The sequence below is a fragment of the Pseudoalteromonas ostreae genome, assembly GCF_018069805.1.
GTDB lineage: Bacteria > Pseudomonadota > Gammaproteobacteria > Enterobacterales > Alteromonadaceae > Pseudoalteromonas > Pseudoalteromonas ostreae.
This window is the reverse complement of the sequence record NZ_JAGPYN010000014.1, coordinates 1-57,671: the sequence shown is the minus strand read 5'-3', so window position 1 is coordinate 57,671 and position 57,671 is coordinate 1. Positions and strand designations below refer to the sequence as shown.

54 protein-coding genes, 2 tRNA genes and 2 pseudogenes (1 of these 58 running past the window's edge) are annotated in these 57,671 nt (G+C 39.5%); 33 read left to right on the top strand and 25 right to left on the bottom strand.

From position 1 onward, the window contains the following. The 16 genes from leuS to J7338_RS12595 form a co-directional block, all read left to right on the top strand. Positions 1-248, top strand: partial view of a leucine--tRNA ligase gene (gene leuS / locus J7338_RS12670; protein ID WP_210797412.1) — the final stretch only. Its footprint begins 2,341 nt before the window's first position; the window shows 248 of its 2,589 coding nt (coding positions 2,342-2,589); its start codon lies off the left edge, out of view; the stop codon is at positions 246-248. Positions 249-250: 2 nt separating this feature from the next. Continuing rightward, positions 251-745: an LPS-assembly lipoprotein LptE gene (locus J7338_RS12665; RefSeq protein ID WP_210797411.1), complete on the top strand. Its 495-nt coding sequence runs from the start codon at positions 251-253 to the stop codon at positions 743-745. Beyond that, positions 745-1,782: a DNA polymerase III subunit delta gene (gene holA, locus J7338_RS12660; RefSeq protein WP_210797410.1), complete on the top strand. Its 1,038-nt coding sequence runs from the start codon at positions 745-747 to the stop codon at positions 1,780-1,782. The genes J7338_RS12665 and holA overlap by 1 nt, the downstream gene beginning before the upstream one ends. 16 nt (positions 1,783-1,798) lie before the next feature. Next, positions 1,799-2,434: a nicotinate-nucleotide adenylyltransferase gene (gene nadD, locus J7338_RS12655; RefSeq protein ID WP_210797409.1), complete on the top strand. Its 636-nt coding sequence runs from the start codon at positions 1,799-1,801 to the stop codon at positions 2,432-2,434. Between the two features lie 53 nt (positions 2,435-2,487). Continuing rightward, positions 2,488-2,805, top strand: a complete 318-nt coding sequence (gene rsfS / locus J7338_RS12650) for a ribosome silencing factor (protein ID WP_145240548.1) — start codon at positions 2,488-2,490, stop codon at positions 2,803-2,805. A 47-nt stretch (positions 2,806-2,852) separates the two neighbouring features. Next, entirely contained in the window at positions 2,853-3,323 is a 471-nt protein-coding gene (rlmH, locus tag J7338_RS12645) for a 23S rRNA (pseudouridine(1915)-N(3))-methyltransferase RlmH (RefSeq protein WP_145240546.1), read from the top strand. Between the two features lie 9 nt (positions 3,324-3,332). Then, positions 3,333-5,201 (top strand): penicillin-binding protein 2, encoded by a 1,869-nt coding sequence (mrdA, locus tag J7338_RS12640; protein WP_210797408.1) that lies wholly within the window; start codon positions 3,333-3,335, stop codon positions 5,199-5,201. After that, positions 5,198-6,304: a rod shape-determining protein RodA gene (gene rodA / locus J7338_RS12635; protein WP_210797407.1), complete on the top strand. Its 1,107-nt coding sequence runs from the start codon at positions 5,198-5,200 to the stop codon at positions 6,302-6,304. The genes mrdA and rodA overlap by 4 nt, the downstream gene beginning before the upstream one ends. Continuing rightward, on the top strand, positions 6,304-7,077 hold the full coding sequence (locus tag J7338_RS12630; protein WP_210797406.1) for a septal ring lytic transglycosylase RlpA family protein: 774 nt from the start codon (positions 6,304-6,306) through the stop codon (positions 7,075-7,077). Before rodA ends, J7338_RS12630 begins: the two co-directional genes overlap by 1 nt. Before the next feature lie 54 nt (positions 7,078-7,131). After that, positions 7,132-8,292 carry a serine hydrolase gene (locus tag J7338_RS12625; protein WP_149980736.1) on the top strand — a complete coding sequence of 387 codons (1,161 nt, stop codon included), beginning with the start codon at positions 7,132-7,134 and terminating at the stop codon, positions 8,290-8,292. Positions 8,293-8,513: 221 nt separating this feature from the next. Further along, complete coding sequence (ybeD, locus tag J7338_RS12620; protein ID WP_210797405.1) at positions 8,514-8,792, top strand: DUF493 family protein YbeD; 279 nt, start codon at positions 8,514-8,516, stop codon at positions 8,790-8,792. Positions 8,793-8,811: 19 nt separating this feature from the next. Further along, a complete protein-coding gene (gene lipB / locus J7338_RS12615; RefSeq protein ID WP_210797404.1) occupies positions 8,812-9,465 on the top strand; it encodes a lipoyl(octanoyl) transferase LipB in 654 nt (217 codons plus the stop codon). After that, on the top strand, positions 9,462-10,448 hold the full coding sequence (lipA, locus tag J7338_RS12610) for a lipoyl synthase (protein ID WP_210797403.1): 987 nt from the start codon (positions 9,462-9,464) through the stop codon (positions 10,446-10,448). Before lipB ends, lipA begins: the two co-directional genes overlap by 4 nt. Before the next feature lie 52 nt (positions 10,449-10,500). After that, complete coding sequence (locus tag J7338_RS12605; RefSeq protein ID WP_210797402.1) at positions 10,501-12,213, top strand: hypothetical protein; 1,713 nt, start codon at positions 10,501-10,503, stop codon at positions 12,211-12,213. Positions 12,214-12,428: 215 nt separating this feature from the next. Beyond that, positions 12,429-13,088: an AHH domain-containing protein gene (locus J7338_RS12600; protein WP_210797401.1), complete on the top strand. Its 660-nt coding sequence runs from the start codon at positions 12,429-12,431 to the stop codon at positions 13,086-13,088. Between the two features lie 5 nt (positions 13,089-13,093). After that, positions 13,094-13,663, top strand: a complete 570-nt coding sequence (locus tag J7338_RS12595) for a hypothetical protein (RefSeq protein WP_210797400.1) — start codon at positions 13,094-13,096, stop codon at positions 13,661-13,663. 246 nt (positions 13,664-13,909) lie between these two features. Here the strand turns inward: J7338_RS12595 and J7338_RS12590 are convergent, their stop codons facing one another. The 4 genes from J7338_RS12590 to J7338_RS12575 are packed head-to-tail and all read right to left on the bottom strand — an operon-like array spanning position 13,910 to position 22,180. Further along, positions 13,910-14,974, bottom strand: coding sequence for a Wadjet anti-phage system protein JetD domain-containing protein (locus J7338_RS12590; protein WP_210797399.1), 1,065 nt, complete (start codon positions 14,972-14,974; stop codon positions 13,910-13,912). Then, positions 14,964-20,174 (bottom strand): coiled-coil domain-containing protein, encoded by a 5,211-nt coding sequence (locus J7338_RS12585; protein ID WP_210797398.1) that lies wholly within the window; start codon positions 20,172-20,174, stop codon positions 14,964-14,966. Before J7338_RS12585 ends, J7338_RS12590 begins: the two co-directional genes overlap by 11 nt. A 3-nt stretch (positions 20,175-20,177) precedes the next feature. Continuing rightward, on the bottom strand, positions 20,178-20,960 hold the full coding sequence (locus J7338_RS12580) for a hypothetical protein (RefSeq protein ID WP_210797397.1): 783 nt from the start codon (positions 20,958-20,960) through the stop codon (positions 20,178-20,180). After that, positions 20,957-22,180 carry a hypothetical protein gene (locus J7338_RS12575; protein WP_210797396.1) on the bottom strand — a complete coding sequence of 408 codons (1,224 nt, stop codon included), beginning with the start codon at positions 22,178-22,180 and terminating at the stop codon, positions 20,957-20,959. The genes J7338_RS12580 and J7338_RS12575 overlap by 4 nt, the downstream gene beginning before the upstream one ends. Positions 22,181-22,455: 275 nt before the next feature. Between J7338_RS12575 and J7338_RS12570 the strand changes: the two genes are divergently transcribed. After that, a complete protein-coding gene (locus J7338_RS12570; protein WP_210797395.1) occupies positions 22,456-23,328 on the top strand; it encodes a BrxR family helix-turn-helix transcriptional regulator in 873 nt (290 codons plus the stop codon). A gap of 82 nt (positions 23,329-23,410) precedes the next feature. Here J7338_RS12570 and J7338_RS12565 read toward each other — a convergent pair whose 3' ends face one another. From J7338_RS12565 to J7338_RS12545, 5 genes are all read right to left on the bottom strand, one after another. Further along, positions 23,411-24,373 (bottom strand): TniQ family protein, encoded by a 963-nt coding sequence (locus J7338_RS12565; RefSeq protein WP_210797394.1) that lies wholly within the window; start codon positions 24,371-24,373, stop codon positions 23,411-23,413. Next, complete coding sequence (locus J7338_RS12560; protein ID WP_210797393.1) at positions 24,374-25,267, bottom strand: TniB family NTP-binding protein; 894 nt, start codon at positions 25,265-25,267, stop codon at positions 24,374-24,376. Beyond that, the gene (locus J7338_RS12555) at positions 25,264-27,129 is read right to left on the bottom strand and encodes a Mu transposase C-terminal domain-containing protein (protein ID WP_210797392.1); all 1,866 of its coding nucleotides are present in this window, start codon (positions 27,127-27,129) and stop codon (positions 25,264-25,266) included. Before J7338_RS12555 ends, J7338_RS12560 begins: the two co-directional genes overlap by 4 nt. Positions 27,130-27,136: 7 nt before the next feature. Continuing rightward, positions 27,137-27,781: a TnsA endonuclease N-terminal domain-containing protein gene (locus tag J7338_RS12550; protein ID WP_210797391.1), complete on the bottom strand. Its 645-nt coding sequence runs from the start codon at positions 27,779-27,781 to the stop codon at positions 27,137-27,139. Positions 27,782-28,066: 285 nt separating this feature from the next. Further along, on the bottom strand, positions 28,067-28,777 hold the full coding sequence (locus tag J7338_RS12545; protein ID WP_210797390.1) for a hypothetical protein: 711 nt from the start codon (positions 28,775-28,777) through the stop codon (positions 28,067-28,069). Between the two features lie 194 nt (positions 28,778-28,971). Here J7338_RS12545 and J7338_RS12540 point away from each other — a divergent pair, with 194 nt between their 5' ends. Together J7338_RS12540 and J7338_RS12535 are read left to right on the top strand one after the other, a co-directional pair. Continuing rightward, positions 28,972-29,211, top strand: a complete 240-nt coding sequence (locus J7338_RS12540) for an RNA recognition motif domain-containing protein (RefSeq protein ID WP_145241401.1) — start codon at positions 28,972-28,974, stop codon at positions 29,209-29,211. A gap of 232 nt (positions 29,212-29,443) precedes the next feature. Beyond that, positions 29,444-31,063, top strand: a complete 1,620-nt coding sequence (locus J7338_RS12535; protein WP_210797389.1) for a M28 family metallopeptidase — start codon at positions 29,444-29,446, stop codon at positions 31,061-31,063. Between the two features lie 43 nt (positions 31,064-31,106). Here the strand turns inward: J7338_RS12535 and J7338_RS12530 are convergent. The 3 genes and pseudogenes from J7338_RS12530 to J7338_RS12520 form a co-directional block, all read right to left on the bottom strand. Continuing rightward, positions 31,107-31,352 (bottom strand): annotated as a pseudogene (locus J7338_RS12530) (general glycosylation pathway protein); the annotation flags it as partial. 168 nt (positions 31,353-31,520) lie between these two features. Next, the gene (locus J7338_RS12525; protein ID WP_210797388.1) at positions 31,521-31,823 is read right to left on the bottom strand and encodes a DUF6172 family protein; all 303 of its coding nucleotides are present in this window, start codon (positions 31,821-31,823) and stop codon (positions 31,521-31,523) included. 158 nt (positions 31,824-31,981) lie between these two features. Further along, positions 31,982-32,503 carry a VC2046/SO_2500 family protein gene (locus J7338_RS12520; protein WP_210797387.1) on the bottom strand — a complete coding sequence of 174 codons (522 nt, stop codon included), beginning with the start codon at positions 32,501-32,503 and terminating at the stop codon, positions 31,982-31,984. 112 nt (positions 32,504-32,615) lie between these two features. Here J7338_RS12520 and J7338_RS12515 point away from each other — a divergent pair. Both J7338_RS12515 and J7338_RS12510 read left to right on the top strand, forming a co-directional pair. After that, a tRNA-Tyr gene (locus J7338_RS12515) sits at positions 32,616-32,700 on the top strand. Positions 32,701-32,749: 49 nt separating this feature from the next. Further along, a tRNA-Tyr gene (locus J7338_RS12510) sits at positions 32,750-32,834 on the top strand. Between the two features lie 38 nt (positions 32,835-32,872). On the opposite strand, the gene J7338_RS12505 is transcribed toward J7338_RS12510, so the two are convergent. Next, positions 32,873-33,604, bottom strand: coding sequence for a M48 family metallopeptidase (locus tag J7338_RS12505; protein WP_210797386.1), 732 nt, complete (start codon positions 33,602-33,604; stop codon positions 32,873-32,875). A gap of 85 nt (positions 33,605-33,689) precedes the next feature. Here J7338_RS12505 and J7338_RS12500 point away from each other — a divergent pair, with 85 nt between their 5' ends. Further along, a complete protein-coding gene (locus tag J7338_RS12500; protein WP_210797384.1) occupies positions 33,690-34,670 on the top strand; it encodes an ion channel in 981 nt (326 codons plus the stop codon). 111 nt (positions 34,671-34,781) lie between these two features. On the opposite strand, the gene J7338_RS12495 is transcribed toward J7338_RS12500, so the two are convergent. Continuing rightward, positions 34,782-35,447 (bottom strand): HD domain-containing protein, encoded by a 666-nt coding sequence (locus tag J7338_RS12495; RefSeq protein ID WP_210797382.1) that lies wholly within the window; start codon positions 35,445-35,447, stop codon positions 34,782-34,784. A gap of 138 nt (positions 35,448-35,585) precedes the next feature. On the opposite strand from J7338_RS12495, the gene J7338_RS12490 reads away from it, so the two are divergent. Next, positions 35,586-36,776 carry a class I SAM-dependent methyltransferase gene (locus J7338_RS12490; protein ID WP_210797380.1) on the top strand — a complete coding sequence of 397 codons (1,191 nt, stop codon included), beginning with the start codon at positions 35,586-35,588 and terminating at the stop codon, positions 36,774-36,776. A 13-nt stretch (positions 36,777-36,789) separates the two neighbouring features. Here J7338_RS12490 and J7338_RS12485 read toward each other — a convergent pair whose 3' ends face one another. From J7338_RS12485 to pspA, 11 genes are all read right to left on the bottom strand, one after another. Continuing rightward, positions 36,790-37,086 (bottom strand): PilZ domain-containing protein, encoded by a 297-nt coding sequence (locus tag J7338_RS12485; protein ID WP_210797378.1) that lies wholly within the window; start codon positions 37,084-37,086, stop codon positions 36,790-36,792. A gap of 8 nt (positions 37,087-37,094) precedes the next feature. Continuing rightward, entirely contained in the window at positions 37,095-37,472 is a 378-nt protein-coding gene (locus tag J7338_RS12480) for a response regulator (protein ID WP_210797376.1), read from the bottom strand. A 68-nt stretch (positions 37,473-37,540) separates the two neighbouring features. Continuing rightward, positions 37,541-41,428: an ATP-dependent RNA helicase HrpA gene (gene hrpA, locus J7338_RS12475; protein ID WP_210797374.1), complete on the bottom strand. Its 3,888-nt coding sequence runs from the start codon at positions 41,426-41,428 to the stop codon at positions 37,541-37,543. 170 nt (positions 41,429-41,598) lie between these two features. Further along, positions 41,599-41,943, bottom strand: coding sequence for a 4a-hydroxytetrahydrobiopterin dehydratase (locus J7338_RS12470; protein WP_149980747.1), 345 nt, complete (start codon positions 41,941-41,943; stop codon positions 41,599-41,601). A gap of 9 nt (positions 41,944-41,952) precedes the next feature. After that, on the bottom strand, positions 41,953-42,750 hold the full coding sequence (phhA, locus tag J7338_RS12465; protein WP_145241432.1) for a phenylalanine 4-monooxygenase: 798 nt from the start codon (positions 42,748-42,750) through the stop codon (positions 41,953-41,955). Positions 42,751-42,962: 212 nt separating this feature from the next. Next, on the bottom strand, positions 42,963-44,144 hold the full coding sequence (gene megL / locus J7338_RS12460; protein ID WP_210797373.1) for a methionine gamma-lyase: 1,182 nt from the start codon (positions 44,142-44,144) through the stop codon (positions 42,963-42,965). A gap of 136 nt (positions 44,145-44,280) precedes the next feature. Further along, positions 44,281-45,312 carry a TIGR01620 family protein gene (locus tag J7338_RS12455; protein ID WP_210797371.1) on the bottom strand — a complete coding sequence of 344 codons (1,032 nt, stop codon included), beginning with the start codon at positions 45,310-45,312 and terminating at the stop codon, positions 44,281-44,283. Then, positions 45,309-46,724, bottom strand: a complete 1,416-nt coding sequence (locus J7338_RS12450) for a YcjX family GTP-binding protein (RefSeq protein WP_215909075.1) — start codon at positions 46,722-46,724, stop codon at positions 45,309-45,311. Before J7338_RS12450 ends, J7338_RS12455 begins: the two co-directional genes overlap by 4 nt. Positions 46,725-46,782: 58 nt before the next feature. Next, positions 46,783-47,184: an envelope stress response membrane protein PspC gene (gene pspC / locus J7338_RS12445; protein WP_145241438.1), complete on the bottom strand. Its 402-nt coding sequence runs from the start codon at positions 47,182-47,184 to the stop codon at positions 46,783-46,785. After that, positions 47,181-47,414, bottom strand: coding sequence for an envelope stress response membrane protein PspB (gene pspB / locus J7338_RS12440; protein ID WP_145241440.1), 234 nt, complete (start codon positions 47,412-47,414; stop codon positions 47,181-47,183). The genes pspC and pspB overlap by 4 nt, the downstream gene beginning before the upstream one ends. Before the next feature lie 67 nt (positions 47,415-47,481). Continuing rightward, positions 47,482-48,141, bottom strand: a complete 660-nt coding sequence (pspA, locus tag J7338_RS12435; RefSeq protein WP_145241442.1) for a phage shock protein PspA — start codon at positions 48,139-48,141, stop codon at positions 47,482-47,484. A gap of 187 nt (positions 48,142-48,328) precedes the next feature. Here pspA and pspF point away from each other — a divergent pair, with 187 nt between their 5' ends. The 10 genes and pseudogenes from pspF to J7338_RS12390 all read left to right on the top strand — a co-directional run bounded on the left by pspF (position 48,329) and on the right by J7338_RS12390 (position 57,367). Continuing rightward, complete coding sequence (gene pspF, locus J7338_RS12430) at positions 48,329-49,387, top strand: phage shock protein operon transcriptional activator (RefSeq protein ID WP_210797369.1); 1,059 nt, start codon at positions 48,329-48,331, stop codon at positions 49,385-49,387. An 18-nt stretch (positions 49,388-49,405) separates the two neighbouring features. Further along, positions 49,406-51,013 carry an ABC transporter substrate-binding protein gene (locus tag J7338_RS12425; protein ID WP_210797367.1) on the top strand — a complete coding sequence of 536 codons (1,608 nt, stop codon included), beginning with the start codon at positions 49,406-49,408 and terminating at the stop codon, positions 51,011-51,013. Beyond that, a complete protein-coding gene (locus J7338_RS12420) occupies positions 51,013-52,047 on the top strand; it encodes an ABC transporter permease (RefSeq protein WP_210797365.1) in 1,035 nt (344 codons plus the stop codon). Before J7338_RS12425 ends, J7338_RS12420 begins: the two co-directional genes overlap by 1 nt. Then, the gene (locus J7338_RS12415) at positions 52,034-52,927 is read left to right on the top strand and encodes an ABC transporter permease subunit (protein ID WP_210797364.1); all 894 of its coding nucleotides are present in this window, start codon (positions 52,034-52,036) and stop codon (positions 52,925-52,927) included. Before J7338_RS12420 ends, J7338_RS12415 begins: the two co-directional genes overlap by 14 nt. Continuing rightward, positions 52,928-53,920 carry a peptide ABC transporter ATP-binding protein gene (locus J7338_RS12410; protein WP_210797362.1) on the top strand — a complete coding sequence of 331 codons (993 nt, stop codon included), beginning with the start codon at positions 52,928-52,930 and terminating at the stop codon, positions 53,918-53,920. It begins immediately after the preceding gene. Beyond that, positions 53,920-54,681, top strand: a complete 762-nt coding sequence (locus J7338_RS12405; RefSeq protein ID WP_210797361.1) for an ATP-binding cassette domain-containing protein — start codon at positions 53,920-53,922, stop codon at positions 54,679-54,681. The genes J7338_RS12410 and J7338_RS12405 overlap by 1 nt, the downstream gene beginning before the upstream one ends. A gap of 375 nt (positions 54,682-55,056) precedes the next feature. Continuing rightward, positions 55,057-55,575 carry a hypothetical protein gene (locus J7338_RS12400; protein ID WP_228732981.1) on the top strand — a complete coding sequence of 173 codons (519 nt, stop codon included), beginning with the start codon at positions 55,057-55,059 and terminating at the stop codon, positions 55,573-55,575. Positions 55,576-55,897: 322 nt separating this feature from the next. Further along, positions 55,898-56,140, top strand: a pseudogene (locus J7338_RS21135) (transposase); the annotation flags it as partial. 241 nt (positions 56,141-56,381) lie between these two features. Next, on the top strand, positions 56,382-56,855 hold the full coding sequence (locus J7338_RS12395; RefSeq protein WP_210797359.1) for a hypothetical protein: 474 nt from the start codon (positions 56,382-56,384) through the stop codon (positions 56,853-56,855). A gap of 2 nt (positions 56,856-56,857) precedes the next feature. Beyond that, entirely contained in the window at positions 56,858-57,367 is a 510-nt protein-coding gene (locus J7338_RS12390) for an ankyrin repeat domain-containing protein (protein WP_210797358.1), read from the top strand. Positions 57,368-57,671: the final 304 nt, after the last annotated feature.

The window sequence follows — 57,671 nt, the reverse complement described above, 5'->3', positions numbered from 1 at the left end:
AAGGCGATATTTTAGATGCGTCTTGGCCCGTGGTTGATGAGTCTGCCCTTGTTGAAGATGAGAAACTGATCATCGTGCAAGTTAACGGTAAACTACGCGCAAAATTAACGGTGCCAGCTGATGCAACTAAAGAGCAAGTAGAAGCACTAGCATTTGCTGAACCTAACGTATCTAAGTTCACTGATGGCGTAACAATCCGAAAGGTTATATACGTACCAGGTAAACTACTTAACGTGGTTGCTAACTAATTATGGCTGCTATTCATGCCATTAAAAACGGACTAGCCTTAGCGCTAGTCTGTTTTTTGTTATCTAGCTGCGGCTTTCACCTTAAAAAAGCCTCAAGTCTGCCTGATGACTTGACCACCTTAACTTTAAACGGTGATGATGAAAGATCAGCGTTATTTGCGATGCTTGGCAAAGAGCTCACATTGAGCAAAGTTGAGTTACTCGACACGCCTAAGAAAAACGTCGCTCAGCTGTATTTATATAAAGATCGTCTTGAACGCCAAACCTTATCATTATTTAAAAATGGTCAGGTTGCCGAGTACGAGTTAGCTTATAGTGTTCGCTACTTACTCAAGCGCCCAGGCAAAGAAGCAATTGAACAACGTTTTGAGCTTTATCGTAATTATCAAGATGACCCTGATAACGCTTTAGCAAAAGCAAAAGAGTTAGAGTTGCTACTGAATGAAATTCGCATGCAAGCTAGTCGTCGTATTGTTAGAGAGCTGTCGCAACTATAATGCGCTGTTATGCGAATCAATTACCCAATGAATTAAAAAAAGGCTTACAGCCTTTTTATTTAGTATTTGGTGAAGAACCCTTTCAAGTAGCACAATGCGCTCAACAAATTCGTCAGATTGCGAAACAACAAGGTTTTGATGAGGTTGTTAAATTTACCTTAATGCCCGGTTTTGATTGGCAAGAGCTAATAGCGCAATATCAAAGTATGTCGTTATTTAGTGCTCGCACTTTAATCGAGCTAGATCTTAATTTTCAAAAGCCAGGTATTGTTGGTAGCCAAACGTTTAAACAGCTCGTAGCACTAAACAACCCCGACACCGTACTTATTGTAAAAGGGGCCAAGGCCAGTCAAGATATTCAGCGCAGTGCTTGGTTTAAGTCGTTAGATAAACTGGGCGTATTTGTACCCTGCTACCCCCTGACCGGCAATCATTTAAGCCGTTGGCTTGATGAGCAGTGCCAGCGCTTAAAAATCAATATGCAAGCAGATGCCAAACGCACCCTAATTGATGCTACTGAAGGTAATTTGTTAGCGTGTTTTCAAGAGCTCGAAAAGCTGTCGTTATTGCATGGCACTGCTATGATCGATCAACAGCAGGTTTTACAAGGCCTACTTAATCAAGCCAAGTTTGATATTTTTGATTTAAGTGATGCACTGCTACAAGGTAATAGTCGCCAAGCAATTAAAGTATTAAATAAACTCGCTGGCGATAACACTGAAGCTGTGAGTATCTTATGGACCATTACTAAAGAAGCAAATACCTTACTAAGCCTACAATTAGGCTTACAACAAGGTGAACAACTGGCAACGCTATTTAAACAAAAAGCCATCTGGAAAAATCAGCAAGGGCCGATTCAACAAGCACTTAATCGTTTGTCGATGCATACTTTAGAGCAAATCACCCAATTGCTCGCACAATTTGATGCCAGCTATAAACAAGGTAATTTAATCAAGCCTTATCAAGCTTTGGCACATATTTGTTTGGTGTTTTGTCAGCCATTGGTGATCCCACTGCCTGTGCACCCACTTAACTAATTATTAGGCGTTTATAATGATTGCACTGTTTGGTGGCACCTTCGACCCCGTTCACTTAGGCCATATAAATATGGCGAAGCACTGTGTAAAACACTTTAATTTAGCAACTTTATACTTTATGCCTTGTGCTATTCCAGCTCATAAGACTGAACCTGGGATAGGTACGCAGCATCGCATTGCAATGCTCAATGCTGCGATTGCACCTTACTCATATTTTCAACTCGATTTACGCGAACTCAATCGCAGTGGCCCGTCATATTCATTATTAAGCCTGCAAGAGATCCGCATACAATTTCCAGATCAACCATTATTATTTTTAATTGGCATGGATTCGTTTAATAACTTAGATAAATGGTTTGAGTGGCAAACAATTACTCAGCTTTGTCATATTGTGGTATTTCAACGCCCGGGCCTAAAATGCACAGCCCATGGCGAGCTACTCGCATACCAACAAGCCGCAGAATGTAGCAATAGCGCAGAGCTTACAGCGCAAGCTGGTGGAAAATTATATTTTTTAGCTGGCGAAGAAATCGCTATTGCCTCAAGCGATATTCGCAAGGCGATTAAAAATGGCATAGATTACAATGAACTTCTTCCTACTGGCGTGAGTCAGTATATTCAATCACAGCAACTTTATCTAAGTGATGAATAAATACCAGTTGCGTGATAAAATAACAGCTATTCACTTTTAAATGAGATAACACCTTGGATACGAAACAACTACTCGCCTTTGCAATAGACAAAATTGACGATATGAAAGCACGTGATGTGGTTAATATTGATGTAAGCGCAAGCTCAGACATCACCGATTTTATGGTCGTGTGCTCTGGTACTTCGAAACGTCATGTATTGTCAATTGCTGATCATTTAGCAAAAGAAGCTCGTCACGCAGGTCAAGAGCCTCTAGGGTATGAAGGCCAAAGCGATGGTGAATGGGCACTGGTTGATTTAGGGGATGTAATCGTACACGTAATGCAAGATCAAGCACGTAGCTATTACGACCTCGAAAAACTATGGAGCTAATATCAAGCTAACCGCTCACTAATTTTAATCGAGTTTGGATGTAACACGTGAAAATACAGATGATTGCCGTTGGCACCAAAATGCCAGCGTGGGTAGAAACGGGTTTTGCACAATATCAGCGCCGCTTTCCAAAAGATATGGCGCTGGAGTTAATTGAAATTCCCGCAGGCAAACGTGGTAAAAATGCAGATATTAAACGTATTTTGCATATTGAAGGCGAAAAAACCTTAGCCGCTATCCCTAAAGGCAATCGTATTGTTACGCTTGAGGTAACAGGCAAAGCGCTTGATACTCACCAATTAGCAAAAGACATGGAGAAGTGGCAACTGGATGGCCGCGATGTAAGTTTGCTAATTGGCGGCCCTGAAGGCTTAGCACCAGAATGTATAGCTGCCTCAGAGCAAAAATGGTCGTTATCAAATTTGACCCTACCACATCCATTGGTGCGTATTATTGTTGCTGAAAGTCTATATCGAGGCTGGAGCTTAAACAATAACCACCCGTATCACCGCGAGTAACATTTACTCATGCGCAAACACAGACCCACAATTAGAGACCACTCAGCAGAAGCTAACCTATTTGCTCGTCGCGCCTTTGTGGGGTTTGTATTTGTTACTATTTTAGTCGCGGTTTTACTTTCCAATTTATATACCATTCAAGTTGATGATCACCAAGATTATCAAACACGTTCTAACGACAATCGCATTAAAGTTATTCCTATTGCTCCTAACCGAGGCCTTATTTATGACCGCAATGGTGTGTTGCTCGCTGAAAATAAGCCTGTTTATAATTTAGAAGTCATTCCTGAAGACGTTGACGATCTTGATGCATCACTGTCAGCACTGACACAATTCATTGATATTTCAGAGCAACAAAAAAACGATTTTCTTGATGATATAAAGCATAACCGTCGCTTTAAGAGTCAAGTATTAAAAGCACGTTTAAACGAACAAGAAGTGGCCCGTTTTTCGGTCAATCAGCATAAATTCCCAGGGTTTAGTATCGAAGCACGTTTAGCACGCTACTACCCGTTTGCAGATACCCTAACCCATGCGTTAGGGTATGTTGCTAAACTCAATAAAAAAGAACTCGCTCAGCTCGAAGCACAAGAGCAAGGGACTAATTACCGTGCAACCCATGATATTGGTAAACTCGGTATTGAGAAATATTATGAACAACTGCTGCATGGCCAAGTTGGTTCGCAGCGGGTTGAAGTCAATAATCGTGGTCGCGTCATTCGCACCTTAAGTATGACTCCTCCGCAGCCGGGTAATGATCTTGTTCTTACTCTTGATGTTGGCTTGCAGCAAATTGCCCAACATGCACTTAAAGATATGCGTGGCGCTGTGATCGTCATGGACGCCAAAGACGGAGGCGTGTTAGCGCTGTATTCTAATCCCAGTTATGATCCGAACTTATTTGTTCACGGCATTAGCAGTAAAAACTACAAAGCCTTATTAAATCCTGACCGACCTCTAATCAATCGAACCACACAAGGGCGTTATGCGCCAGCATCGACGGTAAAACCTCACATGGCTGTTCTGGCCCTTGAAGAAGGTCTCGTTACCGAGCAAACGTCAATGTGGGATCCTGGTTTCTTCCAAATTCCGAATGTTGATCATAAGTGGCGAGATTGGAAACGTTGGGGGCATGGCCATGTTGATGTTTACAAAGCCATTGAAGAGTCGTGTGATACCTATTTTTATGATGTTTCTTATCGATTAGGGATCACCAAAATCAGTGATTTTATGGCACAGTTTGGCTACGGTGATTTAACCGGTATTGATATTCATGAAGAAACCACGGCTATTTTGCCATCAAAAGAATGGAAAGAAGGCCGTTTTAAAGAATCATGGTGGCGCGGCGATACTATCTCAGTTGGCATTGGCCAAGGTTATTGGACCGCAACTCCCCTACAAATCGCAAACGCGATGAATATATTAGTAAATCGTGGCGTTAACCACCCTCCACACTTAGTACAAGTTGTGAAAAAAGACAATGACGTCACACAGATCAATAATGAAGACAAGCCACCCGTTATTTTAAAAGATCCTCGCCATTGGCAGGTCGCATTAGATGCTATGCATAACACAGTTCAAAAAACCTCAGGTACTGCACACAGAGCATTTAAAGGAACAAATTACGATTCAGCAGGTAAAACAGGCACCGCACAAATAGTCAGTATTGCTCAAGGTGAGCGATATGATGCAAAATCCCTCAAGGAGCGTCAACGTGATAACACTATCTATGTAGGCTTTGCACCTTATGAGGATCCCAGAATCGTTGTTTCTGTTGTTCTAGAAAACAATCATGGCGGTGTGCAAATTGCTCGCCAACTAATGGATTACTACTTTGCCGCAAATCCCGTTAATCTTGCTAGGAATAACACACCATGACCAGTTTGCATGATGGCCGTTCAATCTGGATGCGCATGCATCTTGACTTGCCGCTACTGCTGGCATTGCTATTAATGATGGCAGGCAGTGTAACCGTTGTTTATAGCGCCAGTGGTCAAGACCCTGCAATGATGATCCGTCATATTACCCGTATGGGTGGCGCTGTTTTAGGTATGATTATTTTAGCGCAGTTTTCACCTGCAACCTTAAAGCGATTAGTTATTCCTTTATATTGTGCTGGATTACTGATGCTAGTTGCGGTGCTGTTCTTTGGCGTCAGCTCCAAAGGCGCTCAGCGCTGGCTAGATTTAGGTATTACCCGCTTTCAACCTGCTGAATTAATGAAAATAGCTGTGCCTATGATGGTCGCTTGGTATATTGGCCGTAATCATTTACCACCAAGAGCACTGCACTTAGTTGTTGGCTTTACCATTGTTATGGTTCCCACACTCTTGATCAAAGAACAGCCCGACTTAGGCACCTCTATCTTAATTGCCAGCTCAGGGATCTTTGTATTGTTTTTGTCTGGTTTAAGCTGGCGATTAATCGGCTTTTTGAGCGCTTTGGTTGCTTTGGCTGCGTGGCCTTTTTGGCATTATGGTATGCATGACTATCAAAAACAGCGGGTACTAACGTTGTTCAATCCAGAAAGCGATCCTCTTGGCTCTGGTTACCATATTATCCAATCAAAAATAGCTATCGGCTCTGGTGGAATTGAAGGTAAAGGTTGGCTGCAAGGCACCCAGTCACAATTAGAATTTTTACCTGAACGCCATACTGATTTTATCTTCTCAGTACTGAGTGAGGAATTTGGCCTGTTTGGTGTATGTGTTTTATTATCCATGTATTTATTTATTATTGGTCGCGGTTTGTATATCGCGGTTAATGCTCAAGATGCATTTGGTAAATTACTGGCAGGGGCACTCACGCTGACTTTTTTTGTTTATGTATTTGTAAATATTGGCATGGTATCAGGGTTACTACCTGTGGTGGGTGTACCATTGCCACTGATAAGTTATGGCGGTACGTCAATGGTCACTTTAATGGCCGGATTTGGCATTATTATGTCTATCGCAACTGATAAAAGGATGCTGTTAAAGTAATGCGCTACTGTTTAAAATTATTCAGCTGTTTGTGGTTAGTGGTTTTTTTAAGTGCCTGTAGCTCTTCAGGTATAAATCACAGTGACCGCTATAGTATGCGTCATGATTCTGCACCACTGAGAGTGCCCACTGCATTAGAAATGCAAGATGCCATAGTCACAGAGGTTAACAAAAGTGCCAGTGCTGGGCGCGCTTACACTGTTAACGGCAAAAACTATACTCCGATGCTGGATGAAACGGGTTATAGTGAAGAAGGTATCGCTTCTTGGTATGGCCGTAAATTTCATGGCTATCACACCTCAAATGGTGAAGTCTATGATATGTTTGCAATGACTGCCGCTCATAAAACGTTACCCTTGCCTAGCTTTGTAAAAGTAACCAACACCAGTAATGGCAAATCTGTTATTGTCCGTGTAAATGATCGTGGCCCATTTCATGATGACCGCTTAATCGATTTATCCTATGCAGCAGCGTATAAACTTGGTTACTATCATCATGGTACAGCCAAGGTTAAGCTTGAAGCTATTACAATGACCGATTCGACTGCGCGTTTGAGTTATATTCAAGTCGCTGCAGGAAGTACCTTAAAAAATGTTGAAGCATTAGCGTACACCTTACGCCAGCAATACCAATTACCCACTAATATTGTGGAAAAAGACGCTATTTATAGGCTGCGTTTAGGGCCAATTAAAAATGCTGAGCAAGCTCAGCAAGTACTTGAAAAACTAAAACAGGATCAATTTAAAAACGCGTTCTTGCTTTATAGTGAATAACACCTTTAGAATGAGCTAAACGCGAATCTTTAACTTTAACCATTAATGAGTATGATGAAATCTATTAAATCCAAAATTATTAGCGGTGTGTGTGGCGTAGTTTGCTCTGCTGCCGTTTTTTCTGCGACCGCCCAAATCATCCCAGCCCCGCCTCAAGTTAATGCAAAAGGTTATTTTCTTGTTGATTTTACCACTGGTAAAGTTATTGCCGAAGGTGAAGCTGATACGCGCCTAGCACCTGCCAGTTTAACTAAAATGATGACCAGCTACGTCATTGGCACCGAAATAAAAGCGGGCAATATCGCGCCAACAGATATGGTTACGGTAAGCGAAAAAGCATGGGCTAAAAACTTTCCTGAATCTTCGAAAATGTTTATCGAAGTGGGCAAGCAAATTAGTGTTAACGATTTAAACCACGGTATTATTATCCAGTCAGGTAATGATGCTTGCGTAGCAATGGCAGAACATATTGCCGGTAGCGAAAGCGCATTTGCAGACTTAATGAATGCCCATGCTGAGAAATTAGGCATGAGTAACAGCCACTTCATTAATAGCCATGGCTTAGATACCAACGAACACTTCACAACCCCTCGAGATATGGCCACCTTAGGTGCAGCACTTATTCGTGATGTGCCTGACGAGTATGCGGTTTACTCACAAAAATCATTTACTTTTAACGGCATTAAGCAATACAACCGCAACTCACTGTTATGGGATGAGAGCTTAAACGTTGATGGTATAAAAACCGGTCATACATCGGAAGCCGGTTACAGCTTAGTAAGTTCAGCGACCAAAGATGATATGCGTTTAATCGCCGTGGTTATGGGTACTTCGAGTGAACGTGCACGTAAAGTAGAAAGTAAAAAATTACTTAACTATGGTTTTCGTTTTTTTGAAACAATCACACCTTACAAAGCCGGCGACAGTTTTGCCGAGCAACGTATTTGGATGGGTAACAAAGAAAATGTATCGTTAGGCATTTTAGTTGATACGCCGATCACTATTCCACGTGGCCAACGTAAAAATTTAAAAGCCGACTTTAAACTTGATAAAGTTTTAGAGGCACCATTAGCGAAAGGCTCTACCGTAGGTACTTTATCTTTACAACTTGAAGGCGAAGTAATTGCTCAGTATCCTCTGGTAACGCTTGAAGAAGTTGAAGAAGGTAGCTTCTTTAGTAAAATTTATGATTACCTACGTTTACAAATAATGTAATACCCAAACAAAGAATATAAGCGCCTTGCAAAGCAAGGCGTTTTTTTTTGCTTTAAAGATGGTAGAATGCGCCCTATATCTAATCCGCAAATAACCTGAATACCAATTGTCTTACGTCAGCGATTAATTCAATTGCTATAAAGGTCGAGAACAGGTTATCTAATCGGTTTATTGTTTAGTAAAATAGTACTAAACGCACATAAGTATGAGGAGTCAACGTCGTGGCTACACCTGTAAAAGATACTCATTTTGATGAGTACTTAGAGTACCCTTGCCCATTTACATTTAAAATAATGGGCTTAGCAAACGTTAATTTAACTGATCAGGTTCTCACTAAGTTGCAAGTCATTGCTCCGGGTGATTACGCGCCAAAAGTTAAGCCAAGCAGTAAAGGTAACTACGAGTCAATTACACTCGTTGCAACCGTTACAAGTGGTAAGCACATTGAAGAAATCTACAACGTGATCAGTGCGCTTGATGACGTTCGTCACATGCTTTAAACCATAATTGGAGTTTGCAGTGAGCGAGAACACGTTAATCGTACGCCAGTTAGGCTGTCAGCGCTACATGACAATATGGCAAAAAATGCAAGCATTTACCGACACCCGCGATGATGCCGTTGCCGATGAAATTTGGCTCGTTGAACACCAGCCTGTTTTTACGCAAGGTCAAGCAGGTAAAGATGAGCATGTGCTAGCACCTGGCGATATCGAAGTGATCAAGGTAGACCGAGGTGGTCAAGTTACTTATCACGGTCCTGGCCAGCAAATGATGTACGTGTTGTTTAACCTGCGACGTTTAAAAATAGGCGTACGAGAGCTGGTGACTTGGCTAGAAGAATGTATTATCAACACATTGCAAGAGTATGGCATTGAGGCCTATGCTAAAGCTGATGCGCCAGGTGTCTACGTGAATGACAGCAAAATAGCTTCATTAGGTCTACGCGTTCGTCGTGGCTGCTCTTTTCATGGCCTAGCGCTAAACGTAAATATGGATTTAACGCCATTTTTACGGATCAACCCATGTGGTTATGCTGGCATGAATATGGTGCAAACAACCGACTTAAATGGCCCTGCTAATTTAGAGCAAGCAGGTAGCGGCCTTGTAAAACACATGATAAAAAAACTTAATGCAACTGCGGTTAAGTATACTGAAGGGTTTGAAAACGAATGAATAAACCAGTCAAGATGGAACCAGGGGTAAAACTACGCGACGCTGAAAAAATGGCGTTGATCCCAGTTAAAGTATTACCCACTGAAAAAAACGAAATGTTGCGCAAGCCTGAATGGCTAAAAATCCGCTTACCTAAATCAACCGAGCGTATTGATGGTATTAAACAAGCCATGCGTAAACATGGCCTGCATTCAGTATGTGAAGAGGCTTCATGCCCTAACCTATCAGAGTGTTTTAACCACGGTACAGCAACTTTTATGATTTTAGGCGCAATTTGTACTCGTCGTTGCCCATTTTGTGATGTTGCCCATGGCCGTCCGTTAACACCAGACGCCGCAGAGCCTGAAAAGTTGGCTCTTACTATTCGCGATATGAAGTTAAGCTATGTAGTGATCACCTCAGTGGATCGTGATGATCTGCGTGATGGCGGCGCACAACATTTTGCTGATTGTATTCGTGAAATTCGTAAGTATAACCCAAAAATCACCATTGAAATTTTAGTGCCTGATTTTCGTGGTCGCATGGACCGAGCGCTTGAAATCTTAATAGAAACGCCACCAGATGTATTCAATCATAACCTAGAAACAGCACCGCGTTTATATAAACTTGCGCGCCCAGGTGCTGACTATAAATGGTCATTAGAATTACTACGTCGCTTTAAAGAAGCACACCCTGAAGTGAAAACTAAATCAGGTCTAATGGTTGGTCTTGGCGAAGAAATTAGCGAAATCGAAGAAGTACTGCGTGATTTACGCGCGCATAATGTCGATATGCTAACGGTTGGCCAATACCTACAGCCATCAAAGCATCACTTACCGGTAAAACGCTACGTGCCACCAGCAGAGTTTGACGCGCTTAAAGAGTACGCTGATGAAATTGGCTTTACTCATGCCGCCTCAGGCCCATTTGTTCGTTCAAGCTACCATGCTGATCAACAAGCTGCGGGTAAAGAAGTTGTGAATTTCAATCCTTCTAGCAACTAAACAATGATACTTTGTACTACAACGATATTTTGTACTGCAAGGAAGAGTAAAGATGTCACACGGAATACCTAAAATTAGTGAATTTCCTTGTGACGATCGTTATTGGAGGGTCGATTGGTTTGGCGCTATTGAACGCAACCCAAACGTACCCTCTGAGCCTTTCTTACAAATCGTAATAAGCCCTCTCATTCAAAATGAAAGCATACACTCCACAGCCAAACACCTAGCCTCCACTCATGTTACAAATTATGATGAGCAGACAGTTATAAGAATTGGTGTTGGACAGCTTCCATTTATATCTATAGGTTCAATTTGGTTAAATGGCCAATGCCAAGCTGCAAAGGCAGGTCAAACGAAGCTTTTACATATTCATATCAACGAACATACAACTAAGTACATCTCTGGTAATCACAAAATCGAAGAGAAAAACCTCGTACCCTACGAAGCCTATCGTATGGGAAAAGGTTTTATGGCTAACCTTATGGCCATCGAACATGATAAAGACCCCTATGGAATACTCATTCCTGTGATGGAATTAATCCGCTTCTATTACGCTGTTTCAACAGATATGTCACATATCGTTTTTTCTGGCGATTTAAAACATCAACCTCAAGATGTAATTAATACTAAAAAATGTGGCTTTGATGAAGGCGAAAAACGCTGCATACTGCATCTAAGACAATACCTTTCGGACGAAGATGGTTGGATAATAGGTAGAGCACTCATATGTATAGAGGCTTGGTTAGGCTTTACGCTGCCACACGACACCATAATGAAACACTCTTTGAATACTAAGCTTCTTCACCCTCAGAGTGCGTTTCCTTTCTCAGGTTCAAGCAACTTAAAAGTCAGAGGTAAGTTCATTCCTGCTAAAGATGAATTATCAAAAAGTGGCTGGCGATATTTAGTATTAGGCATAACGCACTGTACAGCGCCATTTCCATTTGAGCATCTTACGGCTGATAGAGACAATAACAACAATCAAGCTGAGGGAGAAAATAAAATCAATGATGGTGACAAAAAACCAGCGTACCCTCAGCATAAAACGTCAAATGCCGATAAGCCTTTTCAAAGTCAAAATGAGCCAAATAAAAATAAAACTAATGAGCATGTGCTCTTACCGACCGACAGGTTTGGCGCAATCATGGGCAAAAAGGTCGATAGATCTAAAAAAGATCAATGTCGTTACATAAGTGCACTACGATATGCACCAAAAGAAGATGAACCAAAATACCTTGGCACTGGACAAAGTAATTCTGGTGATCCAAAGATCGGGCGAGGCCACGCAAACCAAACTCGCACACGTCGTCAAGCACTGCCAGCAAGCTTTGAAGCATTTGAAGAAGCAATCCAGCTACTCACTCGAGTTGAGGGCGTAAAAGCCCGTCTGCGACCAATAGAAGAAGCTATTGAGTATATCCCACTTACAAAGTCTGCAAACAAAAGGCAGTGGTCGTATTTGGACTCAAATACCCGATGCAGACGACAAGTAACTATTGCAGATATTCACTACCAAAACCGGTGGTATACGCTGATTGAATTTGAGATGCGTAACAAGGAAAACTTTAGTGTTGCATTAGTTAATGATGAAAACTATGAGTACTGTTCTAATCAGAGACTAAACAATTTATTGCATCAGCTTTCAATGCAAAAAGGCATCTGGTTGAATATTCGGTCCGTACCTAAAACGTCCATTACTACTATGAAGCATACATGGTCAAGACCACTAGATTTTAAGTCCTCAATATTCGGGCGATTAACATAATTAATTGGCTATTCTCACCCTATTAAAGGTAGAAGAGTATGCCCCTGTAGAAAAATGAGCTCTTCATAAATGATTTTCTAAAAGAAGGAAGTAATTTAAATATTACAGCGTGGATTTCGAAAAACGCTCTGAACATATGTTCGCTATTTGCGCAAAAAAACAAAAAGTGGGAATATAACACCTACTATTAATGGATAATTAACAAGGAATGATCTATGTATGCAATGCCAACTCGCCCCCAAAACCCGTCCGCGCAGGATTTACAGCTTTACAACTTTGAATTACTTGCTCGGACACATTATCAGAAACTTTTAAGCCTAAACCCTAATTGTAAAAGTACAAAAAATGCCATGGCTAAGGATATGGTTCACTTAGAAAAGGAAAGAGATAAAATCTTAAAACCTGCAGAAGCTCGTGCTATTTTAGCATCTTACAGGGAAAAAGCAGAAGGTATGAGTGTAGAGGAAAAAATGGGAGAGAAGTATCGACCAACAACTACCCTTCAAAAAAATCTAAGGGCTGCAGGAGAGTTAAAGCCTTCAGCAAGCCATGATGCCCATCACATAATATGCTGTAAAGGGCGTTGGGATCAAGCTGCAGTGATGAGGGCAAGACTGAACTTACATATTAATGGAATAGGAATCAATGATGCCAAGAATGGTGTTTGGCTTTTTAGTAGCAGTAGCCGTAAGCAGCATGACTGGGCCACCCCTGATGCCCCTGCACATAAGGCTATACATACAAAAAAATATGAAACTTGGCTCGGTGAAAACTTAGGGCGAAAAGAGCTTAGAATGAATAGAACTTTATTTATAAACGAGTTAAGAATTACCAAAATTTTAATTAAAGATGGTAATTTTCCCACTTTAGGATAATAGTGATGACAGTATATAAGATTAACTCTAAGAATGACCAAGGTGATATTTTAGATTTTGACCCTTACTCCATGTATCAATCATTAAAAAGCTATACAGACACTGCCGAAGCTGATTTTATGATTAAAATTTTTGATTTACATGCTAATAATGATTCTATTCTTAATATATGGCCTGATATTATGTCTGTTAAATCATTGTCTCCTATGTATGAAAATATTGATATATATATTCAAGGCGGCTTTTTAATTTTATCAAAAGAGGCTTATGATTACCTATACCACTTTTTAAATGAGTATGGTGAGTTCCTTAAAATTGAAGTAAATGGCTTAGAAATGGCACTTTTTAACTTACATGTTTTTGGGCTTGAGGATTTAGATAATTGTATTGAAGATTACTCAAAAGGTATAAGGAGTGGTTTTAAAAGCTTTTCATTTGTTGATTCAGATATAAATGAAAAGCTGTTATTTAAATCTAAGTTGTTAGATGGAATAGGGCTATTTTGTGGTGAAAAATTTAAACGATTAGTTGAACTAAAAGATTTTAATGGCATTGAATTTAAAAAAATAAATTAATCCACTTCATCTAATATGATTAGCTTCGTATTTGTTGCTCCTGTATACGTACTTTCATCCGTATACAGGAGCTGGAGCTGTTCGCACTCAAAACAAAGAAAGGGGTCTGGGGTCTGGACTCTGCCAAGCTTCTATTTCTATGTGTATTTCACAAGCTGGGCATTTCATATTAAATATCCTTAGATAAATTTGCTACCGTTTGTGTACTTAATTTTTATATTATTCTCACAAATATACTAAATACGCTTATTCAAAATTTTCTAATGGTTTAAATATACGAAGTAAATATCTATCTTCACAATACATTTCTTGATCCAAGGCTCTATTAAAACAGTATTCGATGACTCTTGAACTAATAGGTAGTTTGTATTGTATATCTTTTTGACCATCTTTCTCGAAAATTCGGTGATAAGGATGCCCACAACTTACAACATCATTAAGCATTTCAACATAAATAGAGGATAGCTTAAGTTGATTAATGCTTTTTTGTAATGATTCAAATATAGCTAAACCTGTTTTATCTAAATCCCCCCAATAAATGACAGAAGGTTTGGTTATTATAGTTTTTAAATCGGCCTGTGATTCATTATCTGAAGGACAGGCAATTATGAAATTATTATTAATCTTTTCGGAAAAATTTTCTAACGTTAACCCGTAACCATATGACGAAATTATTAAAGTATCATACTTTTGTGCATATTGCCTTAGATAGCTAAATACGCGAGGATTCTCTACAAATAAAACCTGTGATGCATCTGCTTTACCCGCAGTTAAAATATAATAATTTGCTTTATCCTGGGGTAACGAGATTTCTAAATCTTTAACTAACCGTGACATGTTATTCAGGACTTTTGAACTACCAAGTAGCTGACGAGCACTAAAAATATATCGATCATGTATATGTGTATCTTCTGACTCTTTAATTGCCAACAAACTTTTTAAAAGTATCACTGTGTCATGTTCATTTAGACCGTTAAAGTATTTATGGTGTTTGACAAATACATCACGGATATATTGATCATCAGTTACTTCATCAATGATACCCTCAACCAGCTTTCGACTATCAGACACAGGATGAAGGCTGATATCGGTCCAACCAACTTTTTTAACAGGAATACCGCGAACGTTTATTCCAGTTATGATTCCCGCTTTTGATAAGTGTAATAATGCTTGCTGTATATCGATTGAACTTAAGTTCGTTTTACTCATTAGTCGCTTAATTAAAGTTCCTGGGTTAAGCAGTCTGGTACCAGGATCGCCAATAAACTTAACTAAGTGAACTTTAATTACATCTAGTGCTTCAGGCATCATTCCGTTCCGGTTCTAGTTGCAATGTCATTGATGCCATTTGAGTATTTTCATCCGGCTTTATTTGATTAGCATGTAACAATACGCCTTTTCGGTTTGCTGGAGATATATTGTAAAAGCGAGGGAATATATCAAAGTTGTTCTTGTAATATGGGTTATGCAGCCAGCCTATAATCTGAAATTCATCCTTAATATTCATTACTGTCTCCAATGAATCGTTAATCATTTTTCTATCCGACAAATTGGAAAATAATCCGTCAATAAGCACTACTTTATCCGCAATTAGGCTCCGTTTTACACGATTGACAGTGCTGGTGTTGTTTACTCGCTCTGAATTAAATGCTGCTAATTTTACCAATAGCAGTAAACCAATTGCAGCTTTTTGCCCAACTGAAAACATTTCAGATAATGGAACCAATCTATCCGCTGTTAATCTTGGATGAACAACTTTGATAGAAGGAAGATTATTATTTTTATCATCGCTACCTATAAAAACTGAACGATTGAATTCTAATTTCAGTTTCTCTTGTAATTGTGCGATATGCTGACTTTCAGTTTTGCTGACTAACCTATTTTCGGCGTTTATTAAATCACTTTGAAAGCGCTCTTCCTCAATTCTCACTGAGGTTATCATTTTATCAATTTGATCCTGTATTTGTTCATCAGAGATAACGTTTGAGTCAAGTATAAACCCGGCTTGACCGCTGCCTTTACCTAAAGAATATTTCATTAACTTTAAGTTTTCTTTCAATGTGTTAGTAAGTAATACCATATTATTTGCTAATGTCTGTTTTTGATTTTTAACGTCTTCCGCAGTCCGTTCTACTATTTTTTCCTTATCAATGGCCGTTTGCTCGATATGTGGCTTTAACTTATTTACTGCTAATATAATACGGCTAATGTCGTCATGAATTAGTTCCTGGCGCTCAGCATCACGAATGACTTTATCCTTCTCAAGATTACTTTTTATAGTACTTACAATGTTTTTTTGTTTGCTATTGATAGTATTTTTGAGAACTGATATTTCTTCATATGCAACTTTCAAACCTAAGCCTTCAATTGCATCAAAAAGATTAAGATATAACTCCGCAGTCTGCTCAAGATCTCTTGTCTGATCTTCTCTAATCTCAGCTTCAATATTGATGGCATACTTAGTGAACGAATTTAACTCTGTATCTTCAAATGTTATTTCTAGCTCTGTTTGTAAGCAGGACGTTAATTCTGCAACCAGGTGATGCATACGCATGAATTTCACATATTCCTCTTGATATTCCTTAGCCTTGATAGTTTTATCTGGAATTTTTTCCTGATTACTCTCTATATCATCAGTTATCTTTTGTATAAGGTCATCGTTATTTATAATAGTTTCATTAATAGACTGAATTTTGCTAATTAATGTAACGTTATAATTTTCATCACCTTTTATATCAACGTATGCCTGTGCTTGTTCAAAATTAAACTTTAATTTACGTTCTAATAGGCGTTTTTCTTCAAATAACTTATATTTCTCACTTGTATAGGATTGATCAAATACAGGACCAGCCTCCTTCACAAACAAAGCGGCCTGCATTAATGGTGTTTTCCACTCTGAGTATTTACCATTAGCCCGAGTATAGTTTTCAGATAAATCTGATACTTTTTGAGAAAGCTTCCTGCATTCTATTCCTTCATTCTCTACATGTTGACTAAGTGATTTTATTTTGGGTTTAATTTCGGCTAACTTTCTACCTAGAGAGTTTATTACAGATAACCCCCCCTTATAAACAAACAACTGAGCACTAGCTAAACGAGCATAACACTGTATTTCTTTATTATTGAGTACAACAACTTCAGCTTTGAGTTGTTCCTGCTTCGACTCAATGTCGTTTAAATCGATTTCAATTTGTTTTAACTTGTCTATACCTCCTAAAGCAATAAACCTTATAGAATTTTGAAAACGTGCTATGTTTTTGTCAGTTAAAACACTATTTAACTCATCTCTCTCCACAGCTAACCCTATTAACAAGGTTTCAGTATCAATCAGTTGTTCAATAGTTGAATTTAATTTTTCATCACCACCTATTTGCTCGTAGTACTTCGCAATTTTAATTAAAAGAAACTCTCTAGAGGCTTTTATATTGTTTAAGCGCTCATATTCCTTAGCGGTTTCATCTACACGCTCACTACAGGAGATAATTTTCCTTGGTGTATCTTGGCGAAATGCTTGTTTTACACGTTGCAGCCATATGTATTGATCACTTTCTGGCGAGATTGCTTGTATTGCAATTTCAGTATCATTTATTTCTTGTTTTAATTCGCTTATTCGTACCTCTAATCGCAACAATAACTCAGGTAGATAATTACTATCTTTAAGAACTTTTACATGAAGAGATTCATACGATAGTAACGCAGAAGTACTGTTGTTATCTTTGCAGTATGCAATGAGTTTTTCACGATAAAACACAGGGTAATCCATTCCTGCATCAATAAGGTGCTCTAGCATTTCAGTAGCTTGTACATCAGTGTCAACAACAGGTGCGTGAAGAACACTAGAGAACTCAGCAAGAACTTTGGCTAATTGTTTTTCCGTTAAACCCATTCCAAATATCACTTGATGTACAGTTTCGCCTGAAAACTCTAATTCAGAGAGGATTTGATTAACAAGATTGCTTGGTGTTATTTCACCGTTTTCTTTCAGATGTTGGTATTGCGTATTAAGTGATATTAACTCTTGCTTTTTTCGCCCTAAAATTGCAGCTTTATTTCTGTATTCAGTATTTATCTGAGTAATTACCGAATCAATATCCTTGTCATATTTGCTTTCAAATTGTTCAATAGCAGATTGTAAATCAAACTGTTCGCTCCATTCTTTATCCAGTTCAAACAATTGGGCTTTGACTTCACTCAACTTATTCTCAATGCAGTTTTCAATAGCACCTATACCTACACCAGGAAATAGGCTACCAAAGTAATCCTTTACAACACCAAAAAATTTACTCGCTGCTGGCAATCTATTTAATTCTTCATCAAGTTGCGCCTTAACTGTTTCGTGTTTGCTTATTAGTGCAGTCAGCTCGTTTTTTCTTGTTTGTTTATTGGTTAAAAATTGTTGTGGATTATCACATTTGAATTTGCTAGTCACAAAATGATAATCATCTACAACTAATTCTAACTGTTCAAGTTTGTTAGCAAGAGTTTGATAAAATTGTTTTACAGCGTCCAATTCGTGATTTTTTGCCTCCATCTCCTTTTTAAGGTTATCCTGGAGGTTTTCGGTAGTAGCTAGTTCGCTATCCGAATAATATTCTTTAACAGCATCGTAATCATTTTGTTTAGAGATCATCTCGTTCAATTTCACTTGCTGACTTTCAGCCTCTTGACCGAAGTTAGTTAAAGTCCCCCTATCTGTATCAAGCTGATCACTCCTATCATTTAACTCTTTTTCTAACTCTTCTTTTTTAGCCTTTAATTCACTTGATATTTTTTCTAATTCTTCAAGCTGAGAGGAGTAATTTTCTAACTCTCCGAACATATTTTTTGCAACATTATAGTGCTCCCGAAACGGTGACAATGCAGCGTTTCTGTTATGAAGTGCTTCATATCGACCATCATTATCATCTTTGCTTTTTTCGATGGTTACAAACGTTGCTGTAGGTGTTTCAAGCTCTCCTTTTGTAAAGTCAGATGATTCACACATTGCGATATAAGCTTGTTCATTTAACTCATATTTTTCAATACTGTCTTGAAGTGCTTTTCGCTGCATTCCAAGTTGCTTATTTTCTTCCTGTAATTCTTTTTGCTCTAGTTTTTGCTTCTCAATATGACCTTTAAACTGACATAGCTCGTCGTATACAGGATTAGGAGATGGGAGTTTATTTCTAATATCGAAGGCATAATTTATCGAACGGCGTAAATGTTCCTTCCCACCTTCAATAATAATGCGATTCTCTCCAATTAAATCCATTAATATTTTTACATCTGCTTGCGTGTAGTAACTGTTTTGCTTACCTCTCGGATCTCTGGTATTTTTTAAATTCCTAGATATTTCAATGGCCTGCTCTGTTTTTATCTTTTTTAGAAAAACTCCTTTTTCCTGCAATAATTTGTTAATGCTCGAAACGCTTGATGTTAAATATTGTGCCAATGCCATATCACTGATTAACCATTCACCTTCATGGTAAGAAAGTTGGTTAGCAATTGAATTCTTACTTACTTGATTACCTTCTAAAGGCTCACAATCAATAGGAGCGACCAATCTTTCAAGAGGATCTTTGCAAGTAATGCGATTAATCATTGCTAATTGATGGTTAAGCAGGTTTATTTGTTTATGAAGCTGAGCTTCATCATATTGGTAATCTTCGATCAATGTATTAGCTTCAGACAGCCAATCAAATAAATCGTTATAAGCGTCTCTATCTTGCTCAGCCTTTTCCTGTTTGATTTCAACGGCTATAACCTTGCGAGATGACTTAACCAATGTATCAACAAAGTGCTTTTCATCTTCTTCAGCAAAGCTTCCCATTACATCCATTAATAGGTGTGGAGCTATATGCTCATAAAAAAAAGATGTACTGAATTCTTCTCCTTTAGGGTGAGAATTTTGCAGTGAAAAGAAATTTCCAGTGCCATCTCCCCCGCCTGATTTTTGATAATTCAATTGCTGTTGAAGAAAGCCCATGTCGAACAACAAACTTATTGCTTCAATGTACTCACTACGATTACGGTTTTGGTAACCTTTTTGATTTTTAAGTACTTCTTTGAATTGCTTATCTGTAACTAATTCGATTTTTTTGCTTTCATCTTCATTTTGAATAAAGGCAACAGGACAATCAGACAACTTTCCCTGATAAAGGTAAAATGTAATATCTTTGTCATAACACCCATATAACCCCATCACATAATGCTCGACACCGCTTTCGAAAAGCTCTCTTCCTGTTGTTATTTGTTGTTTTACTTCAATACGAACATGACTAGAGATCCCTTTTTTCGATGGTGCAAGCAACCTCTTAGTCTCTGCATGTAGAGTTCTATCTCTTGTTAATATGGTAAATATAGCATTACACAGACGTGTTTTTCCTCGCCCATTATCAACACGCCCGATTGCATTTTCGCCATCAAAATCCAAGCATAGGTGTGGCCAATGTGCTTTCCATGCAGGATCCCAAGGATCTACTCGTTCAGTGTTAAGGAAGTTAGATACCTCTACCTTAGTGATTAATGCCATTAGTTACTCCGAAAATGATTTAATATTGTTGGTACTTGGCAAGGTAAGTACCAATGAGGCATTACGATAAAAGTTTCTCGCTATATCAACAGCCGACCAAAGTGTTTGGGTATATATGTACTTTTCCGACTCTTGAAAATTAAACCCAGCTTCTTTAGCTGTAAGCTTTTCTAAGACGTTAAAGCGCTCCATTGCAGAGAAAAAACGAGATACGCGCTTACTAATATCAGTTACTTTGGCATCAGTAAGTACATCTGCTATAGTTTTCTGTTCATCATCGGAAGATTCTTCAGTCCTCATTCCTTCAATTCCCTCAATTACACGAGTTGTGAAATCATCCTGCGAAATCCATGAATCTTTGAAAGTACTAATTGCTTGGATCGGCCGATTTTCTTGGGTATATAACGCATACAGCAGATGAAGATAAAGATAGGATGTCCATACCACTGAAATGTATTTGTTTTCGTTACGTGCGCCATCTTTGACGGCATCCCACAATTCTTTAGTACGAAGATGTGTTGGGAGTATTTCAGTATCAGAGTGGCTAGGTATCAATACGAAAGCATTACCATGATCACCTAAGTTATATGCTTGAGCATCTAATATTTCTAATTTAAGTTGTTGTGAATAAAGAAAAGATTGAAGATCTGATATTGAATCAATATTTCTCTCCAATAATGCTCCAATATACCTTTCGTCACTTCCAATATTTTTGGCTTTATAACTTCTAGCAATTCGTTTTTTAAGTAGAAAACTATAAGTGTGCCCGATTTCTTCCAGTGTCATATTATATTCCCTATAGATAGCGTAACATCAGATAGCAATATTTTGCTGCCATTGGCCAGAGTCAGCGAGTGTTGACAGTCACTATTAACCCGAACAGTGATATCTTCAACCAACTTCTGTTCATCGAAGCTTGTAGTAAATAGGTCATAAATATCATCCATTTCTGACAAATTCTGATTTTGATTAAAATGATTAAAATGATTAATCAACCAATGTAATTGTTTTGGCCCTGATTCAAGGTGTGTTAATAACTCCTTGTGATTCTGCTCAACCCAAGTGAATATCGGATCGTTACCATCGTCAAAATCTACAGAGATGACTTTTGGTGTATCGTCTCTATTAGGAAGCACTAATGCACCTGAAAAATCGATAACAGAATGAATGTGATGGGGTAGCTGCCAACCGAAATGAGAATTTGTCCAGTCCAGTAAGACTTCTTCACTAATTGTTGATTTAGCGAAGTTAGCAGCCTGACTACTAAAATCAATTACTCCTAACCTATAGTCGCGTGGTTTTTGCAAGATATTAATTAGTTGACTAAAATTTCGACTAAGCGCTTCAATCGCTGCTATTAATTCATTTATATGAGCAAGCAAACGCCTAGTTGTAACTTCTGTCTCAGGGTTTGTGTTTTGCAAGTGCTCTATATCTGCTCTAGCTTCGTCACTTGAGAGCATAAGTATGGCCGCTCTTGCTGCCTCCTGCGACAAAGAAAGTGTTTCTTGATAGACACGTCTACGATTCAAATAAGATTCGGTTAGTTCATCATAATCAGATGACTCATACATTCGAGTAATTTCTTCGTTTAGTGAGCGAAACATCACAACGTTACTTTCTACTAATGAAGGTATTCTATGGAATTCTCTCGTTTTTATTGCCCTAACGATCTTTTCTACTTCCTTATCTTCAAACATCCAATCTTTGAAGTAACTTGTAACTCTATAAAGAAGTCTTGAAGCAGTTGTTAACCTTACCCTCTCAGACCGGATTTGATAATCTAACAGCTTGGTAAGCTTACGTGTTGAATTCGTTTGCCCATTTTCAATATCATAAAAAAACTCACTATCTTGAGCTAAAAACTTAGCTGTTAATTTCAATTCATCAATCTCTATTGAAATATAGTTGGCATTTAACTGCTGACATATTAAATCAAGGCTAATATATCCTGTATCTCCAGAAACCGTTCTTTCAGCTAAAACTTCCAGTAACTTCTGAGCCATGTAAATATACTTACCATTGAGTTGCTTAGTCGCAATTGGTTGAAGTGCACCAGAATGTTTCGTGTAGCTAGTACTTTGCAATTGCACTATTCGTGACGTTGCCGCGCAAATTGCAATGAAAGGGTTGTCAGTATCAAAATTTAGCATCACGTATAGCGTTTTACTATGGGTATAAAAATTGTACGATCTTATAACCTATCTGTAAAGTACCCGTAGCATTTTACTATGTATAATGTTTATAATGTCGCGTAATCATTTAATTTGGTATCAAAAATATGACTGAAAAAAAACAAATATACCTTTTACCAAACAAAATTGAGTTTAATGACCTTATTGATGATTTAGATGAGCCTTTTATTCGAAAAGAAAGACTTCGTTTTATTGATGCACATTTGTTTTGGTCAGGTAGATTGCGTAGGGAAGATATTTGTAAACAATTTGATTTACATGAAACTAACGCCAGTAAAGATATATCTATTTACATCAAGTTGAGAGAAAACAACGTTATTTATGATCGTAAAGAAAAAATGTATAAGGCAACACCATTGTTCCAACCGGTAGGAAGAAAACAGTCACTCAATACGTTATTATCTTATAGCTTTCTTAATATGCAATGGACTGGGAATGCTCCCGATTACCTATATAGCCCCCCTGTGATAGATAGACAGCCCGAATTATCAACAATCCGTAATCTTGTGATTTGTGCCGAACAAAAACTTGGTATTGAAATTAAATATCACAGCATGAAAAACCCGGATGGGGATACTAGAATTATTTTTCCACAACATTTAATTTTTGATGGTCTGCGTTGGCATACAAGAGCATTTTGCATGTTAAGAAATGATTATCGAGATTTTGTAGTCTCACGCATGATGTTAAAGAAAAACTTATCTACTAATACCAATTTACCTGATGACGAACTTTGGGAACATATCATTGAATTAAAGATACAACCCCACAGAAAACTAACACCAGCCCAACAAAAATTAGTAAGTATGGATTTTAATATGCTCAATGGTCAATTGAATATAAAAATGCGACAGCCGTTAGCTTATTATATTATTAAAAATCTATATTTAGATTCGAATTTGGAGCCACCAAGGCAATTAATTGAATGTTCCAATTGGCAAAATATTTTGTTGTTATAAACAGTGGTATTTAATAAAATCAGCTGAGTATGCTTAGTTATTTCTGTTATAGAAACTTGTTATACACTATTAATAATTACCACTAAAATCTTAGACTCGGTATATCTTTATAGAGATAATGAGGTCGTAACTTATTGCACTTTATGGCTTCAATAATCTTCCTAGGATATTTTTCGATTAACCACCATGCGAGTTCTAAAATATAATGCCTCTCAGATAAAGAGCGTTGCTCAAATGCTACTTTTACATCACTTATATGTTGAAACGGCATATCTGTTTTTTCACATAAGTATTGCTGCAAATCGGGAGCCAACGAATGTGAGGCAATAATTCTACAAAGCTGATGCAGTAAATTAAGTCTTTGGGTCTTTATTTGACCTGAATTAACAAAACCACGGTCTAACACCGCTAACTTCCATTTCCACCTTCGATGTACATTCTGGTGCCAAATACTAACAGGAGTAGGAGTGAAATCAGTTAAGCTTAGCCCGCATTTCCAACACACCGCTAGATCTGGAGCATCTAACTGGTGATATTTGCCAAGCTCTATTCGGTGAAAGGCAACTGCCATTCCACAATGTCTACACCTATCTTCCATGAGTATTAAGTGTTTTGGGCAAAAAGTATAAAAAGCCACTCGCCAAGCAATTCGATAATAAGCGTCTGTACTTTCAGCTAAGCATAAGGGACAATATTGCATACCAAAACCTGCATAAATGCGATGATATAATTTAAGCGGTGTTATCCAGCGTAGCTGACCTGACAGGCTTGTAGACTCAAATAAACGCCCTTCAAATAGACTTAGCGTTGTTTTCTTTGTTTCCTTAAGTGTTACCCCCGTTTTTACTGACATCTGCTCTAACAAGCTTTCAGGCGCTAGCCTATCTATATCCCTATTCCAAAGTTCATAACGCTTATTAAAAGCAAAATGACCAAAGCTTTGTACTTTAAGGCCATTGTGATGTGCAGTTCGCACCATCCATGAAGATAAACACTCCCCTGGTAATGGGTGCGGATGAGCTGGCCATAATTTTCCAGACAACATTTAAATTGCCTTGTCTAACTGACGCTTTCTTTGTGAGGGTGTTACCCAGTTTATTTTATCTAATACTATTGGTGTGATTGCTTCTATATTATTTTTAACCGCATAAACGGCTGCATCATTAAGTAATCGTGAAAGCTCTCCAATATAGCCCTCACACATTGAGAATAGTTGCATAGCTAAGCTTTTAGCATGTAAATTTGAGGGCTTTCTTAATGGCAACATACGTTCAAAACTCACTAGTAACCTTAAAAAATCCTGATTAAACTCCCATCGAGGTAACAATACTGGCTCAAAACGGTTAGCTAATTGAGGGTCTGACTGCAACGCTCTAAACGCGTCTTTAGTCCCAACCCCAACAATTGATATTTGTAACTCATTACCAAGGTATTTAAGTACATTCAAAAATGCACGTTGTCGATTTAAATTACCCGCCAAGATATGATGAATTTCATCTATGACCAACATTTTTGTGCCAATGTAGCGCAATAATTTGATCACTTGAAATTGCTTTTTATCAACTCGTTCACTTGGCCTATATGGCGCAAATAGTAACTCCAGTATTGCATTATAAAAACGTCCCTCATCGGGAACAGGAGGCGCTTGCACTAATAATACAGGTGCAAGCACTCCATCACCATTGGGGTTATCTTTAGCTGGGTACTGTTTCAAAAATCGTTTGGTAAGCATCGTTTTACCATTGTTGGTATCACCAACAATCAGCATATTGGGCATTCGCTCAATTCGTGGGTACGACATTAGGTCATCCAACTTTGTCAGTACAGACTTTGCTTTAGGATAGCCAATCCAACGATCAGAACGAATTTTTTCAATTCGTAGTTCATCATCAAGCGTTAATTGCTCAATGGCTTGCTCACTTAAATGCTTATAGCTCATGACCAGTCATCCATTTCATCGAACGGCTCTATTTCAATTTCAGTAATATCATCAAAATCCACATCTGTTATTCGATCATTTTTGGGTGTTGAGTTTTCAGTTTGTGCATGTATTTTTCTTCGCTGTACTGAGCGCCGCGCGGCTTTGGTTTTATGAACAGCTTCGAGTTCAATTTCTCTCATTTTTTCATAAGCTTCAAAAATGGCATGTTCATTGAGCGTTTCTCGACCTTGAGCCTCAGCTCTAGAAACGGCCTCTCGAAGTTCCCATATGCTTATTGCTGGGTGCGAAGTGTCTCTATATGGTATAGCAAAGTGAGAGTGTAACTCGGGGTCATAAAACCAAATTTGACTAATATCTCTAGGATCTCGTCTAAAAATAAACTTACGCTTTCTTTTAGGTTCATTTTCATCAGGTGCGTTAATCCAAGGACGTAAAACATCATGGTAGTAATGAACTTTGTCGATAACAACGCCATAGTCGAGTATTGAACGAAGTTCATACGGCATAAAATCAAATTTTAAGCGCTCTTCATCTTTAATTCTTGCAGGCAAACCACATCCAGGGTTATGTTCGTCACCTAAAATACCTTGCTTATACTGGGCGATAGGTGTCATGCCTATCATAGAGTGTATTTTTTGGTGATAAACGTTAACAACATAATTTGCTAACCAATGCTCGAACTCTGTTAGTGTCATTGATGCTTTGGATTCTGAGTCATAGTCTCCTTTCTCTGCCGTATTAGAAAAAGTAGAGCCTGGTAAAGCATGAATTTCTTTTGAAAAAGTTCCGAGTACACGTTCAACATGCGCTCCAAAGTTTGGCCTTGCAACAGGCCTCCATTCAATATCAATATTATATTGCTCACATGCTTTTTGAAGCATATTACCGCGAAACTCTTTAGCGTTATCAACATGTATTTTTGCAGGCAGCCCCCAAAGAGGCCACTCCCCATTAATATCGTACTTAGCTAGCCACTGCTCTTTAGGCAGAATTGAATGAATTAAACATAGCCCAGTGGTCATTGCACTTGGAGGATCAAAAGAAACATAAAATCCAGTAATCATTCGACTATATACATCAAAAGCAAGTGTTATCCATGGCCTACCTATCGCTTTTCGATAATGATCATCAACTAAAATAATATCTAATTTTGTGTGGTCAATTTGCACGACCGATAACGGCCAGTCTGCGCCAGGAAACTTACCTTTAATTGGACGGAATGTATTATCTGAAACTTTCCGCCCTTGTCTTCGCAAAGCAACTAACTCAAGAGGTAATGCTTTTATTCTATTTCGAATAGTATTGTCATGAGGTGGCGTTAAGCCTTGTTGACGGCATAGCTTTTTTACCTCGTCAATTACCATTCGCTGTGATTTTCTTTGTTTAGTTAAATATTCAGTAGCGATTGCTTTTTTAATAACTTCTTCTATTTCATCATCAAACTTAGTAGAACCGCGATCTCGCCTAACTTTAGGCAAGAGTGACGATAATAAACCTGACGTTTCATAATGCTTTAACCAACCATACAATGTATTCGTGTGAAGATTATTATCAGCTGCGACATGCTGTACATCTGAGCGGCTTCGTCTAGGTAAATCCAGTAACGGTTTAATTATTTTTAGCCGTGACTTAGCAATACTCCAAGACTCACCTGTAATATTTAAGAGATCCTCAACTTGCGTTGGCGTAGACGGTTTTTTATTATCTAACTTAGCGATAGGAACAGTAAATGAGACACCTGTAGTTTCATTCACAATAATTACCTGAGACAAATCAATAAGCTCTGCAATTCTGTAGTTATGCCCCTCATATGAAACTTTTTGACCTAGTTCAATTTTAATTAATGTTGATGAGTCCATCTTTAAGTTACCCCTTCCAAATCTTACTAGACATCGTTATCTTGGATGCTAAGTCTATTTGAATTTGCCTGCCTCCAATTAAATACCATAGAGTTGGCAAAAGTGAAGCTTGGTTTATTTCGTCACTGTAAATAGATGATATTAGGTTTTTAGGTGTTGTTACTTTGAGTTGTGACAGCTTGTCATCAAGGATCATCATATCATCTTCATTTTCTGCACCACGTCTAACAAATGGCAATAAGAACTTTACTGATTCCAAGTAAGTAGTTTTTATTTCCACCTCAGTTATTAATTTAAACTTCCAACCATTTTCACGACAAAAACGTATAGCGGCTTTAAATTTAGGTTTTAATATTTTCCAATTTTCTTTAATGTCACTTCGATACTTCACTTCAAATAATGTAGGACATTGTGTTTGTTTCTTATAATAAACCAACGTATCAGGCGTATATGAACGGCTTTTACCCTGCTCATTTAACCACTTTAGTTTAATAGGCTGAACTTCAAAACCATCTACATTTTTATCAAACTCTAAGAGCATTAAAAAATCACGCTCCAAAGTAGACTCGAACATAGCTTGCCCCTGTGCTTTTGAGTGGGCGGCAATACCTGTAACGTTTCTATAGTTTTTGGGAATTTTTCTGATTGGCATAATAAACTTACTTCTATGAGCTATAATTTAAGTAAAATCAGTATTCAAACCAGTACATTTTATTAATGTAATAAGTCGTTAATTTTAATCATCATCTTAGAACAGTAGTCCAAAACAATGTAAAAATGAATGTATAGATTAAATATAGTACAACAGAACGTTGTAATTCACAGAAGTGAAGTAATCATTTTTACAAAATTGAAAAAGCCGTTAGTAATGGATTAAATCACTAACGGCTTTTTTGTTATATTAATGGTCTTACCTTTCATGCTAAACCCTTAAAGTTTATTTTCGTTTCGAAGCATTGCTTCTCAATTGTGCTGAAACATTATCATTCAACTTAAGCCAATTTGTTTCATAATCCCACGTTGCTTTAAACTCTTCGCTACTCCTTGAGCTTTCTAACATTTCTCTAAAATCAAAGACGTCCGCAAAATTACTTTCATTTACGTCATAATTACCCCAGCCCCTAGGCTCCATCTTAATATACTTTAAATAATTAGACTTAAAATCATTAACGGCAGTGACTAGCTCTTCATTGCTATTTAGTTTTCCTGCAATGATTGCCTTTTCATCATCATTAAGAGAACCAGTTACTGTAAGCTCACCTGACTCATTGATAGCAATACCCCAACTTTTATTTGCTAAAGAAGGCTGTTCACTCCTTAATTCAGCCATAACGCTATCATAGGGTGAAAGCATCTTCTCAACTGCGTTAGGGACATCACCACTAGGCATATACAAATGAGCTGTAGCGACTCCAATATCATACATAACCTCTTCAATAGGTCTTAATATATTGGTATCTTTATTTACAGGCTTATAGTAGGTTGCATCAGGCTCTTTAAACTGCTCTTTGTGATAGATGTCCTTCGCTAGGCGCTCCATTTCACTCTTTAATTGCTCTTTACTATTCACTGGAGTGTTGATTTCAACCACCGAACTGTTTGAAGTAGGTTGCAATAGTGGATATGTATCTTGCGAGTTAACTTGCATATTACGTCCTTGTTTTTTATAGCTAAGTTGTTATCGGCTAACTATTCTTATGCTTTAACTGTTTATGATAAGAGAACTTATTTTATTCTTTGGCTATCAGCCTAAAACTATTTTTGCGGTTTGCAATTAATCATTAGGTCAAACGGCTTTTCCTTGAGACAATCCCCCCTGTTATTTTTAAAACATGGTTCTTTATGAAACTATTAGTTAGAAACTTATCACGTACTATCACTGAACATGAAATCCGCGTACTTTTTACTGAACACGGTAAAGTAGCCGATTGTAATTTAGTACTCGATAAAGAAACCGGCCAATCGAAAGGCTTTGCCTTTGTAGAAATGCCAAACGATGCAGAAGCTGCTGTAGCAATCAAAGCATTGAATCAAAGTACTGTTGATAAAAGCAAGATCCGCGTAAAGAAAGCTGACGCTTAAACGTGTTATTTTGTTGCAAAAGGCCGGCACTCTTCGCTGGCTTTTAGCTTTCCCCACACAACTTCTGCGCCAGTTCCTTTCACCCAACGAAATTTAATTCAGCCCCTAAATCATAGTACCCAAAATCAACTAATTGTATTTTATAAAAATATCTGCGCTTCATGGCAAAAAACTAGACAGCAAAACCGACACCCCATATAGTCACAGTATGTATCCTTAAAAATCTGCAATTATGTTTCCTCTTTTTAAGTCGCTCAGTGTAACTTTATTATTAGGCTTAGCTGGCTGTTCAGAGCCTGCTCAAGAACAAGCAACGCTTGACAATACAACCGGTGTAAATTTAAGCAATATTAAACAACATATTAAAACCCTTGCCTCAGACGAATTTGAAGGACGCGGTCCATTAACGCGCGGTGAAATAAAAACTGTGGGTTACTTAAGTGATCAATACCAAGCGCTTGGATTAACTGGCGCATATAATAATAAGTTTTTACAGCCAGTAAAAATGGCGATGGTAACCGCTGACCAAAACATGCAATTAAAAATTGGCGACTTGAGCTTTACTGCTGGTAAAGATTTTACGGCGCGAACGAAGCAATTACAGCCACTTATTGATGTTCGTGATTCAGAGGTAGTATTTGTTGGTTATGGCATTAATGCGCCCGAGTATAATTGGAATGATTATAAAAATATTGATGTAACGGGTAAAACGGTTGTTGTGTTAGTAAATGATCCTGGGTTTGCTACGCAAAACGATGCGCTATTTACCGGCAACGCCATGACCTACTACGGTCGCTGGACTTACAAATACGAAGAAGCCGCTCGCCAAGGCGCAGCCGCAGTATTTATTGTGCACGAAACAGCGCCAGCTGCATATCCTTGGGGCGTAGTTGAAAGCTCAAATACAGGCACAAAATACACCTTAATGGATAACAACCTAAACGCATCAGAACTACCGGTAATGGGTTGGCTAACACTCGATGCAACCGAGCAGTTATTTAAATCAGCAAACTTGAGCTATCAACAATTAAAGCAACAAGCACTTAACGATGACTTTAAAGCTACTGCGCTTAATTTAACAGCCAACCTTGCGTTTAAAAACGAAGTGTCACACGCTAAATCACACAATGTTGTTGCGCAATTAACGGGCAGTGAAGCGCCTGATGAATATATTGTGGTCAGCGCACATTGGGATCATTTTGGCACTAAGCAAACTGATAGCGGGCCAAAAATTTATAATGGTGCAGTTGATAATGCCTCAGGCAGTGCAGCCACAATTGAAATAGCTCGTATATTAAGTAACATACATAAACAAAAACCGTTTAAGCGCTCGATTATTTTTGCAAACTTTACCGCCGAAGAAACAGGGTTAATTGGCTCAGAGCAATTTGCCAGTGGCGAACTTATCCCTACCAAGCAGATGGTCGCTCTGTTAAATATTGATGGTATGAATGTGCTAGATGGCACCGATTACATACTGCAATACGGTAAAGGTTTATCACAAATGGAAGACTACCTTAGCAAAGCCGCAAGCAAACAAGGCCGTCATGTAAAAATGGATCCCGTGCCACAAAACGGCCTATTCTTCCGCTCAGATCACTTTTCACTAGCTAAACAAGGCGTACCTGGTTTACTGTTTATGAGTTTAGGTGATACGGATCCTGATTATATTGCCCATAAATACCATAAAGAAGCTGATGATTACTCAGCTCACTGGTCATTAGCTGGTGTAAAACAAGACATCGAGTTAATTGTTGATATCGCATCACAGTTGGCAAACAACGGTGATTGGCCAAAATGGCAAGCCGATTCAGATTTTAAAACTCGTCGTGCCCAAGACCGCACAGAATAAATAACTTAAGTTGGGGTAGGCATTTAGCACCTACCCCGTTTTATTAATGCCCCTTCTTATTGCCTTGTTCGCTCAATAATAAGGTTTCGGCTTTTGTCTCTAAATACACATAAATAGCCAACGCAATCAATAGCCCTACAACCGCCAACATCATATAAATTGCCGGTAATAAATACTACGACTGCCCCAGCACTTCCTTAAACATCGTGAATAACGCTTCAATAGACACGGTAATTAAAATAGTTGAAATAAACCGTGTGATAGTGCGCCGCGTTGAGCTGTGCTTAAATCGAATATTGCTAATACGAGGATGATGAAATAACGCTAAGGTTGTACTATTTAAAGAAGAGAATAATCTATTTCACACTAACTAGTGCAAAATACAGTGGCTGCCTTACTTTTTTGCAAACACAAAAAATGGGCTATTTAGCCCATTCTGTCATTAAATCAATTACTTTTAAACTTCATCATCAGAGTCTTGTACTTGACGTTGTGCAGCTCTAGCAATGATTTCAACATAAAATGACTCTAAACCTTGTTTTTCAATTTCGCTGATTGAGTTGCTAATTTCAGCAACGTGCACCACTTGCGCATCTTCAGCTGTGTTACCAAATTTACAATCAAATGCCCAGTAATCAGCATCAATTGGCAACGTTTTGTTACGCTCTCTTTTCAAATACTTTTTTACTTCATGCTTTGCAGCATCTACCATGCGAGGGTATTTGATTTTCTCGTGATTCAGCGTGAATGTTTTCTTCATTACGTTCCTAATTACCTTGATTTAATGATGATGGCAAAAATACCAAGTAAATTGGAAATGCCATTTGGTGTCATTATAGCAACTGCATTTAGTTTGTGGATGCTTTTTTTACACTAAAATAAATAAATATTTTTACCAATAATTATTCCAGCTTAATATCACGCTTGGGCAAGGTGTAAAGGTTGATGAAGATCTGCATTATTAAGGCTATCGTAAAATGCAGCCGCATCCATTTGCGGATGATCCAGCTGTGTTTCTTTATCTAAATGACGCTTTCGCACGGCAAGTTCGCAATTATCAATCACCAGTAGTGGAATATGATTTTTATCATCTCTGATCACTAATGGTTCCGGCGCAAGGCACGAGCGTAAACGAATATCTGCCATGCTGCCTTGTTGTAATAGCTGTGCATTATGTTGGCCAATGAGCATATCAAATTCATCTGGAGCCAATGCTTGCATAGGCCCAGCCCCTAATTGTTCACGTAATTGCGCTTCATTTGGTGTTGAAGCATGTGCATCAAATGGGGTTTTAGGTAGATGAAATTGACTAAAATCTAGCACGTCATGAGAAAGCATTGCCAATAATAATGCAAACTCGCCACGGCGGTGTTCTGAGACACTTTTGGCAAGACGATTGTTTAGTTGACTCTCTGTGATTAACAAATCATCGATTTGCATAGACTTTAGCCGATTGCAGTTAGTAATAGATATTTATCGGCTTTATTTGAGATTTCTTTAGCTTTTTTCTTTACTTAAATACTCACTTTGCTATTATCAGCGCCGTTGCATTGGAGGGGTTCCCGAGCGGCCAAAGGGATCAGACTGTAAATCTGACGGCTCAGCCTTCGCTGGTTCGAATCCAGCTCCCTCCACCACTTTTCTTACCGCTAAGTTAAGTGGGGCCAAATGTAACAAAATTAGTGTGGAGGGGTTCCCGAGCGGCCAAAGGGATCAGACTGTAAATCTGACGGCTCAGCCTTCGCTGGTTCGAATCCAGCTCCCTCCACCACTTTTCTTATCTATCAGCAGAACTTTATTCTCACTAACTCATTCGACTACCCATTGTAAACTCGCACCGTGTTGCTTTAACCATTTTGTTGCTTGCTTATAATCAGGATAAAACTCACTGACGCGCTGCCAAAATGCAGCACTGTGATTTAAATATTTCAAATGAGCTAGTTCATGCACAATCACATAATCAATAATAGTCTGCGGCGCACTGACTAATAACAAATTAAAGGTCAATTCTCGTCGTCGATTACAACTTCCCCAACGACGCTTATATGTATGAATGCGAATACTGCTCGGTAAAGCCTCTGCCATTTTTAGGCAATAAGCATGTACACGCATTTCAATATAATTTTCTAATTGCTCATGTAAGAAGCTTTCGAGCAAAGTTTGGTACATTGGCTGCTGGTGCTTTACCCGTCCAGAAAGATTTAGCTGTAACACATTTTCCTGCTGCTTTTTTACTAGCTGCCATGCGCTGCGCGAACTGACACCATAAACCAGTTTCACAGGTTGTGAAAAAACCAGTACGCGATTATCTTGTAATGGGTATTGGCGAGTATCAAGCATTTGGCTTTGCTTGTTAATTTGCGCATTGATCCAGTCAGTTTTACTTAGCAGCCAGCTTTCAAGTTCTTTTTTAGCAACCCCAACGGGCGCATAAACAGTGACATTTTGTTGCTGGACTTTAATAGCAACAGTTTTGCGACGGCGACTACGTTTTAATGTATATTCAAACAAACCTAACTCTTGTAATTGACCGACAGTCATTTAACTAATTAACAGGTAACTATAATACCTTGCAAAATAACTGCTAATCTATAACTAAGTAGAATTAAATAATGCGATATCAAAAATGCCTGATAAGCCTTGTTGTCATTATACCTCTCCCGATGGCCATCATTGTCAAGAAACAGACATGGGTTCTGGTTTTTGTTTTTGGCATGATGCCAAGTTTGATAAGTCAGGCTTAGATCTGACCCAAAAATTAGAACGCTATGCAAAAAAGGGAGGGTTATTACAAGGATTGCAATTACAACGCGCTAACCTTAATGGCCTTAACTTAATAAAACAAGATGATGAGGATGGCTTTGATTTATCTTACAGTAATTTTTATCGTGCAACGCTCACCAACGCCCACCTGTTTAACAATAAAATAGCCCACAGCTCCCTGATGAAAGCCAACTTGCACGAAGCAAGCCTGCATTACTGCAACCTACAAGATACAAATTTATTAGGTATAAAACTTAATAACACCCGTATTGATAACATTGTTCTAGGCACTGAACTATTGCAGGAAAAACAAGCTAAAGCTGCACTTAAGCATAAAGATAAAAGCGCAGCCCTTGATTTATTTGAACAATCAGAAGAAATATTTCGCAACTTACGTAAAGCTTCCGAGCAACAGGGCTTATTTGAATTGGCGGGTAATTTCACGTACAAAGAATTACGGATGCGTCACGCACAATACCCAAGAGGTTCAAAAAAACAATTAGCCTCGAGTTTTATTGATATGCTGTGTGGGTATGGCGAAAAGCCTGAAAATGTGATCCGTTTTAGTTTGTCACTGATCATCTGCTGCGCCCTGTGTTATTTTATTTTTGGGGTGATGGATGCTGGTCGTATTATGCAGTTAAATCCAGCGGCAACAGTAAGTGATAATTTATTAGCCCTACTTAATAGCTTCTATTTTAGCGTGGTTACTTTTACAACCTTAGGATATGGCGATATTACCCCTGTTGGTTTTTCTCGGTTTATTGCTGCAATTGAAGCGTTTTGCGGAAGTTTCTCACTGGCATTATTCGTAGTCGTATTTGTCAAACGTATGACCCGATAATTACCAAAGTAATGTAAAAGCCAAATACTGTTTTGTATCACATAACCGCTAGCTCAAGGTGTGCCACATTTAAATGGCAATGTACGACACCTGATAAGCAAGGTAGTTCAATTAGCCAATCTCCGATTTAAGTTGTTCAATAAACACCTGCATATATTCAGTACGACGCGCCGCTTCTGCTTTTGCGGAAGGTGTATTCATGCTCTGTGCAATATGTAATAGCTTGATGAAGAAATGATCCAATGTATACAAAGTATCATCAGCTGTTCGGCGCTCGCAAAATGGATCAGCCGGATGATACAAATTGCGTCCAATTGATCCCCCTACTTTCATACAGCGGCTGACACCAATTGCCCCTAACGCATCCATACGATCAGCATCTTGAACGATTTGTGCTTCCACACTTTCAATTGCAATGTTAGCGCTAAAACTATGGGCTACAATAGCATGATGGATGGCATCAAAATATTGCCTGTCATAGCCTATTGACGCTAAAAATGAAATTGCTTTATCTGCCGCCATTGTTGAAGCTTTAGCGCGATCAGGGTGGTTTTTAGCAACAGCAACGCAATCATGTAACCATGCTGCGGGTAGCACCACGGCCATCGAAGCATCTTCAGCAAAGCAGAGCTGTTTGGCAACACGCACGACTCGTTCAATATGGGTTATATCATGGGCGACATCAGCACTTACTAACGACATAATAAAAGCACGGCAATGATTTTCTAGCTGTTGCAACGGCTCAGATAATACTAAAACGGGCAAACGTTGTTCCATAAATCCTGTAATTTCAAATTAATGCATTGAATTAGTGTTACTTTACCGCGGTTATAGACTGTTGTGCAAAACATTCATTGTATGTTCGAGCCTGCTTCACTAAAATACGCTCTTAATTTATCCGTAATGAGAAGCCTAATGTCATCTGTCGTATACCTAGAAGCTGGTCGTGAAAAATCACTAAAAAGAAAACACCCATGGTTGTTTTCAAAAGCCATCAAAAAAATAAAAGGTAAACCGAGTTTAGGTGACACAGTGACCATTCACGATAGCAATGGTAAATTTTTAGCCACAGCGGCTTACAGTCCGCACTCACAAATTCGCGCGCGTGTTTGGAGCTTTGATGAAACAGAAATCATCGACCAAGCTTTTTTTGAACGTCGCTTACGTCGTGCCTTTGCGGCACGCGAGCAAGTAATTACTGAAGGTGGCTTAACGGGATTTCGGTTATGTGCCGCCGAGTCTGATTTTTTACCAGGTGTAACCATTGATAAATTTAACAACTTTTTAGTGTGTCAGTTATTGAGTGCCGGTGCTGAGCGTCATAAAGGTGAAATAGTTGGCGCTTTAATCGCTATTTTCCCAGACTGTAACGTGTATGAGCGCTCTGATGTCGATGTGCGCACCAAAGAAGGCTTAGAGCCGACCATGGGCGTGTTATGGGGTAATAAACCTGAGCAGCCAGTATTAATTGAAGAAAATGGTTTTAAAATTGAAGTCGACATTCTCGAAGGCCATAAAACCGGTTTCTACCTTGATCAACGTGATAGCCGTGCCGCATTAGAGCGTTTTGTAAAAGATAAAAGAGTACTTAACTGTTTTAGCTACACAGGTACATTTTCATTGTATGCGCTGCGTGGCGGCTGCGAGCACGTTACTAACGTTGACGTATCGCAACCCGCGCTTGATACTGCTAAGCGCAATGTTGAACACAACGAGTTAGATTTAAATCGTGTTGATTTTGTTAAACAAGATGTTTTTAAGTTATTGCGTCAATATCGCGAAGACGGTGTACTGTTTGACACTATCGTTATGGATCCACCAAAATTTGCCGATAATAAGGCACAATTAACCGGCGCGTGTCGTGGCTATAAAGATATCAATATGATTGCCATGCAAATTTTGAAGCCTGGTGGCACGTTACTAACGTTCTCATGCTCAGGGTTAATGGATCAAAATTTATTTCAAAAAGTGGTTGCTGATGCCGCCCTTGATGCTGGTAAAGATTTGTTGATCATGGAGCGTTTAAACCAAGCTGCTGATCACCCCATCGCAGGCAGTTACCCTGAAGGTTTTTACCTAAAAGGCCTGATCTGTAAAGTTTACTAACACCGCTTAGTGACTAATTAAACTGCATTATTTCTAGCCCAGCGGTTACCGTGCCATCACTTTCTTTGCTGGCACGAATGACTTTTGCTGTTGCATCAAGTGGTGCAATAGCGGGGCTGGTCGAATCAATATTCACCTTCACAATAGTGCCCAGTTCAAGTAATTCATCCAACTGCAGTGACAACCCAGTTGCACTTAAATCGACACATACGGCATCAAAATGTTGATCAGCAACTGGCTCAAGTGTGGTTAATTTTGCCTGTGCATTTAATTGCATACGTCTAAAATTACGTTTATCTTCATTTAGCATAATAACTCCTAAACAACCGTATTGATTTTTTCTAATAACTCCACGACCGAAAAAGGCTTCACCACATAGGCATCGCAACCGGCATCAAACCCAGCTTGTTGTTCCTGTACGGATTCTAAACCTGACACCATCACAACGGGTATATCACGCGTTTCAGGGGTATTTTTCAGCATTCTACAAGTATCGTAACCATCTAAACCGGGCATACATACATCGAGTAAAATCGCATCCGGTGGATTAGCAATGGCCGACGATAAACAGCTCTTACCTGATTCGGCATAACTGAGCTCAAAGTCCGCTGATAAAGCGACTTTAAGCATCTCAAAATTAAAGTACTCGTCGTCTACAACCAGTAAACGCGGGGGTCTGTTAGCGGATGGGCGCATGATTAATACAGTTCCTTCTCATCTTACAAATGTTTCCTTTGTATTAGGTATGCTTAGTGATACCTAACTCAATCAATTTCTTTCAAAGCATTTAGTACACGTTTTGCTGAAATAGGATACGGCGTGCCTAACGTTTGTGCAAACAAGGATACTCTAAGCTCTTGTTGCATCCAAAAAATATCCTGTAATTGTTGTGGTACAGGCATGCCTGACGGCACTTTTTTCAGCTGCTTTTGATACTCTTGAGCAACTTTGTCTAATTCAAGTACACATAATCTGTCACGATTTGGATCAACAGGCAACTTTTCTAGACGCTTTTCTATGGCTTTTAAGTAACGAATTAGGTCACTGAGTTTGTCAGCCCCATGGCTTGAAACAAAACCTTTAAAAATTAGCGATTCAAGTTGGCCCTTAATATCGCCATGCGCGGTGATCATGGTTAAATCAACTCGCCCTTTCATCTTTTTATGCAAAGCGTGGGCAATACTGAGCACTTGTTCTACCTGAGTAGCAATTGCCACAACAGCGTCCCCCAGTTCACCACGTACCTGCTCTTTTACTTGTTCAAACGCTTGCTCAGTACGAACATCGCCAAGCGCCAACAATAAGCTGTCGACTCCAGCCGCGATACAGTCATCAATTAAATCAGCCACTTTACCAAACGGGTTAAAATATAGACCTAATTTTGCTTTATTGGGTAAGTTTTGTTGCAAATACTTTATCGGCGAAGGCACGTTCAGTAATACCAAACGGCGTAACCCCTGCTGATGGGCGGTTTGCGCTTTAACTTCGTTATCAAATAGCTCAACTGCCGCCGATGATTTTTTATCTACCAGTGCTGGGTATGCTTTGATTTCATACTGGCCTTGTTTTTTCACATAGGATACCGGTAACTTGCCAAAATCCCATTGCAATAGGTCAGCTTTTTCAATGCCTTTATCTGCCACTTTAGACAGCGTTTGCGTTACTTTACCTTGTAATTGTGCTTTGAGTTTCGCTAAATCCATGCCTCGCGCAAGTACATTATCTTTTTCATCACGAACTTCAAACTGCAGTCGTAAGTGAGTCGCAAGGGTGGTTAAATCCCATGCATCTGGATCAACTTTTACACCTGTCATACGTAATAAACGCGTACTAAGTGCTTCAATAAAACTCCCTTGCATAGGCTCGATTGCTGCAATAACCGCATCTGCGTAATTGGGCGCAGGCACAAAATTACGACGTAGTGATTTAGGTAAAGATTTAATTAAACCTGTGATCAACTCATGACGAAATGCCGGAATATGCCAGTCAAAGCCAGCTTCTTCCACCTGATTTAGTAAGGCCACCGGAATTTGCACTGCAACTCCATCGACCGCTTGGCCAGGATCAAAATGATAGCTCAACGGCAACATTAAATTACCTTGTTGCCATACATCGGGGTAATCAAACTCAGTAACGCTATCAGCACCGTGTTGCATTAAATCATCACGTGTCATTTGCAAGTAATGTTTATCCTGCTGCTTTTGCGTTTTATACCATTTATTAAATGCTGCACGACTGTTTATTTGAGCCGGAATTTTCTTATCGTAAAACTCATATAAGGTTTGCTCATCAACTAAAATATCACGACGGCGGCTTTTATTTTCTAGAGTTTGAATATCTTCAATCAGTTCACGATTAAACTGCAAAAACCCTTCATTTTGACCTAAATCTTGCTCTACTAAGGCACTGCGAATAAACAACTGGCGGCTAACTTTCGGATCAATGTTACTGTACACACAGCGACGCTTTGACACTATGATCAGCCCGTATAGTACCTGCTGTTCGAAGGCGATCACTGCGCCGGGCTTTTTCTCCCAATGCGGCTCACTGTAACTGCGTTTTACTAAGTGTTGTGCTAATGGTTCAACCCAATCGATGTTAATTTTGGCATTAATACGTGCATATAATTTACTGGTTTCAACCAACTCTGCCGACATCAACCATTTTGGGCTTTTCTTAAATAACCCTGAGCCTGGAAATATATGAAACTGGCTATTACGAGCGCCTTTATATACTTGCTTTTCATCTTTAAAACCAATGTGACTAAGCATGCCACTCAGTAGCGCTTGATGAATTTTATCGCCATCGGCAACATTGCTGGTCGCTTTCATGCCCATTTCATTGCACACAGTACTGAGTTGATAAACGATATCTTGCCACTCACGAATACGCATATAAGCGAGCATATCCTTTTGGCACAGCTTTCTAAATTGGCTGTTACTTAGCTCACTTTGCTGCTCTTCTAAGTAATTCCATAAATTTAAAAAGGCGATGAAATCTGAATCAGGATCGTCAAAACGGCCATGTTTTTCGTTTGCAGCAGCACGTTTTTCTTGCGGGCGCTCGCGTGGATCTTGAATCGATAACGCCGCTACAATAATAATCACTTCACGCAGCGCACCTAACTTTTGTGCCGTTAGTACCATTTTAGCTAAACGCGGGTCAACCGGTAAGCGGCTCAGTTCAATACCCGATTTAGTAAGCTGTGTATTGCTATTGTGACGACTAGGTTTTACCGCTTCAAGTTCCTCTAGTAACGTTAAGCCATCGTTGATATTACGGCTATCTGGTGCTTGTACAAATGGGAACTCGGCCATATCGCCCAACCCTAAGCCGAGCATTTTTAAAATAACTGAGGCTAAGTTAGTACGTAGTATTTCTGGATCAGTAAACTCTGGGCGCGAATTAAAATCATCTTCAGCATATAAACGAATACAAATACCCGCTTCAACACGGCCACAGCGGCCTTTTCGCTGATTGGCACTGGCTTGTGATATTGGCTCAATCGGTAAACGCTGCACTTTAGTACGATAACTATAACGGCTAATGCGCGCGGTACCAGGATCAATAACGTATCGAATACCCGGCACAGTAAGTGAGGTTTCAGCAACGTTGGTCGATAAAATAATATGACGACGACTATGGGGAGCAAAAATACGGTTTTGTTCGGCGTTAGAAAGGCGCGAATACAAAGGTAAAACATCCGCTCCTTTTAAATTACGTTTACTAAGGGCATCAGCAGTATCGCGTATTTCCCGTTCACCATTTAAGAAGATTAAAATATCACCTGGGCCTTCTTGGCACAGCTCATCAACGGCATCAAAAATACCTTGCAGCTGGTCGCCTTCAGCCTCCATATCATTTTTATCAATTTCAATCAAAGGACGATAACGCACATCCACCGGAAATGTTCGTCCTGACACTTCAATAATCGGTGCATCATTAAAATGCTTTGAGAATCGCTCTGGATCAATGGTCGCAGAGGTAATAATTATTTTTAAATCAGGACGCTTTGGTAATAGGTTTTTCAAATAACCTAAAATAAAATCAATGTTTAAACTACGTTCATGAGCTTCATCAATAATAATGGTGTCATACTGGTTTAAAAATCGGTCTTGTTGAATTTCCGCCAGTAAAATACCGTCAGTCATCAACTTTATATAGCTGTTATTTGATACTTGATCGCTAAAACGAATTTTAAAACCCACTTGCTGGCCAAGTTCACATTGCATTTCATGAGCAATCCGATCTGCGACACTGCGCGCCGCCAAACGTCTTGGTTGGGTGTGACCAATATAACCATCAACTCCACGGCCAAGTTCTAAACACATTTTAGGAATTTGCGTGGTTTTACCTGAGCCGGTTTCACCCGCGATAATAACCACTTGGTTATTGGCGATAGCCTCTTTAATGTCGTCTTTTTTCTGACTGACGGGGAGCTGCTCAGGGTAAGTTACTTTAGGTAACTGAGCTAAGCGCACCTCTCGCAATTGTTGGCTACGTGCTATATCTGCAGTGATTTTTTCAATCACGGCTGCTTGTTTTGTTTCATCGGTTATTTTTTTTATGCCATGAAGGCGTTTTTTAAAGATGAATTGATCTTTTCTTAAACACGTTTTTAGTTCACCAAACAATTGACCTAGGTTAACCACCCGCGACTACCTTATAAAATTTGAGTAAAGACGAGCGATTGTAGCAAACTTCGCCGCAGGGGTTAACTTTGCTGCGATATAAAATGTAATAACCAAAGCTTAAAACAATAAAAAAGGCGCTAATTAAGCGCCTTTCATGTTCTTTGGGCAGAACAATTGCTGTGTTTTATTTATAGAGCAGCGAAAACTTCATCTGTTTTGGCAGCGCAAATAAAATCATTTTTGTGTAAGCCTTTAATTGAATGGCTCCACCACGTTACCGTTACTTTGCCCCACTCTGTTAGTAAGCCTGGGTGATGGCCTTCATCTTCGGCCATATCGCCTACTTTATTCGTAAACGCAATGGCTTGTTTAAAGTTTTTAAATTTATAAACACGCTCTAATTGCATAATACCGTCTCGTACTTCAGGCACCCAATCTGGGATCATTTTAATTAATTCAGCTAACTCGGTATCTGATACTTGTGGAGCGTCTACATGACAGGCTTCACATTTTTGTGCGCTTAATGATGACATCTTAAATCCTTAACTTGCTAATTTTTCTTTAGGAGGAAATTTTGGGTCATGTAACCCTAATTCTTTTGCTTGCGCAACTAACGCCATAATATCCAGTTGTGAAATATCAAATAAATCATGGATAGAATTAATGGTGTAATACAAAGGCTGCATAATATCAATTCGGTACGGCGTGCGTAATACATCCAATACATTCATCGGGTTGATCTCGGGCTTATCTGAATACACGTATTGTGTTTCACCTGGACTTGATAAAATACCACCACCATAAATACGTAGGCCATCATCTGTTTGCATTAGGCCAAACTCAACCGTAAACCAATACATACGGGCAAGGTAAACCCGATCTTTTTTCTCGGCAGCGTAACCTAACTGGCCATATTTATGCGTAAACTTGGCAAAATCAGGATTTGTAAGCATTGCACAATGTCCAAATATTTCATGAAAAATATCAGGCTCTTGCAGGTAATCAAACTCTTCACGGCTACGAATAAAGGTTGCTACTGGAAATTGCTTATTTGCTAATAAACGAAAGAACTCATCAAAGTCGATTAAAGCTGGCACAGGCGTAACTTGCCAGCCGGTAGTCGCTAGTAATACTTCATTAAGCTCACTTAACTGCGGAATACGATCATGAGGCAGGTTTATTTTTTCAAGCCCTTCCATGTATTCATTGCAAGCTTTGCCTGCAATACATTTTAGTTGGCGTGCGACTAGTTCTGACCATATTTTATTTTCTGCTTCGCTCCAATGGATAACGCCATTTTCATCTGGTGTCTTGGAGGTGTATTTACTTGCTTTAGCCATAATAACCTTCTTAGTGTTAAACCGATATCGGTGTCAACCTGTTAAGGAGATACTAAGCAAATGTAAGGCAAAGTTTAATAGGTGAGACAATATCAGCCATTAGCACCAAACCACCTTTTGTACACAAAACATTACACTTTAAGATCACAAAGTTTACAGTACTATTTCTAAAGGGCTAGAAGCAAGACAAGCCGTAAATATAATCTTACAAGCTATGCAATAAAAGTAAAAGCGCGGTTAAGGTCGTTAATTATATCGTTAACATCTTCAAGGCCAACAGATAGTCTGATCAGGCCATCGCTAATACCCGCAGCTGCTCTTTCTTCGGCTGAATACGGTGAATGAGTCATCGATGCCGGATGTTGAATAAGTGTTTCGGCGTCTCCTAAGCTCACGGCGAGTGTGCATAATTGAGTATTATTAATAAACTGCTCGCCATCTTTTAGGCAGCCTTTTAATTCAAAGGCAATCACACCACCTGCGGCTTTCATTTGCTTTCCGATAAACTTAAACCCTGAGTGAGATGCAAGTCCGGGGTAATAAACGGTATTAACTTGGGGATGCTGCTCTAAAAATTCAGCAATAATTTGCGCACTTTCACAATGACGCTGCATCCGTATCGCTAAAGTTTTTAAACCACGATTAATAAGCCATGCATCGTGTGGACTGATTGTTGCGCCAATATCTTTAAGTACGGTCATTTTAATTAGTGTAATGTGCTCTTGGCTACCACACACCAAACCTGCCACAACATCACCGTGACCATTTAAATATTTAGTAGCACTGTGCACAATTAAATCAATGCCATAATCAATTGGCTTTTGCAGTAACGGCGTGAGGAAGGTGTTATCTATTACACTGATCAAATTGTGCTGTTTTGCCACTTGTCCTATTAACGCTAAATCAATTACCGCCATCGTTGGATTAACTGGGGTTTCGGCAAAAATCATTTTTGAATTCGGTTTAATTGCATCGCGTAATTGCTGCTCATCGGTCATATCTACAAACGTCACTTCAATCCCCCAACGCGGCAACATATGTGCGAAGAAAGCAAACGTACAGCCATATAAAGCGCTTGATGCGACTAAGTGATCGCCTTGCGATAGAAAACTCAATACCGATGCTGATACAGCGCCCATTCCCGTTGCGGTGGCCGCAGCGGATCCGCAACTTTCAAGTTGTGCGACTTTTTGTTCAAGCTCTGTCGTTGTCGGGTTACCTAAACGGGTATAAATATAGCCAGGTTCTTCACCAGCAAAACGTGCTGCACCTTGCGCGGCACTACTAAAATGGAACGTTGAAGTTTGGTATAAAGGTGCTGTTAGCGCACCATGCGGATCATTGGCTTTTTCTGGTCCATGGATACATTGGCTGTCGATGTGGAGTTTGTTCATTGTTATTGCTCATTTTAATTATTATCTATTAGATACAATTAAACGTATCGCACTAAAAATCACAAGCATGCCGGATGCTCAGATGGCTATCTTCTGTACAGTGACACTTGGTCACTGTACAGATATCTTGTCAGTTTTATTTATTTTGTGTTTCGCGGCTCTTGCGCGATACAATTTTACTCGCAATCAATTGCGCAGTACCTTTAAGCAAGCTGCGCTTATGCTCAAGTCGTGGTAAAGGACGGCTTAGTTCCATCGCTTTATAACCAATGCGTGCGGTAAAAATACCCGCACTTAAACCTTGTGCTGCACGTCCTGATAATTTACCTAGTAATTCAGCACTGAGTGCTGTTGCCGCTAAATCAGATACTAACTCAGCACTGCCAACAAACATCACTTGCTTGATCAACATACGATAGAGCTTGATCCGGCTAGCATAACCAAATCCAATACCGTAAACCTTACCTATTTGCTCAATCAATTTTGTGCCCCGCCAAAGCACTGCCATCATATCCACCAGCGCTAATGGACTTAATGCCACTAACAAGCCTGATTCAGTGGCAAAACGGTTGATCAGCTTTTTAGCTTGAGTATCTTGTTTCACTAACAAACTATCGGCGTACAAGGTCATGATCTCTTTATCGCTATGATGGCTATCAATGCTTGCTTTAAACTCATCAAAGCCGGTTAACTGCTGATGTTTATTGAGTTTTTCAAGCCAAGGTAGTGCCCCACCAACCTGTTCGCTATTGAGCAAACGATCCGCTTCATGACGATGTAATTGATTGCGCTTTAAGCTGCGTAACATTCTATACTCACGCCATAAGAGCTTGCCTAACAACAACACGCCACTGAGCACTGCAATTAAATATACACTGCCTAAAATGATGGATTGCTGAAATGTCACAACCATAGAAAATATAAACTCAGCTAACACTAAAGTTATAAAGCTAATCGCAAACACCCCTTTCAGAGTTTGCCATTTTGACTTTTTATAAACAGGTGCTAAATCAATCTCTTCATCTTGGGGCTCATCGATAACGTGCTCATATTCATACTCCCCTTGATCGATCACTTTAGCTGGGATCAAGGTAAGTTCATTGTCTATTGGCTGTTCACTAGTATCAATACGTCTGCCGGCTTGAAAGCCTGAAGCGGTCTTGCTCATGTTAGTTTGTCTCCTAAAAGGTACTGCATGACATGATCTAAACGAATGTGTTTTAGTTGCTTGTCTGGACTTGGCATTGGTGCAAACGATAAAAACTCAAAACCATGGCTTGGCCACTCATCTTTATTGAGCATGCGCATTGGTGGCTGCGGTGGTAAGTAGGTCAACCATTGCGACTCTGATAACGGCTTACCATAAATACAATTGAGGGTTTTACCTTGCTCAACCACTTGTTTTGGCATGGTTGCCGTAATAGATGACATCGCCATAGTTTCTATTTTAACGCCATCAAATTTTAAGTGATTACTTTGCTCGTGCACTAATGAGTCCAACAACAGCGCTAAATCTTTATGGTGTGCACTACTAATATGATCTGACTTATTCGCAGCAAACAATAGTTTATCTATATTGGGTTTAAACAAGCGTTTCAAAAAGCCTGTTTCGCCATAGTTAAAATGCGCGAGTAATTGTTTGATCACATCCCCTTGCTCTTGCAACGTCTCAGGCCCTTCATTGAGCGCACTGAGCACATCAACAAGCACTATTTGCCGATCAAAGTTGCGAAAGTGTTGTGTATAAAATGGCTTAACCACTTCTTTCACATAAGCATTAAAACGTTTTTGCAAGTGCGCCAAATTAGACCCTGCAACCACCTCATCATTAGCCTGCGCAACTGGGAAAAACAATAATAACGGTGCACCTTGTAATTCACCTGGCATCAGCATGCGTCCAGGTTGTAGCATCGCCAATTTAGTGTCTTTTTTAAGACTCACTAACAGTGTTTGATAGTGCGTAGCAATCGCGCTTAGCGCACTTTCATCTACTGGTGCTGTTAAATCAAGCTCGCTCAGTGCAGTTAAAAATGCTTGTGCCTTTTCAACCCGAGGAGAGCGCTGTAACAGTGCATATTGCTGCTCACTCCATTGTTGATAGCTTTGCTCTAGCATGGGTAAATCAAGCAGCCACTCACCGGGGTAATCAATAATGTCTAAATACAAGGTTGATTGCGGTGCAAAGTGACCACGTAAGCCTGCGTCACTCCGGTATTTAATTGCTAGGCGTAAAGTATTTATGCGCTCGGTTGATGCAGGCCAGTGTGGTTGCCCTTCAAGCGGCAATAAAGCACTCAGGGCTTTAGGGTAATCAAATGTAGGAATGGTCAGCGCTTGTTGTGGCACTATTTTTGTGGCGATATGACGCTGTTGCTGCATAACATCAAAAAACGGTAAATTTTTGTCTGTTGCTTGGCTGGTTAAATGCTTTACTAATGCGGTAATAAAAGCGGTTTTACCACTGCCACTGAGGCCAGTTACCGCTAATTTTACGTGTTGATCTAAACTACGGTGAACAGCTTTTTCAGCCTTACCTTTGAGTTTATTAAAGGCGTTTTTTGCAGATGAAGTGTTTATCATAATGAGCTAGCACTTCAGCGCCATTATTAGTTAGGTGGCTAAAGTGCTATTAAGTCCTTTACAGCTTATTGATTTCACGGCTAACCGTAAACTCGGTTGAAGTAACATAACGTTCCATATCTTGTAAACGTATATCAACACGTCCCAAACGGTCTTTTAAATCTTGTAAAGCACGACGTGGTGGCTCACCCTTTTGCCATACTTTAAATTTTACTTCAAGAGGATCTTCGTGTTTTGCCGCATCAGTTTTGCTTTGTGCATTGGCAGGTTTTTTATCTAAAATAAACCACGCTGCGATGTAAGCCACAACAAACAACGGGCCACCAGCTAGTAACACTGCCGTTACTACGATAATACGTACTAACCACAATTCCATATTGAAATAATCACTGAGCCCTGCACATACACCGGCTATTTTACCACGTGCTGGATCTCTTAGCAGTTCACGTTTAGCACTCATACCTTACGCCTCCACTGTGGGGCCTCTTGATCAAGTAGTGCTTCTAAAGTTTCTACTCGGTCAGCCATTTTATCTGCTTTTTGAGCAAGCTCAAGTAACTGGCGGTGTTCGTGTTCGCTCAAGCCTTGGCTTACTTGCTTTTTACTTCGGTAATGTAAAATTAACCAAAGGGGTGCTACCACAACCATAAAAATGATAATTGGAGCAACAAACACTTCTGCATCAAACATAACCCTCTCCTACACATCCATTAATTTATCAAGCATAGGGGGATGACTCCCCCTTTATTTATTATCTTTATTTATCAGCAAGCTTCTTTTTAAGTGCTGCTAATTCGTCATCGATTTTTTCATTTTGCTGTAATTCAGCAATTTCATCAGCCAATGACTTTTTGCCTAAGTCGTACGATTCTACTTGTGATTCTAGTCCATCAATCTTAGTTTCGTAGCGCTCAAAGCGATTTAATGCATCTTCAACTTTAGAGCTGTCCAATGCTTTTTTCACTTCTAAACGCGACTCAGCTGAACGTTGACGTAAAATAATCGCTTTTTGACGTGCTTTTGCATCCGCTAACTTATCTTGTAGCGTGCTTACTTCCTGTTGCAGCTTATCAATGTGAGATTCTATGTGACTGAGTTCATCTTCAACGGCAGCAACTGCTTGTGCTGACTTTTGCTTTTCAAGTAATGCTGCACGGGCTAGATCATCACGATCTTTGCTCAATGCCAGCTCAGCTTTATCTTGCCATTGAGCGACTTGCTCTTTTAATGTATCTACACGACGTACTAATTCTTTTTTCTCTGCTAATGTTTTCGCAGAGGTTGAACGTACTTCAACTAATGTGTCTTCCATCTCTTGAATGATCAGACGTACCATTTTTTCAGGATCTTCTGCTTTATCTAAAATGGCATTGATATTAGAATTGACAATATCTGCAAAACGCGAAAAAATTCCCATAACATTTACCTCTGTAGTGTTTAACTTAATTGGTCTGCTGTTACTGTTACAATATGCTTGCCAACTTTATAAAACATAAAATACAGTAATATTTTCATAATGTTAAACTAAAAATACAAATTCCTTTAGTTCTCCCTAATTATGAAATACACTAACTGTTAGTAAAAATGACTAAGAGTTAGGGAATATGAGCCAATTTCGCCAACAAGATAATTTACTCGGCCAATCAGACAGCTTTTTAGCGGTACTTGATCAAGTTTCACAACTGGCAAGTTTAGATAAACCCGTACTGATTATTGGTGAACGTGGCACAGGTAAAGAACTGATCGCCGCCCGTTTACACTTTTTATCAAAGCGCTGGGAGCAAAGCTACATTAAGCTCAACTGCGCGGCACTTAACGAAAACTTACTTGAAAGCGAATTGTTTGGCCATGAAAGTGGTGCCTTTACCGGCGCGAGTAAACGCCACGAAGGACGGTTTGAACGTGCCAATGCCGGTACGCTATTTTTAGACGAATTAGCAAATACCTCTGCCATGGTGCAAGAAAAACTATTACGGGTAATTGAATACGGCGAGTTTGAACGTGTTGGTGGCAAACAAACCGTCAAGGTCGATACTCGCTTAGTCTGCGCAACCAATGAAGATCTGCCTTATTTAGCCGAGCAAGGTGAATTTAGAAGCGATTTACTCGACAGGCTCGCATTTGATGTTATTACCTTACCGCCACTGCGCGAACGTCCTGACGATATTATGCTGTTGGCCGAACAATTTGCGATGAATATGGCCCGTGATTTAGACTGGCAACTATTCAGTGGCTTTACCCGCAGTGCTGTAGAAATACTACAAGGGTATGACTGGCCGGGTAATATTCGTGAGCTTAAAAATGTGGTGGAGCGTAGCTTGTATCGCCATGGCAGTGAACATATTCCCGTTCACCAGATTATTTTAGACCCATTTGAAAGCCGCTTTAGACCAAAGCAGCGAATTAAAAAGCTGCCTACAAAGACTGTTGATGCTGCTCCTGTTGCAGTTGCAACCAATGAACCCGTAGTTACAACAAGTACCCCGCAATTTCAGTTTCCATGTAGCTTAAAAGACCTCTCAAATGAATTTGAAATTGATTTAATAAAAAAAGCGCTTGAATATAGTCAATTTAACCAAAAGAAAACTGCAGAAGTACTTGGTTTAACGTATCATCAATTACGAGGCTATTTGAAAAAATACAACTTGTTAGATCAACAATAATAGTCAGAGGCTAAACGAGTGTATAAATTATTACTTGGTATCTTAACAGTATGCCTAACGGGTTGCTTAGATACCAAAGAAAAAACGCTAGAAGAAAAGAATCAGGGCTTAGTTTATTGCGCTGAGGCTAACCCTGTATCATTCAATCCCCAAGTGACGACCACAGGTTCGACGATCGATATTATTGCTAACCAATTGTATGACCGTTTGATCAGTATCGATCCCGTGACCGCTGAATTTAAAAGTGAACTGGCCACTGACTGGAAAATAAGTAAAGACGGCAAGTCAGTTACCTTTACTTTACGTAAAGGCGTGAAGTTTCATACTACTGCATACTTTACCCCGAGCAGAGAGTTTAACGCTGACGATGTAATATTTACCTTTAGCCGCTTATTCGATATATATAATCCTTATCACTTTGTTGGGGATGCCAATTACCCTTATTTTCAAAGTGTCGGTATTGATCAGCTAATACGGCAGATTGTTCGCGTCTCTGACTACCAAGTCCGCTTTGAGTTATTCAATCCCGAAAGCAGCTTTTTAGCCAATATGGCAACTGATTTTGCCGTGGTGTTATCTCACGAATACGCCATGCAATTAAAGCTACGCGGACAACTTAATTTGTTTGATCAGTACCCTGTTGGTACTGGCCCTTACATATATAAAGAATATCGTCGCGATCACTTAGTGCGCTATTACCGTAATCCTGATTATTGGAAGCACCACGTAGTGCTAGAGCAGTTGGTTTACGATATCACCCCAAATGGCACCACCCGTATTGCAAAAATGCTCACTAAAGAGTGCGATATTACTGCGCATCCAAGCAGCGCACAGCTAAGTATTTTAGCCCAGCGAGACGATATCAACGTGCAAAAAGAAACCAACTTAAACGTAGGTTATTGGGCATTTAATACCGAACGCCCACCATTTGACGATTTAAGAGTACGCCAAGCACTAGCCCATGCCATTGACATTGAAAAAATCATGCAAGCAGTTTATTACGGCAACGGTATTCGTGCGCAATCATTATTACCGCCAACCTCATGGGCATATCAACCACAAGCTAAACTACCCGGCTTTAACCCTGATCTGGCTAAAGAGCTGTTAGCTGAAGCAGGGCTTGCAAATGGCTTTGATATGACCATTTGGGCTATGCCAGTGAGCCGAATTTATAACCCTAACGCACGTAAAATGGCCGAGCTAATGCAAAGCGATTTACGAAAAATTGGTGTGAACGTCAGTATTGTTGAGTATGAATGGAACACCTTTATCCAACGCATAGGCGAACATCGCCACGATAGCGTTTTATTAGGGTGGGCTGCTGATACACCGGATCCTGATAACTTTTTCAGCCCACTGCTTAGTTGCACAGCGGCATTTAGTGGTAAAAACCCTGCAAATTGGTGTGATCCTGAGTTTGACTTACTATTGACACAAGCGCTAGATACCACTGATTTAGCCAAACGAAAAGCCTATTACCAACAAGCACAAGCAATGATAGTGCGTGAGCTTCCTTTATTACCACTTGCACATGGTATGCGTTTTCAAGCAAGTAGTGCCGATGTAGAAGGTATACCACTTGGCCCATTTGGCGCTATTTCCTTAGCTAACGCGAGAAAAAAATAATGGTATTAAATTATATTTTACGCCGTTTAGGCCTACTGTTATTTATGATGTTTACCCTGAGTGTATTTACATTTTCACTCAGTTATTTATTTCCCGGCGATCCGCTTAGTAATTTAAGTGGTATCAGTAATACCAGTTTTTCACAAACCAGTGAACTACAAGAAAAATATCACTTTAACGATAATTACTTGATGCAATACTTCGCTTTTATTACGCGTATTGTGCAAGGCGACTGGGGCGTGTCGTTCGCTTCCGGCGACAGTGTGTTTACTCATATTATCGAGTTATTCCCAGCCACGTTAGAGCTAAGTATTTATGCATTAATTATTTCTGTGGTTGTTGGCGTACCTGCAGGGATATTTGCCGCTGCATACCACCGCCGCTGGCCAGATAAACTGGTCAACTCCACAACCTTAGTCGGTTACTCAATGCCATTGTTTTGGTTGGCATTATTACTGATCATGGTGTTTTCATTGCAACTAGGCTGGTTCCCTATGTCAGGCCGAATGGGCTTGCTATACGAAATTCCTTATCAAACAGGCTTTATTCTGATTGATATTGTCTTAGCAGACTTTCCTTATTCTGGCCTGGCAATGCTAGATGCACTGCATCATTTAACCCTGCCGACTATTGTTCTGGCAATGTACCCAACCACAGTATTAGTGCGCTTTACTCGCGATTCTATGCTGCATGTACTTGAGCAAAGTTATATTAAAACCGCCCGTGCCAAAGGCTTAAACCGAGCCCAATTAATTATGCATCATGCCTTACGTAATGCCTTATTGCCGGTTATAAAACAAATAGGTTTGCAATTTAGTACCTTGATCACCCTAGCAATGATCACGGAAGTGATTTTCTCATGGCCTGGCATTGGTCGTTGGTTGATTGATAGCATTTACCAACGAGATTATCCTGCCATTCAAGGTGGTTTGTTAGCGGTATCGATGTTTGTAATTCTGGCAACAATTATTGCAGAGCTAACCTATACCTTGTTCGACCCGCTGTCACGGAATCAAGCGCATGGCAAAGTTTAATTTATTTTCAGAAGAGTCAAATAAATCGCCACTGGCGCGATTTTGGCGCAAGTTTAAATCCAATCACCCCGCATTAGTTGGCTTATGGATTTTTATCGCATTTGCTATTTTAGCAGCTGCTGCGCCAGTGATTGCACCTTATGGCGTTAACCAGCAACACAGTGACGCCTTATTGATCCCCCCTTCATGGCATGAAATGGGAGATGTGCGGTTTATACTCGGCACAGATGACTTAGGCCGCGATGTACTCTCGCGGTTAATGAATGGTGCAACCTATACTTTTGGCTTATCAGTAATTGCAGCCCTTATAGCCACCATCATCGGAGTTTTAGTGGGCACATTTGCCGGCATTAGCCGTGGTATTCGCTCAAGCTTTTTAAATCACTTACTCGATATAACTTTATCGATACCGTCTTTATTATTAGCTATTATTATTATTGCGATATTAGGCCCAGGCCTTATGAATACCGTTTGGGCGATTATTTTAGCACTGTTGCCACAATTTATTCACTCGGTGCGCAACCTGATTGTGACTGAGCTGAATAAAGACTACATCACCGCCTTTAAACTTGATGGCGCGTCAAATTGGCATATTCTCTCGCGTGGGATTTTTCCTAATATTTATGAGCACATCGTGGTTATTTTTACTATGGCACTGTCTACCGCTATTTTGGATATTTCAGCATTGGGGTTTTTAAAGCTAGGTGCACAACCACCCACCACAGAATGGGGGGCAATTTTAGCTGAAAACCTGGGTTTAATTTACTTGGCTCCTTGGACCGTTGGCTTACCTGGGGTATTACTATTTTTAGCGGTGCTGTCGACCAACTTAGTGGGCGACGGACTACGCCAAGTGCTCAAAGCACGTAAGGCTGACTAAATGCAATTACTTGATATACGAAACTTAACTATAGAGCTGCGCACCTCTGATACTGTTATTCGCGCCGTAGACAGAGTGAACTTGAGCCTAAAAGAAGGTGAAGTACATGCATTAGTGGGCGAATCTGGCTCAGGTAAAAGCTTAATTGCCAAAGCTATTGTTGGCGTTTTAAATAAACGCTGGCACATCACCGCCGACCGAATGCATTGGCGCGGCGTAGATTTAATGCGCCTATCCAACGAGCAACGGCGTAAAATTGTTGGCAGCGATATCGCCATGATTTATCAAGATCCTAGTCGCTGTCTTGATCCAACCGCAAAAATATTTGAGCAAATTGCCGAAACCCTACCAGAAATAACCGGCTCTGGCTTTTTCTTAAAACGTAACCGCGAGCGTAAAGATCGCGTAAAAGCCTTGATCCACAAAGTAGGCATTAAAGATCATCAAAAAGTACTGTCAAGCTATCCACATGAGCTCTCAGAAGGCGTGTGTCAAAAAGTAATGATTGCTATGGCCATTGCTCGGACTCCTAAGTTATTGATTGCCGATGAGCCCACTACAGCACTGGAAAGTACCACCCGCGCACAGGTATTTCGGTTATTAAAAAGTTTAAATCAGCTTAAAAACATGTCAATTTTAATGATCTCCCATGAACTTGAAGAAATCATCAATTGGTCTCATTGCATGCACGTACTTTACTGTGGGCAAATGGTTGAAGCAGGTCCAACTCAGCGTATTTTTACCCAGCCGCGACACCCGTATACGCAAGCATTACTAAAAAGCTTACCGGATTATGAGCAAGGACTTGCCCATAAAGAACCGTTTTATGCACTTAAAGGCACCATCCCCACTTTGCAGCATTTGCCAATTGGCTGTCGTCTAGGTCCTCGCTGCCCACAGGCACAAAAAGCCTGTGTGGTAACACCGCCTTTGACTAAACAACATGGCCATAGTTATGCGTGTCATTTCCCTCTCATTAAGGTGATGAAATAATGCAACCTCTGTTAAAAGTGCAAGCCTTATCAAAAAGCTTTAACCTTAGAGCGGGGTTATTTTCACGTAAGCGTTTTGAAGTCTTAAAAAACATCTCGTTTTGTTTAGAACAAGGTGAAACACTGGCCATTATTGGCGAAACTGGCTCGGGTAAAAGTACCCTCGCAAAATTACTAGCTGGAGCAGACAGCGCAGATGCTGGGCAAATTCTACTCGATGGCAACATTATCGAAAACAAAGGCGTTCGCGATCAGCAATGCCGCCACATTCGAATGATCTTCCAAGACTCAGAAGCCTCGCTAAACCCAGGTTTAACTATTGGCGATATGCTCGACGATTGCCTGCAATATAACACCAACCTGGATAAACAAAGTCGCACTGAAAAAATTAGAGCCACCTTGAATAAGGTTGGCTTGCTGAATGACCATCAACATTATTACCCTCACATGTTCAGCGGCGGCCAATTACAGCGCGTCGCCCTTGCCCGCGCACTAATACTCGACCCTAAGGTCGTGGTGCTTGACGAAGCCCTATCATCGTTAGACCCATCAGTGCGCGCGCAAACGGTTAACTTACTATTAAAACTGCAACAAGACACAGGCTTAAGTTATATTTTGATCACCCACCACTTAAGCCTAGTGCGCCATATCAGCGACCAACTAGTAGTACTTGATCACGGTGAAATCGTTGAATACGGAAAAACTAAAGATGTATTTCAAAATCCAAAATCAAAAGTCACCCAGAAATTGTTGAGTTGCTGAAAATCTAGCTGTAAGCTGTAAGCTATCAGTTTTAGAGCAGCCCGGCGTTAAATTTTACCGTTGGTTGTAGGTTGGTTAGTTAGAAAACAATGAAACCTAACGAGCTGGTAGGTGCTTTAGAGCAAAACAGGCCGCTGAAAAAGTTGAATTTTTCTGCTTTTTTGTGCCGGAGCCTACTTTTTCCGATAAGATAATTAACCGCCGTTTTGGTGCAAAATAACAAGCTTAAGATTTTGCTATTTTAATTACATGTTTACAAGAGTAATTATTGGTGAAATTATCAGAGTATGTAATATACGCCGTTTTGGTGTGTTATAAACCACCAAAATGGTGTTCAATAAGATGTTATAGTGCTATTTGGCATCGGAGAACTAGATGAGAGACAGTGTATTCAAATTGGTTTTTAAACGTGGTGAAAACAGCGATAAAATCGGTTTGTTTGTATGGCTAAAACTGCTTTTATTGGAAGCGTATTTAGGAGAGCAACTTGTTGAAATGCTCTCTGTAACTGCCTCATATAAAGAACGAACCAAAGGTTCTAATTTCGGAGGTTTCAGTTCTAATGGGGCTAAAGAACCGCTGAGTTTTTTTATACCAGCTACAATGTTTAACCGTCTTCTAAGTTCTCACATACTTCAACTGCTCGATATTAAGTATCGCCAACATTATGAAATCCTTCGAGAGTTCAGTATTGCTGAGGTGGGTGAGCAACCGAAGTATGAAGCTAACCCCAACAACTTATTCATGCTAGTAGAGCTTAAACTGGCATATAATACTATCTGGGTTACTTTAAATATTACTGTAGATGTGTTGGTTTACTTAGTAACTAATGATGTAATCGCTACCCTTGCTTCTGGCGCCATAATTGAATTTATAAGACGTTTTAAGTGGTGATCAGCACTATAATCGGGTAGCCGGGTCTCTAACCTCCAGCACCCATCATGCAGTTTTATTAGCAGAAAATGCAATGGGCGGTTCATCTCCCGTAATAAATATTGATCCAAATATCTCTCAATGACACTAAACTTTGTGAAGCTAAGTATTCATTGCCTAGCGCAATATTAATTCCTTTTGTTTTTGAGCTTCGACAAGGGCCTTCGCTTCCAACCGCCTACTTTAGTGCGTGCTATAACTTATAAAGAGAGCGATTGTCGCCGTAGCATATTCTTATGCTACGGCGGGTCTAATGATCTATACTCAACGTTAGCTAATTTAAATGAAGGTTAAAATAGACAGTCCAATGGACCGACGACAGCTTCCTATTGAAAGAATGGCAAACGACTTGGCTGTATAAAACCTGCTTTCCTTCAAATAAGCTGCGGAATATTACAGTCAATAAAGGCATGAACAAATTGTCCTTACGTGGTCAAACGAAAGTGAACGCCTTCACTTCATTCTGCGGCAATTGTATTGCCTTGTTCATAATATAGAAAAGCTGCAAAACACGATGCGTTACTAAAGGTAGCTACTACATCACCAAATAAGCCACTCAAAGACCTTTCAAAACGCCCATTAAAGCAACAGCAAATCCTTTTTTTTATGTTTTACGTAAAACCGAAGTAACCGATTGAATAAAAATAGGAACTCGGCTATGGTTGATTCATCAATAAAAATAAATTAAAACGAGTTATTCTACAGGCTCGTTATGCATGAAGCTGTTAAGCAACTAATTTTTACTAAAACTATTATAAGGAAATACAATGAGTTTTAAACAATTACGGAAATTCAGTGAAGACGAATTACTTTTTGATGAAAAAGAAGCGAGAGTAATTTTAAAGTTCATTTTTGAACCAGCTGATTTCGATTTCATTGAATCTTTAACTATGAACGACTCTATTAGAGGTTTTACCCAAGGTTTATTGGTTGAAGCAATTGATGCTTCCTATGCTATTGGTTTTGTTGATGCTATTTTTAGAAGCACAACCAATCCAACAAAAGGTGCTTTGGCTATCATTCAAGAATTTTCCAAAAAAGCTCTTAAGCATTGGTTTAAACATGCAACCGTGAACGATCTACAAAAAGTTAAGGTTTATGACTTTGTTAGGCTTCATATTGCAAATCAGTTTAGAAAGCCATTAAGAGTACTTGTGTATACTGCATCAAAAGAAACTACTCAGGGTGCATTTCTAGTTTACAAGCAACCTACTCATGGCTTGTTAAAAGTTTGGGTATAGTAATGAAAATAATAGCGATCATTGGAGTTATTTTTGTAGGAATATCTGCGTTAATGGTTAACGATATTTCAAAAATGAGTCCAGAAACAATAATTATGTGTACTCTCGATGAAGGGGGGATTTTAATTCCAGCTAAGGCTTGTGAGTACTATTTATATAATCATAGAGATATAGCTTCAGATATAAAGAAAATGTCTAATAGCGTAGGGCTGGGTTTTATTCTCGAAGGTAGTAATAAAATAAAGAAATATGAACTTGCCAGTTTCTTTATACAAAATGGTTTAAGTGTTAATAGTGTTAATTACTCTGAAGGATATAATATAACACCTCTGCATGGGGCGGTTATGAGTAATGACCTAGAAATGGTAACTTTTTTATTGAACAATGCTGCTGCAATTGATATTAAAGCTCCTACTCTAGATATGACCCCTCTTGAGCTTGCATTAGATATTCAAATCAAATCACCAACCCCTCAAATAGAACAAATTATTAACCTGCTAAAGGCTCAATAAATTTATGCATAATCGGGTAGCCGGAGGTCTCTAACCTCCAGCCCCCACACCACCCATCATGCGTTTTTTATTAACAGGAAATGCAATGGGCGGCTCATCTCCCGTTATGAATATTGCTCCAAATACCACTCAATGACGCTAAACCTTGTGACACTAAATAGTCATTGCCTAGTGCAATGTTAATTCCTTTAGTTTTTGAGCTTCTACAAGGGCCTTCGCTTCCAAGCGCTTACTGTTGGTACTAGTGATACCAAACACCACATATCACGATTCATCAACGGGGAAAATGGGGTCAGGAAAATGA

Excerpts from the sequence above, each read along its gene's own strand:
- J7338_RS12580 (WP_210797397.1), bottom strand. The coding sequence starts at position 20,960 with ATGACACTGGAAGAAATCGGGCACACTTATAGTTTTCTACTTAAAAAA.
- mrdA (WP_210797408.1), top strand. The coding sequence starts at position 3,333 with ATGCGCAAACACAGACCCACAATTAGAGACCACTCAGCAGAAGCTAAC.
- rodA (WP_210797407.1), top strand. The coding sequence starts at position 5,198 with ATGACCAGTTTGCATGATGGCCGTTCAATCTGGATGCGCATGCATCTT.
- J7338_RS12570 (WP_210797395.1), top strand. The coding sequence starts at position 22,456 with ATGACTGAAAAAAAACAAATATACCTTTTACCAAACAAAATTGAGTTT.
- J7338_RS12595 (WP_210797400.1), top strand. The coding sequence starts at position 13,094 with ATGACAGTATATAAGATTAACTCTAAGAATGACCAAGGTGATATTTTA.
- J7338_RS12470 (WP_149980747.1), bottom strand. The coding sequence starts at position 41,943 with ATGTCATCATTAAGCGCACAAAAATGTGAAGCCTGTCATGTAGACGCT.
- megL (WP_210797373.1), bottom strand. The coding sequence starts at position 44,144 with ATGAACAAACTCCACATCGACAGCCAATGTATCCATGGACCAGAAAAA.
- J7338_RS12420 (WP_210797365.1), top strand. The coding sequence starts at position 51,013 with ATGGTATTAAATTATATTTTACGCCGTTTAGGCCTACTGTTATTTATG.
- pspC (WP_145241438.1), bottom strand. The coding sequence starts at position 47,184 with ATGAGTGCTAAACGTGAACTGCTAAGAGATCCAGCACGTGGTAAAATA.
- J7338_RS12540 (WP_145241401.1), top strand. The coding sequence starts at position 28,972 with ATGAAACTATTAGTTAGAAACTTATCACGTACTATCACTGAACATGAA.
- J7338_RS12560 (WP_210797393.1), bottom strand. The coding sequence starts at position 25,267 with ATGAGCTATAAGCATTTAAGTGAGCAAGCCATTGAGCAATTAACGCTT.
- nadD (WP_210797409.1), top strand. The coding sequence starts at position 1,799 with ATGATTGCACTGTTTGGTGGCACCTTCGACCCCGTTCACTTAGGCCAT.
- J7338_RS12395 (WP_210797359.1), top strand. The coding sequence starts at position 56,382 with ATGAGTTTTAAACAATTACGGAAATTCAGTGAAGACGAATTACTTTTT.
- J7338_RS12605 (WP_210797402.1), top strand. The coding sequence starts at position 10,501 with ATGTCACACGGAATACCTAAAATTAGTGAATTTCCTTGTGACGATCGT.
- phhA (WP_145241432.1), bottom strand. The coding sequence starts at position 42,750 with ATGGCTAAAGCAAGTAAATACACCTCCAAGACACCAGATGAAAATGGC.
- J7338_RS12600 (WP_210797401.1), top strand. The coding sequence starts at position 12,429 with ATGTATGCAATGCCAACTCGCCCCCAAAACCCGTCCGCGCAGGATTTA.
- holA (WP_210797410.1), top strand. The coding sequence starts at position 745 with ATGCGCTGTTATGCGAATCAATTACCCAATGAATTAAAAAAAGGCTTA.
- J7338_RS12590 (WP_210797399.1), bottom strand. The coding sequence starts at position 14,974 with ATGATGCCTGAAGCACTAGATGTAATTAAAGTTCACTTAGTTAAGTTT.
- J7338_RS12480 (WP_210797376.1), bottom strand. The coding sequence starts at position 37,472 with ATGCGCCCATCCGCTAACAGACCCCCGCGTTTACTGGTTGTAGACGAC.
- J7338_RS12410 (WP_210797362.1), top strand. The coding sequence starts at position 52,928 with ATGCAATTACTTGATATACGAAACTTAACTATAGAGCTGCGCACCTCT.
- J7338_RS12575 (WP_210797396.1), bottom strand. The coding sequence starts at position 22,180 with ATGGCTCAGAAGTTACTGGAAGTTTTAGCTGAAAGAACGGTTTCTGGA.
- lipA (WP_210797403.1), top strand. The coding sequence starts at position 9,462 with ATGAATAAACCAGTCAAGATGGAACCAGGGGTAAAACTACGCGACGCT.
- pspF (WP_210797369.1), top strand. The coding sequence starts at position 48,329 with ATGAGCCAATTTCGCCAACAAGATAATTTACTCGGCCAATCAGACAGC.
- J7338_RS12485 (WP_210797378.1), bottom strand. The coding sequence starts at position 37,086 with ATGCTAAATGAAGATAAACGTAATTTTAGACGTATGCAATTAAATGCA.
- J7338_RS12455 (WP_210797371.1), bottom strand. The coding sequence starts at position 45,312 with ATGAGCAAGACCGCTTCAGGCTTTCAAGCCGGCAGACGTATTGATACT.
- J7338_RS12555 (WP_210797392.1), bottom strand. The coding sequence starts at position 27,129 with ATGGACTCATCAACATTAATTAAAATTGAACTAGGTCAAAAAGTTTCA.
- J7338_RS12565 (WP_210797394.1), bottom strand. The coding sequence starts at position 24,373 with ATGTTGTCTGGAAAATTATGGCCAGCTCATCCGCACCCATTACCAGGG.
- J7338_RS12630 (WP_210797406.1), top strand. The coding sequence starts at position 6,304 with ATGCGCTACTGTTTAAAATTATTCAGCTGTTTGTGGTTAGTGGTTTTT.
- J7338_RS12535 (WP_210797389.1), top strand. The coding sequence starts at position 29,444 with ATGTTTCCTCTTTTTAAGTCGCTCAGTGTAACTTTATTATTAGGCTTA.
- J7338_RS12545 (WP_210797390.1), bottom strand. The coding sequence starts at position 28,777 with ATGCAAGTTAACTCGCAAGATACATATCCACTATTGCAACCTACTTCA.
- J7338_RS12585 (WP_210797398.1), bottom strand. The coding sequence starts at position 20,174 with ATGGCATTAATCACTAAGGTAGAGGTATCTAACTTCCTTAACACTGAA.
- J7338_RS12415 (WP_210797364.1), top strand. The coding sequence starts at position 52,034 with ATGGCAAAGTTTAATTTATTTTCAGAAGAGTCAAATAAATCGCCACTG.
- J7338_RS12490 (WP_210797380.1), top strand. The coding sequence starts at position 35,586 with ATGTCATCTGTCGTATACCTAGAAGCTGGTCGTGAAAAATCACTAAAA.
- J7338_RS12450 (WP_215909075.1), bottom strand. The coding sequence starts at position 46,724 with ATGATAAACACTTCATCTGCAAAAAACGCCTTTAATAAACTCAAAGGT.
- J7338_RS12390 (WP_210797358.1), top strand. The coding sequence starts at position 56,858 with ATGAAAATAATAGCGATCATTGGAGTTATTTTTGTAGGAATATCTGCG.
- J7338_RS12500 (WP_210797384.1), top strand. The coding sequence starts at position 33,690 with ATGCCTGATAAGCCTTGTTGTCATTATACCTCTCCCGATGGCCATCAT.
- J7338_RS12665 (WP_210797411.1), top strand. The coding sequence starts at position 251 with ATGGCTGCTATTCATGCCATTAAAAACGGACTAGCCTTAGCGCTAGTC.
- pspA (WP_145241442.1), bottom strand. The coding sequence starts at position 48,141 with ATGGGAATTTTTTCGCGTTTTGCAGATATTGTCAATTCTAATATCAAT.
- J7338_RS12525 (WP_210797388.1), bottom strand. The coding sequence starts at position 31,823 with ATGAAGAAAACATTCACGCTGAATCACGAGAAAATCAAATACCCTCGC.
- J7338_RS12625 (WP_149980736.1), top strand. The coding sequence starts at position 7,132 with ATGAAATCTATTAAATCCAAAATTATTAGCGGTGTGTGTGGCGTAGTT.
- J7338_RS12400 (WP_228732981.1), top strand. The coding sequence starts at position 55,057 with ATGAGAGACAGTGTATTCAAATTGGTTTTTAAACGTGGTGAAAACAGC.
- J7338_RS12520 (WP_210797387.1), bottom strand. The coding sequence starts at position 32,503 with ATGCAAATCGATGATTTGTTAATCACAGAGAGTCAACTAAACAATCGT.
- pspB (WP_145241440.1), bottom strand. The coding sequence starts at position 47,414 with ATGTTTGATGCAGAAGTGTTTGTTGCTCCAATTATCATTTTTATGGTT.
- J7338_RS12495 (WP_210797382.1), bottom strand. The coding sequence starts at position 35,447 with ATGGAACAACGTTTGCCCGTTTTAGTATTATCTGAGCCGTTGCAACAG.
- J7338_RS12405 (WP_210797361.1), top strand. The coding sequence starts at position 53,920 with ATGCAACCTCTGTTAAAAGTGCAAGCCTTATCAAAAAGCTTTAACCTT.
- J7338_RS12505 (WP_210797386.1), bottom strand. The coding sequence starts at position 33,604 with ATGACTGTCGGTCAATTACAAGAGTTAGGTTTGTTTGAATATACATTA.
- J7338_RS12550 (WP_210797391.1), bottom strand. The coding sequence starts at position 27,781 with ATGCCAATCAGAAAAATTCCCAAAAACTATAGAAACGTTACAGGTATT.